This is a genomic window from Paenibacillus woosongensis (assembly GCF_030122845.1).
Classification (GTDB): Bacteria; Bacillota; Bacilli; order Paenibacillales; family Paenibacillaceae; genus Fontibacillus; species Fontibacillus woosongensis_A.
The window spans coordinates 2,360,763-2,418,433 of record NZ_CP126084.1 but is presented as its reverse complement, the minus strand read 5'-3'; the positions used below and the strand labels follow the sequence as shown (position 1 = coordinate 2,418,433).

Annotated in this window: 59 protein-coding genes (2 of these 59 cut by a window edge); 1 reads left to right on the top strand and 58 read right to left on the bottom strand. The window is 49.0% G+C overall.

The genetic code is table 11. The features are described 5' to 3' along the window. From QNH46_RS11040 to sucC, 58 genes are all read right to left on the bottom strand, one after another. Positions 1-212, bottom strand: the 5' portion of a protein-coding gene (locus QNH46_RS11040) for a L7Ae/L30e/S12e/Gadd45 family ribosomal protein (RefSeq protein WP_283928118.1). Its footprint begins 112 nt before the window's first position; only the first 212 of its 324 coding nucleotides appear in the window; the start codon lies at positions 210-212; its stop codon lies off the left edge, out of view. Next, a complete protein-coding gene (gene rnpM / locus QNH46_RS11035) occupies positions 205-519 on the bottom strand; it encodes an RNase P modulator RnpM (protein WP_283928117.1) in 315 nt (104 codons plus the stop codon). The genes QNH46_RS11040 and rnpM overlap by 8 nt, the downstream gene beginning before the upstream one ends. A 40-nt stretch (positions 520-559) precedes the next feature. Beyond that, the gene (gene nusA / locus QNH46_RS11030) at positions 560-1,657 is read right to left on the bottom strand and encodes a transcription termination factor NusA (RefSeq protein WP_155611006.1); all 1,098 of its coding nucleotides are present in this window, start codon (positions 1,655-1,657) and stop codon (positions 560-562) included. Between the two features lie 39 nt (positions 1,658-1,696). After that, on the bottom strand, positions 1,697-2,158 hold the full coding sequence (rimP, locus tag QNH46_RS11025) for a ribosome maturation factor RimP (RefSeq protein WP_283928116.1): 462 nt from the start codon (positions 2,156-2,158) through the stop codon (positions 1,697-1,699). Between the two features lie 180 nt (positions 2,159-2,338). After that, positions 2,339-6,655, bottom strand: coding sequence for a PolC-type DNA polymerase III (locus tag QNH46_RS11020; RefSeq protein ID WP_283928115.1), 4,317 nt, complete (start codon positions 6,653-6,655; stop codon positions 2,339-2,341). 151 nt (positions 6,656-6,806) lie between these two features. Next, a complete protein-coding gene (gene proS / locus QNH46_RS11015; RefSeq protein WP_283928408.1) occupies positions 6,807-8,258 on the bottom strand; it encodes a proline--tRNA ligase in 1,452 nt (483 codons plus the stop codon). Positions 8,259-8,291: 33 nt separating this feature from the next. Next, positions 8,292-9,533 (bottom strand): RIP metalloprotease RseP, encoded by a 1,242-nt coding sequence (gene rseP / locus QNH46_RS11010; RefSeq protein WP_430691930.1) that lies wholly within the window; start codon positions 9,531-9,533, stop codon positions 8,292-8,294. 155 nt (positions 9,534-9,688) lie between these two features. Beyond that, complete coding sequence (locus tag QNH46_RS11005) at positions 9,689-10,828, bottom strand: 1-deoxy-D-xylulose-5-phosphate reductoisomerase (protein ID WP_283928113.1); 1,140 nt, start codon at positions 10,826-10,828, stop codon at positions 9,689-9,691. A gap of 71 nt (positions 10,829-10,899) precedes the next feature. Then, positions 10,900-11,703: a phosphatidate cytidylyltransferase gene (locus QNH46_RS11000; RefSeq protein ID WP_213588595.1), complete on the bottom strand. Its 804-nt coding sequence runs from the start codon at positions 11,701-11,703 to the stop codon at positions 10,900-10,902. 21 nt (positions 11,704-11,724) lie between these two features. Then, positions 11,725-12,492, bottom strand: a complete 768-nt coding sequence (gene uppS, locus QNH46_RS10995; protein WP_283928112.1) for an undecaprenyl pyrophosphate synthase — start codon at positions 12,490-12,492, stop codon at positions 11,725-11,727. A gap of 70 nt (positions 12,493-12,562) precedes the next feature. Continuing rightward, positions 12,563-13,117 carry a ribosome recycling factor gene (gene frr, locus QNH46_RS10990; protein WP_283928111.1) on the bottom strand — a complete coding sequence of 185 codons (555 nt, stop codon included), beginning with the start codon at positions 13,115-13,117 and terminating at the stop codon, positions 12,563-12,565. After that, positions 13,117-13,845 carry a UMP kinase gene (pyrH, locus tag QNH46_RS10985; protein WP_213588598.1) on the bottom strand — a complete coding sequence of 243 codons (729 nt, stop codon included), beginning with the start codon at positions 13,843-13,845 and terminating at the stop codon, positions 13,117-13,119. The genes frr and pyrH overlap by 1 nt, the downstream gene beginning before the upstream one ends. A 164-nt stretch (positions 13,846-14,009) precedes the next feature. Continuing rightward, entirely contained in the window at positions 14,010-14,660 is a 651-nt protein-coding gene (tsf, locus tag QNH46_RS10980) for a translation elongation factor Ts (protein WP_283928110.1), read from the bottom strand. Positions 14,661-14,804: 144 nt separating this feature from the next. After that, positions 14,805-15,503 carry a 30S ribosomal protein S2 gene (rpsB, locus tag QNH46_RS10975; RefSeq protein ID WP_155610996.1) on the bottom strand — a complete coding sequence of 233 codons (699 nt, stop codon included), beginning with the start codon at positions 15,501-15,503 and terminating at the stop codon, positions 14,805-14,807. Between the two features lie 199 nt (positions 15,504-15,702). Continuing rightward, positions 15,703-16,341 carry an MltG/YceG/YrrL family protein gene (locus tag QNH46_RS10970; RefSeq protein ID WP_283928109.1) on the bottom strand — a complete coding sequence of 213 codons (639 nt, stop codon included), beginning with the start codon at positions 16,339-16,341 and terminating at the stop codon, positions 15,703-15,705. Further along, complete coding sequence (locus QNH46_RS10965) at positions 16,341-16,991, bottom strand: hypothetical protein (protein ID WP_283928108.1); 651 nt, start codon at positions 16,989-16,991, stop codon at positions 16,341-16,343. Before QNH46_RS10965 ends, QNH46_RS10970 begins: the two co-directional genes overlap by 1 nt. Positions 16,992-17,040: 49 nt before the next feature. Beyond that, entirely contained in the window at positions 17,041-17,361 is a 321-nt protein-coding gene (locus tag QNH46_RS10960) for a hypothetical protein (RefSeq protein WP_213588601.1), read from the bottom strand. 38 nt (positions 17,362-17,399) lie between these two features. Then, positions 17,400-18,812, bottom strand: coding sequence for a flagellar assembly protein A (locus QNH46_RS10955; RefSeq protein WP_283928107.1), 1,413 nt, complete (start codon positions 18,810-18,812; stop codon positions 17,400-17,402). A 47-nt stretch (positions 18,813-18,859) separates the two neighbouring features. After that, entirely contained in the window at positions 18,860-19,648 is a 789-nt protein-coding gene (locus QNH46_RS10950) for a FliA/WhiG family RNA polymerase sigma factor (protein ID WP_155610991.1), read from the bottom strand. Between the two features lie 15 nt (positions 19,649-19,663). Then, positions 19,664-20,086, bottom strand: coding sequence for a hypothetical protein (locus QNH46_RS10945; RefSeq protein WP_155610990.1), 423 nt, complete (start codon positions 20,084-20,086; stop codon positions 19,664-19,666). 2 nt (positions 20,087-20,088) lie between these two features. After that, positions 20,089-20,586, bottom strand: a complete 498-nt coding sequence (locus QNH46_RS10940; protein ID WP_283928407.1) for a chemotaxis protein CheD — start codon at positions 20,584-20,586, stop codon at positions 20,089-20,091. Next, complete coding sequence (locus tag QNH46_RS10935; protein ID WP_213589397.1) at positions 20,579-21,172, bottom strand: chemotaxis protein CheC; 594 nt, start codon at positions 21,170-21,172, stop codon at positions 20,579-20,581. The genes QNH46_RS10940 and QNH46_RS10935 overlap by 8 nt, the downstream gene beginning before the upstream one ends. Before the next feature lie 37 nt (positions 21,173-21,209). Then, positions 21,210-21,671: a chemotaxis protein CheW gene (locus QNH46_RS10930; RefSeq protein WP_213588604.1), complete on the bottom strand. Its 462-nt coding sequence runs from the start codon at positions 21,669-21,671 to the stop codon at positions 21,210-21,212. Between the two features lie 62 nt (positions 21,672-21,733). Further along, positions 21,734-23,818, bottom strand: a complete 2,085-nt coding sequence (locus QNH46_RS10925) for a chemotaxis protein CheA (RefSeq protein ID WP_283928106.1) — start codon at positions 23,816-23,818, stop codon at positions 21,734-21,736. Between the two features lie 27 nt (positions 23,819-23,845). Beyond that, positions 23,846-25,288, bottom strand: a complete 1,443-nt coding sequence (locus QNH46_RS10920; protein ID WP_283928105.1) for a protein-glutamate methylesterase/protein-glutamine glutaminase — start codon at positions 25,286-25,288, stop codon at positions 23,846-23,848. A 28-nt stretch (positions 25,289-25,316) separates the two neighbouring features. Then, complete coding sequence (locus QNH46_RS10915; RefSeq protein WP_283928104.1) at positions 25,317-26,207, bottom strand: MinD/ParA family protein; 891 nt, start codon at positions 26,205-26,207, stop codon at positions 25,317-25,319. Continuing rightward, on the bottom strand, positions 26,204-27,595 hold the full coding sequence (gene flhF / locus QNH46_RS10910) for a flagellar biosynthesis GTPase FlhF (protein WP_283928103.1): 1,392 nt from the start codon (positions 27,593-27,595) through the stop codon (positions 26,204-26,206). Before flhF ends, QNH46_RS10915 begins: the two co-directional genes overlap by 4 nt. Then, positions 27,592-29,628 carry a flagellar biosynthesis protein FlhA gene (gene flhA, locus QNH46_RS10905; protein WP_213588609.1) on the bottom strand — a complete coding sequence of 679 codons (2,037 nt, stop codon included), beginning with the start codon at positions 29,626-29,628 and terminating at the stop codon, positions 27,592-27,594. The genes flhF and flhA overlap by 4 nt, the downstream gene beginning before the upstream one ends. 23 nt (positions 29,629-29,651) lie before the next feature. Next, entirely contained in the window at positions 29,652-30,740 is a 1,089-nt protein-coding gene (flhB, locus tag QNH46_RS10900) for a flagellar biosynthesis protein FlhB (protein WP_283928102.1), read from the bottom strand. Positions 30,741-30,755: 15 nt separating this feature from the next. Further along, positions 30,756-31,544 carry a flagellar biosynthetic protein FliR gene (gene fliR / locus QNH46_RS10895; RefSeq protein WP_283928101.1) on the bottom strand — a complete coding sequence of 263 codons (789 nt, stop codon included), beginning with the start codon at positions 31,542-31,544 and terminating at the stop codon, positions 30,756-30,758. A 12-nt stretch (positions 31,545-31,556) separates the two neighbouring features. After that, complete coding sequence (gene fliQ / locus QNH46_RS10890) at positions 31,557-31,826, bottom strand: flagellar biosynthesis protein FliQ (protein WP_213588612.1); 270 nt, start codon at positions 31,824-31,826, stop codon at positions 31,557-31,559. A 77-nt stretch (positions 31,827-31,903) separates the two neighbouring features. Then, on the bottom strand, positions 31,904-32,665 hold the full coding sequence (gene fliP / locus QNH46_RS10885; protein WP_283928100.1) for a flagellar type III secretion system pore protein FliP: 762 nt from the start codon (positions 32,663-32,665) through the stop codon (positions 31,904-31,906). Then, positions 32,662-33,198 carry a flagellar biosynthetic protein FliO gene (locus QNH46_RS10880; protein ID WP_283928099.1) on the bottom strand — a complete coding sequence of 179 codons (537 nt, stop codon included), beginning with the start codon at positions 33,196-33,198 and terminating at the stop codon, positions 32,662-32,664. The genes fliP and QNH46_RS10880 overlap by 4 nt, the downstream gene beginning before the upstream one ends. Positions 33,199-33,209: 11 nt before the next feature. Continuing rightward, positions 33,210-33,575, bottom strand: coding sequence for a response regulator (locus tag QNH46_RS10875; RefSeq protein ID WP_155610978.1), 366 nt, complete (start codon positions 33,573-33,575; stop codon positions 33,210-33,212). Between the two features lie 27 nt (positions 33,576-33,602). Continuing rightward, complete coding sequence (gene fliY / locus QNH46_RS10870; RefSeq protein WP_283928098.1) at positions 33,603-34,865, bottom strand: flagellar motor switch phosphatase FliY; 1,263 nt, start codon at positions 34,863-34,865, stop codon at positions 33,603-33,605. After that, a complete protein-coding gene (fliM, locus tag QNH46_RS10865) occupies positions 34,855-35,853 on the bottom strand; it encodes a flagellar motor switch protein FliM (protein ID WP_283928097.1) in 999 nt (332 codons plus the stop codon). Before fliM ends, fliY begins: the two co-directional genes overlap by 11 nt. 41 nt (positions 35,854-35,894) lie before the next feature. After that, a complete protein-coding gene (locus tag QNH46_RS10860) occupies positions 35,895-36,368 on the bottom strand; it encodes a flagellar basal body-associated FliL family protein (RefSeq protein ID WP_283928096.1) in 474 nt (157 codons plus the stop codon). A 2-nt stretch (positions 36,369-36,370) separates the two neighbouring features. After that, positions 36,371-36,589, bottom strand: a complete 219-nt coding sequence (locus QNH46_RS10855; protein ID WP_155610974.1) for a flagellar FlbD family protein — start codon at positions 36,587-36,589, stop codon at positions 36,371-36,373. 75 nt (positions 36,590-36,664) lie between these two features. Then, positions 36,665-37,483 carry a flagellar basal body rod protein FlgG gene (gene flgG, locus QNH46_RS10850; RefSeq protein ID WP_283928095.1) on the bottom strand — a complete coding sequence of 273 codons (819 nt, stop codon included), beginning with the start codon at positions 37,481-37,483 and terminating at the stop codon, positions 36,665-36,667. Between the two features lie 83 nt (positions 37,484-37,566). Continuing rightward, entirely contained in the window at positions 37,567-37,950 is a 384-nt protein-coding gene (locus QNH46_RS10845; protein WP_155610972.1) for a TIGR02530 family flagellar biosynthesis protein, read from the bottom strand. Then, entirely contained in the window at positions 37,947-38,501 is a 555-nt protein-coding gene (locus QNH46_RS10840; protein ID WP_283928094.1) for a flagellar hook capping FlgD N-terminal domain-containing protein, read from the bottom strand. The genes QNH46_RS10845 and QNH46_RS10840 overlap by 4 nt, the downstream gene beginning before the upstream one ends. 18 nt (positions 38,502-38,519) lie before the next feature. Further along, positions 38,520-39,932: a flagellar hook-length control protein FliK gene (locus tag QNH46_RS10835; protein WP_283928093.1), complete on the bottom strand. Its 1,413-nt coding sequence runs from the start codon at positions 39,930-39,932 to the stop codon at positions 38,520-38,522. 50 nt (positions 39,933-39,982) lie between these two features. Further along, positions 39,983-40,915, bottom strand: coding sequence for a MotE family protein (locus QNH46_RS10830; RefSeq protein ID WP_283928092.1), 933 nt, complete (start codon positions 40,913-40,915; stop codon positions 39,983-39,985). A gap of 46 nt (positions 40,916-40,961) precedes the next feature. Then, positions 40,962-41,405 carry a flagellar export protein FliJ gene (fliJ, locus tag QNH46_RS10825; RefSeq protein ID WP_283928091.1) on the bottom strand — a complete coding sequence of 148 codons (444 nt, stop codon included), beginning with the start codon at positions 41,403-41,405 and terminating at the stop codon, positions 40,962-40,964. Positions 41,406-41,415: 10 nt separating this feature from the next. After that, positions 41,416-42,735 carry a flagellar protein export ATPase FliI gene (fliI, locus tag QNH46_RS10820; RefSeq protein WP_283928090.1) on the bottom strand — a complete coding sequence of 440 codons (1,320 nt, stop codon included), beginning with the start codon at positions 42,733-42,735 and terminating at the stop codon, positions 41,416-41,418. After that, entirely contained in the window at positions 42,732-43,577 is an 846-nt protein-coding gene (locus QNH46_RS10815) for a FliH/SctL family protein (protein ID WP_283928089.1), read from the bottom strand. Before QNH46_RS10815 ends, fliI begins: the two co-directional genes overlap by 4 nt. Beyond that, positions 43,570-44,574, bottom strand: a complete 1,005-nt coding sequence (fliG, locus tag QNH46_RS10810) for a flagellar motor switch protein FliG (RefSeq protein ID WP_283928406.1) — start codon at positions 44,572-44,574, stop codon at positions 43,570-43,572. The genes QNH46_RS10815 and fliG overlap by 8 nt, the downstream gene beginning before the upstream one ends. 23 nt (positions 44,575-44,597) lie before the next feature. Beyond that, positions 44,598-46,181, bottom strand: coding sequence for a flagellar basal-body MS-ring/collar protein FliF (gene fliF / locus QNH46_RS10805; protein WP_283928088.1), 1,584 nt, complete (start codon positions 46,179-46,181; stop codon positions 44,598-44,600). A gap of 32 nt (positions 46,182-46,213) precedes the next feature. Beyond that, on the bottom strand, positions 46,214-46,525 hold the full coding sequence (gene fliE, locus QNH46_RS10800; protein WP_155610966.1) for a flagellar hook-basal body complex protein FliE: 312 nt from the start codon (positions 46,523-46,525) through the stop codon (positions 46,214-46,216). 35 nt (positions 46,526-46,560) lie between these two features. Continuing rightward, complete coding sequence (flgC, locus tag QNH46_RS10795; RefSeq protein WP_283928087.1) at positions 46,561-47,010, bottom strand: flagellar basal body rod protein FlgC; 450 nt, start codon at positions 47,008-47,010, stop codon at positions 46,561-46,563. A 6-nt stretch (positions 47,011-47,016) separates the two neighbouring features. Continuing rightward, positions 47,017-47,424 carry a flagellar basal body rod protein FlgB gene (gene flgB, locus QNH46_RS10790; protein WP_213588627.1) on the bottom strand — a complete coding sequence of 136 codons (408 nt, stop codon included), beginning with the start codon at positions 47,422-47,424 and terminating at the stop codon, positions 47,017-47,019. Positions 47,425-47,824: 400 nt separating this feature from the next. Next, positions 47,825-49,231, bottom strand: coding sequence for an ATP-dependent protease ATPase subunit HslU (hslU, locus tag QNH46_RS10785; protein WP_283928086.1), 1,407 nt, complete (start codon positions 49,229-49,231; stop codon positions 47,825-47,827). A gap of 122 nt (positions 49,232-49,353) precedes the next feature. Beyond that, positions 49,354-49,896 (bottom strand): ATP-dependent protease subunit HslV, encoded by a 543-nt coding sequence (hslV, locus tag QNH46_RS10780; RefSeq protein ID WP_280530395.1) that lies wholly within the window; start codon positions 49,894-49,896, stop codon positions 49,354-49,356. A 77-nt stretch (positions 49,897-49,973) separates the two neighbouring features. Next, the gene (gene trmFO, locus QNH46_RS10775) at positions 49,974-51,299 is read right to left on the bottom strand and encodes a methylenetetrahydrofolate--tRNA-(uracil(54)-C(5))-methyltransferase (FADH(2)-oxidizing) TrmFO (protein ID WP_283928085.1); all 1,326 of its coding nucleotides are present in this window, start codon (positions 51,297-51,299) and stop codon (positions 49,974-49,976) included. 47 nt (positions 51,300-51,346) lie between these two features. Then, the gene (gene topA, locus QNH46_RS10770; RefSeq protein ID WP_283928084.1) at positions 51,347-53,446 is read right to left on the bottom strand and encodes a type I DNA topoisomerase; all 2,100 of its coding nucleotides are present in this window, start codon (positions 53,444-53,446) and stop codon (positions 51,347-51,349) included. 91 nt (positions 53,447-53,537) lie between these two features. After that, complete coding sequence (gene dprA / locus QNH46_RS10765) at positions 53,538-54,626, bottom strand: DNA-processing protein DprA (RefSeq protein WP_283928083.1); 1,089 nt, start codon at positions 54,624-54,626, stop codon at positions 53,538-53,540. 115 nt (positions 54,627-54,741) lie between these two features. After that, a complete protein-coding gene (gene sucD / locus QNH46_RS10760; RefSeq protein WP_283928082.1) occupies positions 54,742-55,671 on the bottom strand; it encodes a succinate--CoA ligase subunit alpha in 930 nt (309 codons plus the stop codon). A gap of 37 nt (positions 55,672-55,708) precedes the next feature. Beyond that, positions 55,709-56,869 (bottom strand): ADP-forming succinate--CoA ligase subunit beta, encoded by a 1,161-nt coding sequence (gene sucC / locus QNH46_RS10755; protein ID WP_155610959.1) that lies wholly within the window; start codon positions 56,867-56,869, stop codon positions 55,709-55,711. Between the two features lie 516 nt (positions 56,870-57,385). Here sucC and QNH46_RS10750 point away from each other — a divergent pair. Next, positions 57,386-57,671, top strand: partial view of a YifB family Mg chelatase-like AAA ATPase gene (locus QNH46_RS10750; RefSeq protein WP_283928081.1) — the 5' end (the start) only. Its footprint extends 1,319 nt past the window's final position; the window shows 286 of its 1,605 coding nt (coding positions 1-286); its start codon is at positions 57,386-57,388; its stop codon lies off the right edge, out of view.

Below are 57,671 nucleotides of genomic sequence, written 5' to 3'. Positions count from 1 at the left end.
CCAAGCTCTTCACGGCCGAATCCGATGATCAGTGGAATTTTATAGGTTGCGCACTTGTCGCGAAATTTCTTGAGGGCATTCTCCGACGCATCCTCTGCTACGATTACAAGCTTAGCCTCCCCGGAGCGAACCGCCTTAAGAACGCTCTCGTCCCCGGTAACTACTTTGCCTGCCCGCATCGCCAGTCCAAGCCCGGACAGCACCTTACTCATCCGCATCCTCTTCCCGGTCGCGTTCAGCAATGAACTCATCCTCGACCGCAAGGAAGTCCCGTGCCAATTGCTCATAAACCTCCGCGCCTACCGGAGATTTCAGCGCCCTGTCCAAAGCCCGGTTCTTATGAGCCAGTTTGAAGCAGGACGCTTGGCCGCATAAATAAGCGCCGCGGCCAGATTTTTTGCCGGTCAAATCTATCGATACGTCTCCCTCGGGAGAACGAACGACGCGAATCAGCGATTTCTTGGGCTTCATTTCATTGCAAGCCACGCATTTGCGCAGCGGTATCTTTCTAGGCTTCATTTCCATCGCCCCCCTTACATACTTGCATTAGAGGTTGAAGTTAATCGACAGAGACGGAATCCTGCGGCATTTCGCCAGAATCGGTCTTCTCTCTTCCAAATTCCTCTTCCGCTTGACTCTCGCTCTTAATGTCGATCTTCCATCCCGTCAGCTTCGCTGCAAGGCGCGCATTCTGTCCTTTAATACCGATAGCGAGCGAAAGCTGGTAATCGGGAACGATCACCCGGGCCATCTTCTCCTCTTCGAATACCTGAACTTCCAGCACCTTCGAAGGGCTAAGCGCGTTAGCTACATATTCCTCAACATTCTCGGAATAACGCACGATATCGATTTTCTCACCGCGAAGCTCGTTGACGATTGTTTGGACGCGAGTCCCCTTAGGGCCTACGCAAGAGCCAACCGGATCCACTTCGCTATTGCGGGAGTAAACCGCGATTTTGGAACGGAATCCGGCTTCACGCGCTACGGAGCGAATCTCAACGACGCCGTCAAATATCTCCGGCACTTCAAGCTCGAACAGACGCTTCAGCAGTCCCGGATGCGTGCGGGACAGCAGGATTTGCGGCCCCTTGGTCGTATTCTCTACTTTCGTGATGTACGCCTTGATCCGGTCGCCATGCTTGAACTTCTCGTTAGGCATGAGTTCATTCAGCGGAAGATGGGCCTCGATTTTGCCCAGATCCACATACACGTTGCGTTGATCCTGACGCTGCACGATCCCCGTAACGATATCCTCTTCCTTCTCGATAAATGCGTTGTAAATCAATCCCCGCTCTGCTTCGCGGATACGTTGGGTTACAACTTGCTTAGCCGTCTGTGCAGCGATGCGCCCGAAATCGCGAGGCGTTACCTCGATCTCGGAAATATCGTCCAATTGAAAGCTTGGATTAATCTCACGGGCGGCCGACAGTGAAATTTCCGTCCGGGGATCAAGCACTTCTTCTACAACCAGCTTGCGGGCAAATACTTTAATCGCCCCGGTGTGGCGATTCATATCGACGCGAACGTTCTGTGCCGTGTTAAAATTGCGTTTGTAGCTGGAAATCAGAGCTGCTTCGATCGCTTCGAACAAAATGTCCTTGCTGATTCCTTTCTCCCTTTCCAACTCATTTAAGGCTTCAATAAAATCCATACTCATCTGCCTCGAGTTCCCCCTTTCATCTTCCCGTTCAGGTCACTAAAAAATGATGGCCAACCTTGCGCTGGCAACTTTGTTATATGGAATGGCATAATTCTTCTTTCCTACGGCAATGACCAGTTCCTCATTGTCAAAAGAAAGAAGCCGGCCTTCAAATTCCTTCAGACCTTCTACCGGTTCATATGTAGTTACAAATACATCCTTGCCTACGGCTTTGGCTACATCCTCTGCCTTTTTGAGCGGACGCTCCGCCCCAGGTGAAGAAACTTCCAGAAAATAAGCGGACGGAATCGGATCGTCAGCATCCAGCTTCTCGCTCAGATATTCGCTGATCCGGCCGCAGTCATCGATATCGATGCCGCCATCCTTGTCAACGAAGACGCGCAGAAACCAATTGCTACCTTCCTTCACATATTCCACGTCTACCAGTTCAAAGCCGTTCTCCTGCAAAAAGGGCAGAACCATCTCTTCCACGGTCGCTTTGATCTTCGGTGTGCTCAAGCGTACATACCTCCATCATTTTCATTCCTATATACCAAAGAGTAAAGAGTGGGTTTCCCCACTCTTTAAACAACGGCTCTATCTCCATGATTACCAAAAAAATTATAACATAGTCCGGCATGAGTGACAAGTAAATCACCTTTACTTCAGTAACTTGAAGCTAGTCCGTGAGATTGGATTTTAAAACAGGGAAAGCTGGTTGCTTTCGGGAAGTCCCCGGAAGCATCCCATCGAACCGAGCAGCTCCACCACTGTTTTTGATGCTTTGGATTTCTGCTGGAAATCCTCGATCGACAGGAATTCCCCCTGCTCCTTCGCAGCGGCGATATTTTTGGCCGCATTATCGCCGATTCCCGCAAGCGCGGAAAACGGAGGGATCAGGGCATCGCCGTCAACGATAAAGCGCGTTGCGTCGGAGCGGTAAAGATCGATGCTCTTGAAGCGGAAGCCGCGGGCCGTCATCTCCAGCGCCATTTCCAGGATCGGCAGCATGTTCCGTTCCTTCGGCAGCGCCTGGAAGCCCTTTTGCTCGATTTCTTCAATTTTGCGATAGATCGCTTCATACCCTTGGCAGAATAGCTCAATGTCGAAGTCTTCACCGCGCACTGAGAAATACGTCGCATAGTATTCTATCGGATGATACAGCTTGAAGTATGCGGTTCGGACCGCCGAAATAACATATGCGGCAGCGTGCGCCTTCGGGAACATGTATTGGATTTTAAGACAGGAGTCTATATACCATTGCGGCACTTTGCATCTCTTCATCTCATCAATCCACTCTTGGGTCAGACCCTTCCCTTTACGTACACTCTCCGTAATTTTAAACGCCAAGCCAGCATCCATACCAGCTTTGTAGATCAGATACAGCATGATATCGTCCCGACAACCGATAACCGTCTTAATGTTGCATGTCCCATTCTTGATCAGTTCCTGGGCATTGCCCAGCCATACTCCCGTACCATGGGACAACCCCGAAATTTGTAGAAGGTCGGCAAACGAAGATGGCTGCGATTCGATCAGCATCTGACGCACGAACTTCGTCCCCATCTCCGGAACGCCATACGTCGCTACAGGGGTACGGATTTGCTCCGGAGTAACCCCGAGCGCCTCGGTAGAGTTGAACATGCTCATGACCTTCGGATCATTCATCGGAATCGTCGTCGGATCGACGCCGGTCAAATCCTGGAGCATCCGCATCATCGTCGGATCATCGTGTCCGAGAATATCGAGCTTCAGCAGGTTCGCGTCGAAGGCGTGATAATCAAAATGCGTTGTCTTCCATTCGGCATTGACATCATCCGCAGGATACTGTACCGGCGTAATGTCTTCAACCTCGATATAATCCGGTACGACGACAATTCCGCCTGGATGCTGCCCTGTGCTGCGCTTCACGCCTGTACATCCGGCTGCAAGCCGGTTCAGCTCGGCGCCGCGCCACTGCTTATGGTGTTCTTCTTCGTATTTTTTTGCGAAGCCAAACGCCGTTTTCTCGGCGACCGTGCCGATCGTTCCAGCCCGGAACACGCTTTTCTCCCCGAACAGCTCTTTCGTGTAGTTATGGGCGTGGGGCTGATATTCCCCCGAGAAGTTCAAGTCAATATCGGGAACCTTGTCACCCTTAAACCCGAGAAACGTCTCGAAAGGAATGTCCTGGCCTTCGCCCTTCAGCTTTTCGCCGCATTTTGGACACGGCTTGTCCGGAAGATCGAATCCGCTCGGCACGCTTCCGTCCAAGAACCATTCGCTATACTTACACTCTGGGTTCAGACAGATATAATGCGCTGGAAGCGGATTAACCTCCGATATCCCGAGGAAAGTTGCCACTACGGAGGAACCGACTGAACCCCGGGAGCCCACCAGGTAACCGTCTCTGTTCGATTTTTTAACGAGCCGCTCGGAAATCAGGTAGTTGGCCGAGAAGCCGTATTTAATGATCGGCTCTAGTTCCTTTTCTAGACGCTGAACGACAACCTCCGGCAAATCCTCGCCATAAATCGATCTAGCGGTCTCGTAGCAAGTATTGCGAATTTCCTCATCGGCCCCTTCAAGAATCGGAGTGAACAGCTTATCCGGGAACAGCTCCAGGTCTTCAAAAGAATTGGCCAACTCCGACGTATTTTTCACCACGACCTCATATGCCTTCTCTTCCCCAAGAAATTGGAATTCCTCCAGCATTTCTTCGGTCGTCCGGAAATGTGCATCCGGCTTGCGGATATCCTTAAGCGGGCTGAACCCCGTAATGCCGTGGATCGTAATATCCCTGTATATTTTGTCGCGAGGATCTAGGTAGTGCACGTTGCCGGTAGCCACAACCGGTTTGCCAAGCTTGAAGCCGATTTGGCAGATTTTGCGCAGCGCCGTCTCCAGCTCCTGAACACTCCCTACCAGCCCCTTCTCAACAAGATGCATGTACATCGTGAGCGGCTGAATTTCCAGCACATCATAAAATTCCGCCACTTGCTCGGCTTCCTCTACTGATTTATTCAGAACTGTCTCAAAGAACTCGCCCTTCTCACAGCCGGATAAAATCAACAGACCTTCCCTCATCTCGGCAAGCTTCGACTTCGGAATGCAGGCAACCCGTTTGAAATACTCCGTGTGGGACATGGAGACCAATTTGTACAAATTCTTCTTCCCGGTCATATTGAGCGCATAGATGCAGCAGTGGAACGGCCGCGCATTGGACAAATCCTTGCCTACCTTCGCGTTAAGCTGATCCAGCGTTTTATATCCCTCAATCTTGACCGCGTCGTCCAAGAGACCGTTTAGGATTTCGCCCAAAGCTAAGGTATCGTCAATCGCTCGGTGATGGTTCTCGAGCGATACCTTATATTTGGCGGCAAGCGTGTTGAGACGGTGATTCTTCATCGTCGGAAACAGCATCCGGGCCAGCTCGAGCGTATCGAGCACCGGATTGTTCAGCTGTGGCAGCCCAAGCTCCTTGAGCTTGGCATTCACGAAATCGATATCGAATCTGGCGTTATGGGCAACCAGAATGGCATCGCCCACAAATTCAACAAATTTCTTCAGCACAGGTTCTACGTCTGGAGCATCCCTGACCATGTCATCGTTAATATTCGTCAATTGTTGAATATTGTAAGGGATGCGCACATGGGGATTTACGAACGTAGCATAACGGTCAATTTCCTTGCCTTCCACCATTTTGACCGCGGCAATTTCGATGATTTTGTTCTGCGTTACCGACAAGCCCGTCGTCTCGATATCGAATACGATATATGTAGCGCTCTTCAAGTCATCCGGACGCGGATGAAGGACGACGGCAACATTATCATTGACCACGTTCGCCTCTAGCCCGTAAATCATTTTGATTCCATGCTTGCTTGCTGCTTTAACGGCCTCCGGATAACTTTGAATGCCGCCATGATCAGTAACGGCAATCGCCTTATGTCCCCATTTGGCCGCTGTTTTGATATATTCGCCAATTGGAGTTACCGCATCCATCGTGCTCATGGTCGAATGCAGGTGGAACTCGACGCGCTTCTCTGGCGCGTTGTCCTTCCGGCTTGGCGGAGCGGTCACTTCATTCACGTCAGAAGGGATCATGACAAGCTCCGGCACAGGCATGAAGCGATCCATTTCCACCCGGCCGCGGGCCCTGATCCACTTGCCGTTGGCCAGCTGGTTCATGATTTTCAGATCTTCCTTATTTTTGGCGAACAGCTTCATTTGCAATGAATCCGTATAATCCGTCAAATTGAAAATAAACAATGTGTTCCCGTTGCGCAGCTCCTTACGATCCAATCCAAAAATCACGCCCTGAATCGTAATCTTCTTCTCCTCGTCCTGTATTTCCTGAAGCGGAACCGGCTGCTCTTTGATATCGTATCCGATCTGCAGCTTGACGACTTCGCCTTCGTCCTCTTCCGGAGGAGCTTCCATCGCCATGCTCTCCATCATTTGCTGAATCACTTCGCGCTCTTCCTCAACGATACGCTGCTGGAACTCTTCAAATGCTTCGGCACTATTCTCCCCAGTCTGCAGCTTTACGCGAAGATTTAAAGTAAAATACGTTTCGTAGAAAGATACGATATAACGATCGATATTTTTCTTCTTGGCCAGTTCAAGGGCCATTGCATCGCTGAACGTAATCGTCACCAGATCGCCCTCAGTCTCGCAAATCGCCCGGGCCAGCCAGCCATTGACGGACGGCACTTCCCGCTGCACCCACTCGATAAACAGCTTCCAGTACTCCGACACGATATCGGCTGCGGATACATCCTTCCCATATCGAAACTCGAACGAAATTTGCGCGATATGCTCCAGCCGTTCCTTCACACGCAAACAAAAAGTACGATAAGCCTGGGCAGGCACGAGTGATTCTTTGCCGATGGCAATCTTCCACTCCCGGTTGCTTCGGCTTACTTCCACCTGCTCAATCCATCCGTCTAGGAAATATGGATCGGTCAAACCAGCAGGCATTTCCGCTTGCTGCATTAACAACTCCAGCCGTTGTCTCTTCTCCCCAACTGCGGTCATGATATCCTCCCCCTGATACATTCCTCAATATGAGGTTAAGGTACGTGCGGACAGTTTAAAAGAGAGCTTCCGTTCACGAGGTCCGAGCAGGCTGTTGCCTACCCGACAGCTCACTGCCGGAAGCCCTCCTATTTGAATTCTTACTTCATCATTAATAGGCTCTTGCAAAAACAACCGTATGTTTAGCTTCTTCGCCGCATACGAGACATTTCGATTTCTTCGTCGCCGGTTCAAAAGGAATATTGCGGCTTGTCGCACCAGTCTCATCTTTGACGTGACGCTCGCAAGCCTCGGAACCGCACCAGCCGGCCAGTGTAAAGCCGCGCTTCTCTTCGATGCTCGCTTTCATTTCATCCAGTGTTTCCACGCTGTAGAAATGCTCGTCGCGGAAAGCTTTAGCACGTTCGTACATTTCGTTGTGAACCTGCTCCAGCATCGCCTGAACCTCTTCTACAAGATTATCCTGCTGTACAACCTTCTTCTCTCCGGAAATCCGGGAGACGAGCACGCAGACGCCATTTTCCATATCACGCGGACCAATTTCAAGGCGTACAGGCACACCGCGCATTTCATATTCATTGAATTTCCAGCCTGGCCGCACATCTGCACGATCATCCATTCCGACACGGATGCCTGCCTTCTTCAACTGAGCGAACAATTCGTCCGCTCGTCCTACTACGGCGTCGCGCGTCTTAGGAGGACCGATTGGAATGATCATAACCTGCTTCGGCGCCACTTTCGGCGGCAAAGCAAGCCCGCGGTCATCGCCATGAACCATGATGAGAGAGCCGATCAGACGCGTGCTGACGCCCCAAGAGGTCGTATGCACGTATTCCTGAACGTTATCCCGATTCAAATATTGAATATTGAAAGCTACAGCAAAATTCGTGCCCAGGTAATGCGATGTTCCGGCCTGAACGGCCCGCCCATCCTTCATCATCGCTTCAATGGAATAGGTATCCACTGCCCCGGCGAATTTCTCCGAAGGTGTTTTCTGTCCAACGATGACCGGGATGGCGAGATAATTTTCAACGAAATCGCGATAGATTTCCAGCATTTGCATTGTTTCTTCACGAGCTTCCTGCTCATTCTCATGCGCCGTGTGGCCTTCCTGCCACAAAAACTCGCTCGTCCGCAAAAATGGCAATGTGCGCTTCTCCCAGCGAACGACGTTGGCCCACTGATTGATCAGTACCGGAAGATCGCGATAAGATTGTATCCACTTCTCGTACATATGGCCGATCATCGTCTCCGAGGTCGGACGAATAGCCAGGCGCTCCTCCAATTTCTCGCCCGCTGCTTCGGTTACCCATGGGAGCTCAGGATTAAATCCCTCGACGTGCTCCTTCTCCTTCTGAAAGAAGCTCTCCGGTATAAAGAGAGGAAAATAAGCGTTGCGGTGTCCTGTCTCTTTAAAGCGCCGATCCAATTCTTCCTGAATGTGCTCCCAGATTTCGTAACCGTCCGGTTTAAAGACGATGCAGCCGCGTACCGGCGAGTAATCCATCAAGTCCGCCTTCTTGATGACGTCGATGTACCAGCGCGAGAAATCCTCGCTTTGCGGGGTAATTTCAGTTACGAATTGTTTCTCCTCATTAGCCATATCCAACCTAGTCCTCCCATAATAAACACAATATTATCCGTTAATTAATCGCAAAATATCATTATAGGTTACAGCAATCATAAGCAGAAATAACATGGCGAAGCCGATAAAGTGAACCATTCCCTCGCGATTCGGATCAATCGGCTTCCCGCGAACCGCCTCAACGGCAAGGAAGATGAGCCTACTGCCGTCGAGAGCTGGAATCGGCAGTAAATTAAAAATGCCCAGATACAAACTCAGTATCGCCGCCCAGTAGGTCAATTTCACGATACCTTGCTTCGCAATTTGCCCTGTCACCTCAAAGGTCCGTACCGGTCCTCCCAGGTCATCCATCGAAAATTTCTGAATCAATTGCTGAAAGCCGATAAAGATCATTTTGGTCGTATTCACCATATCTTTGCCAGCGACAGTAAACGTCTCGCCGAAACTGGCTTTGCGCATCTCGAAATAAGTTACGATCGTGGTGCCTACTTTGCCACCCTGCTGATTCTCCATCGCTCGCGGCGTAATCGTAATCGGCAGCACCTGATCCCCGCGGCGTACCGTCCATTCCATCGGTACGTCCTTCGAAGCAGCAATCGTCTCAATCAATTTCTCAGCGTCCGTGCCTACAGGCACCCCGTTAATCGTCTCGATAATGTCGCCTCGCTGTAATCCAGCCTCTGAGGCGGGCATATTGTCCATGACGTCACCGATTTCCAAATGATCAGGTTTATCCAAAGGAATTCCTGCCATTTGCGTATGAAGGGCGAAGAGGACAAAAGCCAAAATGAAGTTCATCAGCGGTCCGGCGAAGATGGATAATGCCCGCTGACCCACCGTCTTGCTCGCGAATTGCCGGTTGCGAGGAGCGATTTGCGTCTCCTTGCCTTTGGCCACCATCATTGCCTGAGGATGCACTTTATAGTTGAGAATTTCTCCATCTACGTCCAGAACGATAGCGAGCCGGTCTTCCAAATCGATCTCAGTGACTTCGCCACGAATGACATTCTTTCGATTATCCAGACGGTCGAGATAAATTTTAGTGACATCTTGTCCGTCTAAGCGCAGGGCTATGGTTTGTCCGGGTTGGATCTCAACGAGTTCCGGATCCTCTCCTGCCATTCTCGCATATCCGCCAAATGGCAGCAAACGAAGGGTGAACTGGGTCTCTCCCCTGCGGTAAGAAAACAGTTTCGGCCCGAAGCCAATCGCGAATTCACGTACAAGTATCCCAGCCCGTTTGGCAAAGTAATAATGTCCCCACTCATGAACCGTAACGATGACGAAGAACATGAGCACTGTCAAAAATATAATTCTCAGCAATTCCAATCGAAAGCATCCTCCTTTTAGCCACAGATCGTCCAATTCATTTAAGATTATCATTATTCTCCGATCAGGCACAAGAGAATACCATTGTGGAAACTTTTTTTGCCCAGCGGTCGGGGTGATTACAACGATGCGGCCATCTCTCTAGCCCACCGATCCGCAGCTTGAATCGTTTCAAGGTCGGCTTGTTTTTGAGGTATATGCCTGGAGAGTACGGTTTCAATGATCGTTTCAATCCGCAGAAATGGAATTTCCCGCTTCATAAAACGGGCGACCGCAGCTTCATTGGCTGCATTAAACACCGTCGTCGCTGTCCCACCTATTTTACCACATTCGAAGGCAAGTCTTAAACAGGGGAATCGCTCATAATCCATTTCCTGAAAATGAAGCTTGCTGACCTCTGCCAGCGACAAACGTTTGGATGCGGATGAGAATCTAGCAGGATATGTCATCGCGTATTGAATGGGGATGCGCATATCCGGAGTACCGAGCTGGGCAATCACGCTTCCGTCACGATATTCAACGAAAGAGTGGATAATACTCTCGGGATGCAGAAGCACATTGATTTTATCGTATGGAAGACCGAAAAGCCAATGCGCCTCAATGACTTCCAATCCTTTGTTGACCATCGTGGCCGAATCGATCGTTAGTTTCGCTCCCATCGACCAGTTGGGATGCTTCAAGGCATCCTCCAGCGTCACATTTTCAAGCTGCTCCCGCGATAAATGGCGGAATGAGCCTCCCGAAGCCGTCAATGTAATCTGCTCGACATCATCTCTGCTCTCCCCGTTTAAGCATTGGAAAATCGCCGAGTGCTCGCTGTCTACAGGAAGCAGTGCAACCCCCTTCTGCTTAGCAAGCTCTGTAACGATATGCCCTGCCGTCACCAGCGTTTCCTTATTAGCCAGCCCAATCGTTTTCCCCTCGGCAATCGCAGCTAAGGTTGGAGGCAGTCCCCTACTCCCAACAATAGCGCTCAGCACAAAATCAGCCTCGGTGCCTGCAGCAACCTCGATCAGGCCCTCCTCGCCGTAATACAGCTCAACCCCAGGCGGAAGCAGCGGGGCCACTTGCTCCGCAAGCAGCTTATTTCCGATGGAAGCCTTCTTCGGACGAAAAGCGTTGACCTGCCGGACGAATAGATCGATATTCGAACCCGCAGCCAAGCCTTCAACGACAAATTGATCAGGATGCTGTCTGACAACATCCAGCGTTTGCGTTCCAATCGATCCGGTGGAACCAATGACAGCTATTTTTCTCATAACATACCTCACCTGATTTAATGACTATTTCCATGGCCCATAAGGAACCCTTATATTTTCAGGACAGATTCTTAGTAGTAAGGAAGCAGCATTAGAATATGTACGAACGGAAATACCACAACCCAACTATCGCAGCGGTCCAGAATACCGCCGTGACCCGGCAGAAGCTTGCCCGTATCCTTAATCCCGTAAACCCGCTTGTAGGCAGACTGGATTAAATCGCCAAGTTGTCCCACAACAGCGGCTGATACGCCAAGAAGAAGTGCTCGTCCAATCGTTAGGAGTCCGCCCGAGAACAGGGAGAATATCACCGCTGCTACCACAGCCAAAGCAATGCCTCCGACGGCCCCTTCCACAGTTTTGTTAGGGCTAATGGCCGGCCATAGCTTATGCTTGCCGAACCTTCTTCCCGTGAAATAAGCCCCTGCATCACTGCTCCAGATCGCTGCCAGCATCAGAAACGTCCAGAAGACGCCATGTCCATCCGGCGTGATTCGCGTCATCGCAATGGCCGAAAATCCGATACCGATATAGGCAGTTCCAAGAAACAAGATAGCAGCCTCGCTAATTGGAAAATCATTTTTGGTAAACACCGTAATGGCCAGGAAAAGGAACATCATTAACCACAGGGCGGGCAAAACCTCCAGCGGCATGCTCAGGCCCAGCAGACTCCAGGGAAACGTCATATAGAGTATGCATATATAACCGAAAATTGCAGCGCCTCTGAACGGGGGCAGTTTGATCATCCGGACAAACTCATAATAGCCTACCAAAGCCATAGCCACGATGAGCATCTGATATCCTATTCCGCCGATCAGGCACATGCCTAAAAAAAAGACGCCGGCAATCAGTCCTGTAATTAAACGTGTTTTCAACCTTCTACACCTTCTATCCTGCTATGATAATCCACCATAGCGACGCGTACGCCGCTGATATTCGGCGACCGCTTCCACCAGCTGCTCGCGGCCGAATTCAGGCCAATATAGATCCGTAAACCAAAGTTCGCTATAAGCCGCTTGCCAGAGCATGAAATTACTCAACCGGAGTTCACCGCCCGTGCGAATGAGCAAATCCGGGTCGCTCAATCCTTGCGATAATAAATGGGAATTGATCATTTCTTCCGTAATGTCCTCCGGGGACAACTGCCCCGTCTGAACCTCGCGTGCGATCACCTTCATGCTCTCCGTCATCTCGCGGCGACTGCCGTAATTCAGGGCAAAATTCAAAATGAGGCCGGTGTTGTTTTCCGTTCGGGAGACCGCTTCCTCCATCGCTTCAAGCGTATGCCGGGGAAGATTGTCCGTATGGCCCATCATGCGCACCTGAACGTTCTTCTCGATCAGTTCCTCAAGCTCAAGGGCCAAAAACTCCTGCGGCAGCGACATCAGAAAATCCACTTCATCCTTCGGACGTTTCCAATTTTCCGTAGAGAACGCATATAAAGTTAAAATCCGGATGCCCAGTTCATCCGCTGCAATCGTCGCCCGCTTCACGGCCTTCATTCCGTTGCGATGTCCAACAATCCGCGGCAGCCCTTTATTGCGGGCCCAACGTCCATTTCCGTCCATGATGATGGCGACGTGCTCCGGAATGTTGTCCGCTGGCAGCGCTGCGACAGTACGTTTCCCCCTATTTTTCCACCAGGATTGAAATAACTTGATCATTCCTCTTCCTCCAGCCGGTGATGAAAAAGAGACAAACCCCACCGTAAAAGGAGGGGCCGCTTTTCGTCTCTTAAACTTCCATAATCTCTTTTTCTTTCGCAGCGAGCACTTTATCGACTTCCGCGATAAATTTATCCGTTGACTTCTGGATATCCTCTTGATAACGGCGGGATTCGTCCTCCGAAATCTCCGTTTTTTCAAGCTTCTTGATATCATCGTTTGCGTCTCGACGGATGTTGCGGATCGCAACCTTCGCTTCTTCACCGAATTTTTTCGTCATTTTGACCAAATCCACACGGCGTTCTTCCGTGAGCGGTGGAATCGACAAACGGATCATCGAGCCGTCATTAGCGGGTGTAAGTCCCAGGTCGGACTTCTGAATCGCGCGCTCAATTTCGGCCAGCGATGATTTATCCCAAGGTTGAATCATCAACGTACGGGAATCCGGCGTGCTGATGTTCGCCAGCTGATTAACCGGCGTTGGGGTTCCGTAATAATCCACCTGAATGCGATCTAGCAGTGAAGAATTGGCTCTTCCGGCACGTAATGTCGCCAAATCTCTTTTCAAAGCCTGAATCGCTTTATCCATACGTTCTTCAGCGTTTTTCTTAATCGATTGCGGCATTAATCTACACTTCCTCTCACAGTCGTTCCAATTTTCTCACCGAGGACTACACGTTTAATATTGCCTTGTTCCGTAATCGCAAACACGATAAGCGGAATGTCGTTGTCCATACATAACGATGATGCCGTGGAGTCCATAACACCCAGGTTTTTGCTGAGCACTTCCATGTAGGTAAGTATTTCATATTTCTCGGCTGTCGGATCCACGAACGGATCCGCAGAATATACGCCGTCCACTTTATTTTTAGCCATCAGAATTACTTCGGCTTCAATTTCAGCGGCACGCAGTGCTGCTGTCGTATCCGTAGAGAAGAATGGGTTGCCTGTTCCAGCTGCAAATATGACGACGCGGCCTTTCTCTAAATGCCGGATCGCACGGCGCCGTATGTAAGGCTCCGCGATTTGCTGCATGGCGATCGAAGTCTGAACCCGCGTAGGCACGTCGATTTGCTCCAACGCATCCTGCAAAGCGAGCGAATTCATGACGGTAGCCAGCATCCCCATATAGTCCGCCGTAGCACGGTCAATGCCCTTCGCACTGCCCGCAATACCGCGCCATATGTTGCCCCCACCGCATACGATGGCGACCTGCACGCCCAGTTCAACCACTTCTTTCACTTGCTGAGCAATCGATGAAATCGTCTCCGCATCAATCCCATACCCGTTTTGACCGGCTAGCGACTCCCCACTGACCTTCAATACAATACGTTTAAAAACTGGCTGCTCCAATTGTATACCCTCCACTTTAGATGAACCCTCTTAGAGGTTGCCGGAGAAGAACGGCCCAACGAAGGGACCGCGCTTCCCAGGCTCACACAATTAAGGGCGTTTGGTTAAAAAAGAAGGAACACGCCGTGTTCCATCTCTCTATAACATTTAATTGAATGGTGCTCTTATTGATTCACTTGGGACATAACTTCTTCTACAAAGTTATCCACTTTTTTCTCCAGGCCTTCGCCCAGCTCGTAACGAACGAAACGACGGATCGAGATATTCTCGCCGATTGTAGCGATTTTCTCGTTAAGCAGCGTGGAGATTGTTTTGTCCGGATCTTTAACGAAGGATTGCTCCAGCAAGCAGTACTCTTCGAAGTATTTGGAAATACGTCCTTCCACCATTTTCTCAACGATTTTCTCAGGTTTTCCTTCGTTGAGCGCTTGAGCTTTAAGGATTTCTTTCTCCTTCTCGATTTCATCTTGCGGAACGTCTTCGCGGCGTACGTAACGAGGGTTGGACGCAGCGATATGAATTGCAATGTCGCGAACGAACTCTTTAAATTGATCCGTAAGCGCAACGAAATCCGTCTCGCAGTTTACTTCAACGAGAACGCCGATTTTACCGTTCGCATGGATGTAAGATTCTACGATACCTTCAGTAGCGATACGTCCGGATTTTTTCGCAGATGCAGCCAAACCTTTCTCACGAAGAAATTCGACTGCTTTCTCGATATCACCATTAACTTCTTCAAGCGCTTTTTTGCAATCAAGCATACCTGCACCTGTTTTTTCGCGTAGTTCTTTTACCGCTTTTGCATCAACTGCCATTTTAAATTCCCTCCATAATCAATTATAGGACCTAATCTGTGAAAATGACCAGAGATTTATCCTTTAAAAAAAGGGCAGTGAGAGGTTTGACACCTACCAACCACCCTTTTCATTTAATTCATTACTTATAATGGAAGCTCAGCATTAAGCCGTTGTTTGCTCCCCTTGGTTTGCTTCGATCACAGCATCTGCCATTTTACCAGTCAACAATTTAACCGCGCGGATCGCGTCGTCGTTACCTGGGATGACATAGTCGATTTCGTCCGGATCGCAGTTTGTATCAACGATACCTACGATTGGGATGCCCAATTTACGTGCTTCCGCAACAGCGATGCGCTCTTTGCGAGGATCGATGACGAACAGCGCGCTTGGCAGACCCTTCATGTTCTTGATACCGCCAAGGAATTTCTCCAGGCGATCTTTCTCTTTGCGCAGAATGATAACTTCTTTCTTCGGAAGCACTTCGAAAGTGCCGTCCTCTTCCCAAGTCTCCAATTGTTTCAAACGATCAATCCGTTTTTGAATGGTTTGGAAGTTGGTTAGAGTTCCGCCAAGCCAGCGTTGGTTAATATAAAATTGGCCAGCGCGCTCAGCTTCTTCTTTCACGGAATCTTGAGCTTGCTTCTTAGTACCTACGAACAGAATGGTACCATTCTCTTCAGCGATGCTCTTTACAAAATTATAAGCTTCTTCGACTTTCTTGACTGTTTTTTGCAGGTCGATGATGTAAATACCGTTTCTTTCAGTAAAGATATAACGGTCCATTTTCGGGTTCCAGCGACGTGTCTGGTGTCCGAAGTGTACGCCTGCTTCAAGCAGTTGTTTCATGGAAATGACTGCCATCTCCACGCACCTCCTAAGATTTGGTTTTTGTTTGATGCTTCCTCCGCAAGTTTCATCTTTAACCAAGACTCCCATATTCATGGCAAGCACCCTTGGTAAAATCAACCTGCGTGCGTTATAACACCGTCAATTAATATACCATAATCGGCACGTGGATGCAACTGAAGTTCTTTGATACCTTAAAACAAGGAAAACCATCCTATTTGGCAGATGGCTTAGTCGTAATTTTTGTAATGATCGAACTGTATTTCTCGCCGATTTGAAACGAGTACGTCCCGGTTCTGATTTTTGTATTTATGCCGCGCTTCGATGCTTCCTTGATAAATGCTTCGCTGCTGGAGATCACCCCAGCCTTCTGCAAACCGTCGGCGACCGCGGTCAGGCTGTCGCCATAAGCAATTTTGTATTTTACGGTTACAGGTTCAGGTTGGTTGACCGAAGCGGATTCGGCGGTTGCCGGGGCTTTAGCATCTGGCAGCTCAGGTGCCGCCGGGACGGCCGCCTCAGATTTGCTGGTTGCCGAGCTGCTCGAGGCGCCTTCGCCGTCCGAATGCGGTTCCTGCGGCACCGCAGGCTTGTCTGGAGTGTCAGGCTGCTTCGGCTGAACCGGCTCTTCCGCAGCCTTTTTCTCCATTTCGGCCTTCCACTCTTCTTCCGTCAGCAGACGCTCATCCTCGCTCACAACCTTCAATCGAAGCTTCTCGGCAGCTTGCTGAATTTGCTCGACCGTAACGGGTTTATTCTGCTGTCCTTGTCCAATATTCATCAATTGCAATAAAAAAGCGCCGACGATAAGTCCAATCCCAAGTCCTAACATGAAGTTGCGATTTCTAAACATTAAGCGTCCTCCCTGTTAGCCAATTGCAAAATAAGCTGGACCTCACCGCGCTGGATACCGATAGATTTGGCGATCATATCGATGGATTTGCCTTTTTCGTACAAGTCAAACAGCTCCGGATATCTGCTTCGCAGAGAATTCTCCGCTCCCGGCGTCTCTGCTTCTGGCTCGCCTGCAGCTTCAGGGAGCGGCGCTCCCAAGCTGTCAGCCGCTTCAGGTTCGGCTGTAGAAAGGCTTGCATTGTCTAAATGAGCCACTGTCACTTGAGTAGATGAGTCGCTGATCGAGGGAGTTGCTAAAGGCCCAGATGCCGGTAATCCGGTTAATGACGCTGATTTTTCCAAAGCTCCCATTCGGGATTCCAGCTGCCGATTCAATTGCTCCGCCTCAAGAAGACGCTGGCGCAGCTCTGCAATCGATTCCTGCTGCGACATTTGCTTGGAGGTTAGCTCTTGCTTCATCCCTGCGACCAAATCGATCAGTTCCTCATTTTCTTTCTCAATATCCGCCATATACTGTTCAAGGGTGGCTTCCACATCACTGGCAGCTTCGCTCGCTCCGGCCGGTTTCCGCCCGGGTAGAATGAATGCATATAATATAGAAGCAGCCCCAAGTATCACAATATAAAACCATGGTTCTCCAAATGACAATGTTATCCTCACCTTTTTGCTGTGTGTAATGATCTAGGCGTCTTACAGTTTAGAGCGACAGATCGATGTGCCGGCCTTTAAAAGGATGCTTTGCGGCCTTTTCCTTGTCCCGCTCCTCCTGCTGCTCTTCGGCATCCCGTTGTTCCTTGTCCTGGCCTGAAGCGGCATCTTCTTCCCGCTTTACCGTCTTGTTGCGCGCGCTTTGCTCCATAGCCTGGCTCTTCCCGCGCTCAAGCTCGCTCGTCTTCATGTTCTGCCCGGCAAGTATAGTCTGGTCGATAAGCGGTCTTTGCTGCTGATCCTGCTGGATGCGCCCTGCTTCATTAGTACGGGGAAGAGCGATTTGCATTTCCACGGATTTCATATTCATGACAATCACCTCGCGCCGTTTTAGGACAATTGCATGGATTAGACGTAAGCCGACATAGCGATGTCTCCCTCGGTATAATAGAAGGACATTCTGGATATCGGTTCTTTAATATATTTGGTGTATCTGCCTATGACAATTTTGGAGCCGCCATAGATCATCTTCAGAACATCCACACGTGCGTTGCCTGTTTCTTCCAATGCCTTCTCGATATGCAGCATGCGCTCCCTGATCTCCTCCAGTTCCTGCATGCTCGATTTCTTGGTCAAGTTAAGCTTGGATCGCATCGCCACCTTATCCGGCGTGAGTTTGCCCATAGAAGCTAATTGATCGAGGAGGGTAAGCGCTTTCTCGGTCTTGTCGACATTCGCCATTTGATCCTTCAGCTGTTGGCGCAATTCCAGCAGCTCATTGCGCAGCTCCGGAAGAACGCCCACCTCGATCGACGTGGCCGTAGACATCGGATTGCCGATAACTCTCGCCATAACCCGTTCTCCGGCTTGTATGTTGCCTCCAACGATTAGACCTTTGGTGCCGCTGCAGATCACATCTCTGCCGGCACGAACATTAGAGTGCATAATACTCTGGGTTACAACGATGTCCTCGCCAGCCGTCACATTGCCGTCCTGGATAAAGGCGCTTTTTACTTGCTGCCCTGCTTTAACGAGCCCTTTGTTATAACCAATAATGCCGCCCGTAATTTCAATAGATCCTTCTGCGATCAATTCTGCGCCCTCTACTCCGCCGACGACGCGAATATCTCCGGAGGCGCATACCCGAAATCCGGTCAGAACGTTGCCGCGTATGACAACGGTGCCTACGAAATCGATATTCCCGATGCTGTAATCCACATCGCCATTGACCTCGTAAACCGGAAATACATTCAGCTTGCCTTTTTCGGTCTGGGTGACCAAGCCGTCGATGGCCGCATACATCGCCGTTTGTTCCGGATTAAGAACAACGTTCTTGCCCACCTTAAAACGTGCTGCCTTCCCTTCTTTGCAGGGAATCGACTCTCCGGTGACCGCCGTTCCGGGATGACCGGGTACAGGCGGAACCAGCTCAGCAATGAGTTGTCCCTTCCGAACGTTGTTCAGTCGAGTTACATCCTTGAAATCCACGGTACCGTCATCGCTTTCCGCCGGTCGATGGTGCTGATCCTCACCATCCATCGGCACGGCATAACGGATCGATCCGTCCTGCCCTTGTACTGGTTCGATCCCAATGGCAATCGGCGTCTTGCTAAAAAAGTATTCCTTCGCATTCATGGCAAATCGGGCAACAATATCATCTTGTATGCCGAATTTGATGCCTTCGCCGCGCAAAAAATGCTGCAAAACCTCCGGAGTGCAGGTAAACTCTTCATCTTTCTTCAAAAACTGCAGGTATGCAACCGTTTTGTCGTCATTTGTTGTCACGCTCAATATTTGGCCAAGATCATTCATGTAATCCATAAGTCGTTCCTCCTTCCATTCATTAATTCTAATAAGCCAATTGTTCTTCAATCTTCCAGCATCAACAAGTCTTTCTGCTTCTCCAAGCTTCCGCGAAGCCTAAGGATCGCCTTGGAATGGAGTTGAGAAATACGTGACGGGGAAAGCGACATCACCTCCGCAATTTCACTCAAGGATAAATCTTCATAATATAGTAGGGAAACAACGGTACGTTCCTTCTCCGTCAGCTTTTCGATTCCTTTAGCTAAAGAATCCTTCAGGAAAAATTCCCTTACTTTATAATCAGGGTTCTTGGCTTTCTCGTCAATCAACAAGGTGAGCCGCGTCTCTGATTCTTCCTCTCGAATCGGGTCTTCCAATGAACATAGTGTCATTACGGCAACTTCCTGCAGCATATTTTGAAATTCCCTTTCACTGACATTCAAATATTCACTCATCTCTAAATCTGTCACGGAACGAAGATACTGCTGCTCCAGGTGCTGGTATCCCTCTTCAATTTTCTTGGCTTTCTCCCGAACGGATCGAGGCACCCAATCCCCTTGCCTTAGACCGTCCAAAATTGCCCCTCTAACCCTCCATGAAGCATAGGTCTCAAATTGCAAACCTCTTTTATAATCGAATTTTTCCACAGCGTCTATCAAACCCATTACGCCGTTACTGGATAAGTCGTCTTTAGAGACATTTTTGGGAAGGCCAACAGCCAGACGTCCCGAAACATAATCGACAATGTGCAAATGCTTCTCGATAAGCTCCTTTTTGGCCTCAATATCTCCTTGTTCTTTCCATCGCTCCCACACATCGGCGTAGTTCAAAGTGGATGTCTTCCGCTCGTCCAATTGCCTTCACCCTCCTTAGTTTTCTGTCAGGTGACGAACAACTTTAGCCAGCTCTTCAGGATCTTTGTCATCAGGTGTCTTAACCAGTCTTGGCGGGTTTAACGGTGTAAAATCGTTATTTCCTGTCTGACTTCCCGGTGGCTGCTTTAGCAATTCGTTCAATTCATCCGTTTCATCCGGTGTCGTCAAGTCAAGCTGTCCGCCCTTACCCTCGTCATCATGAGGCGTAATAAGATCCTCGTTCGTTGAGACAGGAGACATCTCTTTCATGAAACCGATCATCCAATTGGCCGCATACGATAGCCCAAACCAAACTACGAATGCGATGAGTCCCCGAATGAGGCTTGTCGAAAACAAATTGCTGCTAGATGCGACTGCAAATGTAATCAGAAATCCAAAGAGTCCAAACAACATGTAATATTTTAGTTTTCCTGCCATGGCTACAATTCCTTTATACCCTTTTGTACACTGCGTATAAATAATATACCCGTTTCGCAATCGAGTTCGATCGTTCTTCCGTAATTGCCCCCCGTGTCCTCAGCTAACAACGGGATGCCCAGCTCCGACAGCTTCTCTTTGCATGATTCTACATTTCTCGGGCCAATCCGCAACGAATCTCCCGTTCCCGCAAAGGTGAACATTTGAGATCCGCCCGCCATTTTGGCCACAATGCGTTTTTTGTCTGCTCCGCTCGAAAGCAATTGTTCTAATAATGCCGGTACGGCAGTATCCGCATACTTGGCAATATTGAGCTCGCCCTCGCGGGCGATGGTGGATGTCGGAAGCATGACATGGGCAAGGCCAGCCATTTTGGCTAGCGGATCATACAAAGTAAGTCCTACACAAGAGCCAAGCCCAGTTGTCCGAATAAGCCCTGCTTGCTGGATAATATTGAGATCTGCCATGCCGACCTTCACGATTCGCTGTTCCTCAATCATCATTCATCGGTACTCCTAAGGCGGTAAATATTTTATCGAAGGATTCAGGATCCGGGATAAGGAAAAATTGTCCCTCCACTTCTTGCTGGTCCTCGATGAATGTCGTATCTATTAGCAACGCGGAATCACCCATTTCGCCGAACTGCAGCAGCCCGTAACTCAATATTGCTCCAGCCATATCCATCGCCAGCGCGGGAACGGTCGGCGTCATGGCCAGCGAGGTGAAATCGGCGAGCGAAGACAGATAGGAGCCGGCCAAAATATTACCAATTTCCGAAAGAGCCGACCATTCCATCTCGGAAAACTCCTCCTCGCTCTCCACATGGATTCCCGCAAGACGATGAAGCAGCTTCTTCGCCCCTTCCGGACTGAGGATAAAAAACAGATTTCCGGGAGCATCGCCTTCCACTCGCAAAAAGATGGCTAGAACAATGCACTCCGCTCCTCCAACCTTTTCAGCCACCGCCTCAAAAGGCAGCATTTGAACTTTGGGCACGGCCATGTCAATTGGTTTGTTAAGCAGTCTGGATAAGGCGGTGGCGGCATTCCCAGCGCCGATATTGCCGACTTCCTTTAACACATCCATTTTAAAATCTGCAAAACCTTTGAACAGATCCACTAGTTTAATCCTCTAAACTTTCCAATTGAATGATTTCAGAGCGGTTCAGCACCTCAGACAAGTTCAGCATGACCAGGAGGCGCTCCTCGGAAATGCGGGCGACGCCATGCAAATACTTCGCTTTAATTCCTCCGACCACATCCGGCGGGGAATCGATCACATCGCTGTTCAGATCCATGACATCGTTCGCCGAATCAACGATAAAGCCAACTTCCATCTCATTTACCGCGACAATAATAATTCGGGTCTGATCCGTGTACTCCGTTTCCGGAAGGCCGAAGCGCCCGCGCAAATCAATGACAGGAATGACGACGCCGCGTAAGTTGATGACTCCCTTTACGAACGAGTACGTTTTCGGGACACGGGTTATTGGCATCATGCGCTCGATCGTCTGAACTTTGTCTACCTCAATACCGTATTCTTCCTCACCCAGTTTAAATACGATGACTTTCAATTCCTCTCCCATGGAAAATCCTCCTTTATGGTTATGGCAAGACTCATCCGCCCTGCCTCCCTTGCGTATAGCCTTTACTTAATGAATGCGTTAGGGTCTACAATCAGAGCTACTTGTCCATCACCTAGAATCGTCGCCCCGGCAACACCCTGCACCTGAGGCAAATATTTGCCCAAATTCTTAATGACGATTTCGCTTTGGCCAATGAAATCTTCAATGGTCAATGCCGCCAAGCGTTCGCCCTTACGGATGACGACGATTTCTGTTTCCTCTTCCGCATTTTCATCGAAATCGGCAACCTCGAACAGATTGGCCAAAGACATTAGAGGAATATGAGCGTCCCGGTATGGCACCATCGTATAGCCATGAACGCTGCGAATCTGGTTGCGTTGAATGATGCCCGTTTCCACAATCGATGAAAGGGGTATCGCGTACTTCTCAGACCCAACCTTGATCAGCATCGCAGAAATAATAGATAGCGTAAGCGGTAGCTGAACCGAGAACTTCGTTCCTTTGCCCAGGGTCGAGGTCACGGACACGACGCCGCTTAACGATTCAATCTTGGACCGTACGACATCAAGACCAACGCCGCGTCCGGAAATGTCCGAGATGACTTCAGCCGTACTGAAACCTGCTGCGAACAGCAGCATGTACACCTGTTCGTCCGACATCGTTGCCGCCTCACTCTGTGTAACGATTCCATTCTTCAGCGCTTTGTTCAAAATTTTATCACGGTCAATGCCGCCGCCGTCATCCTCGATTTCGATAAACACATGGTTACCGCTATGGAATGCGCGAAGCTGAACGGTTCCCGTCTCCGGTTTGCCTGCCGCGATCCGCTGTGCAGTCGGCTCGATACCATGATCCACTGCGTTTCTAAGCAAGTGTACGAGAGGATCCCCGATTTCGTCGATGACTGTGCGATCCAGCTCGGTTTCGGCCCCAAGAATCACCAGGTCGATTTTCTTATCCAGCGATTTGGCCACATCTCGAACCATTCGCGGAAAACGGCTGAATACCGTGTCGATCGGAACCATGCGCAGCTTAAGGACAATATTCTGGAGGTCGCTGCCCACGCGGCTCATATGCTCCACCGTTTCGGTCAAATCGGAACGTTTGATTTCATGAGCCAGCTGCTCCAGCCTGGAGCGGTCAATCAGCAATTCGCTGAGCAAGTTCATGAGCACATCCAAACGCTCGATATCAACGCGGATTGTACGAGAAGGAGCTGCTCCGCCGTTTGCTCGGGCACCTGTTTTTGCTTCCGCCTTGGCAGCCGTTTGCGGGGCCTCCGGCTTCACATCGGACGGTGCCGCTGCGGCTGCGGTGGCCGGTGCTTCTGCAGTTCCAGCCGCGGCTGCTTCCTGAACCCCTGAGGAGAGCTGGTTCAGTGTTTCATGATCTAGCGGCATTACTTGCGCCGATTCAATTTCTGAAAGATTGACGATCATGCTCTGCAGCTCAGCTGCATCTTTCTGCGTTATGTAATACAGCGAAAAGCTGCGTTCAAACTTCTCCTGCTCAATCTCTTGTACCGAAGGATGGGATTTAACGACTTCGCCATAGCGCTCGAGCAGGTCGAAAACTAAATAAGCACGGGCGGCTTTTAATTGGCAGTCTTCGCGGATCGCAACCTCAATGTACAGCACCTTGTGGCCTTCAGTGATCGATTGCTCCAGGACGGAGTACTGGAACTCGTCCAGTTGAATGCCAGTGCTAGCCGTCTTAGCAGCAGGAGCTGCCTGCGAGGAAGCCGCACTGTCCGCTCCCCCAGGAATCTCACCTCGTACGATCGCTTGAAGTGAAGTAACAATAGATTGAACATCAGCTTTGCCATCGCCGCCATTCATAATATCCTGAACCATCATTTGCAGGGCATCGAGACTCTTAAATAGAGTGTCAAAAATATAATCCTGCATTTTCAATTTTTCATTACGTACCAGATCAAGCACGTTCTCCATTTGATGCGTAAGCGAGGATAAGTCCTCAAACCCCATCGTAGCAGCCATTCCCTTTAGGGTATGCGCGGAGCGGAAGATAATTTGTACGATGCCGATATCATCCGGCGCTTTTTCCAGTTCTAGCATATTTTCGTTTAATGATTGCAAATGATCGTTGGACTCATCGATAAACATGGATAAATACTGATTCATGTCCATGGTGAGGCACCTCCTCTAAGAGATTCCTTATTTCACTACTTGTACGAGCTTAGGACCTATTTCTTGTAACGGTAAAACATGGCTTACACAATGAAGTTCAATCGCAGAGCGCGGCATGCCGTAAACGACGCATGTCTCCTCGCTTTCGGCGATCGTCGAGGTTACCCCAGCCTCGTACAGTCTCTTCATCGCTCTAGCCCCGTCACTGCCCATTCCTGTCAGCAGCACGATGTGCCTTTTCAAGGAGCTGAGCGGAAGCAATGATTCGTACAACACCTCAACGGATGGCCGGTGGCCATTTCGCTGCTGTTGGCTGTTCAGGGTAATCTTATATCCGTCTGATCCATAAACGACATTCATATGAAACCCGCCAGGCGCAATATATGCGGTACCGGGCAGCAGCTTCATTCCCTCCTCGGCCTCAACGACGCGAAGCTGGCTTAAACTGTCCAAACGCTGTGCAAGCGATTTGGTAAAGTTCGGCGGCATATGCTGCACGATCACAATTGGTGCCGGAAAGTTCCGGGGTATTTTTTCCAACACAGCCTTTAAAGCCTTCGGTCCGCCGGTTGAAGTGCCGATAGCTACGATATCCGTAAAACCGGTCTTGGTATGCTTTTGGGCTGAGGGCTTAGCGCCAGCTTCTTCTTGAGGCCCCGTTACCTGCACTGGGGCTTTGTCCTTCTGAGCCACAAGCTTTTTCGTGCCTTGATCCTGAGCTGCAGGACTGCTTCTTGATACAATTTCTGGATCAGTCCTGTTTGCCTTGCCTCGCTTGTTTGCCGTCTCGGCGCTTGTCTTCCGGGATCGGTCTTGATCGCTCCTCGCTCCGTTCAAGACATCCCGCTCCAGCTTAACGGCACCCGATTTGGGAATTTGCTCTTTGGCAGTAGCCGAAGCGAGAGGCTCCATCCCACGGATGACTGTCATGCGTTCAGGTTTAGGTTTGCTTAACGCTCGTCCAGCCTCGGTATCTGCGCTATGTGTTGTCTTAGCGGCTGATGCTGGCCGGAGAGAATTCAGCTCAGCTTGCGTATGCAATCCCGACTCCCGTGCTGCTTTACGTTCCTTCATCAGCATGGCTGTACGGATCTGTTCATGGAGTTCAAGCTTCACCTGCCTGATATCATGGGAACTCGTTGAAGCAGAGGGTTTTCGAATGAAATCGAAGGCGCCAAGCTCAAGGGCCATGATCGTCTCGCGCATCCCCTGCTCGTTAATGCCCGAAAGCATGATCACGGGAAGCGGCTGGCGCTCCATAATAATCTTTAAAGCATCCAGCCCATTGAGCTCCGGCATTTCCACATCCATTGTGACCAAATCCGGCGAGAGCAGGCCGATTTGCTCAATGGCCTCTCGGCCATTCCGAGCAGTGCCGATCACTTGAAAATCAGGATCCTGCTCAATTAAGTCCGACACGATCTTTCTCATGAATGCCGAATCATCAACCACCATTATCCGGTAAGGCATAGTCCCACCCCTGTTCCTTAATGCAGAATCATTTTGTGCGTTTAAGCCATCTGTGCATAAATCCTTTGATTCCTGTCAAGGTATCCTTTTGCCCCATCTGCGGAACTTCCAAAAATCTCATCGCTAAACGCTGAATATCGCGCGCAGCTACACAGCTAGGAAAAGCGGTTGAAAATGGGAGTTGTTTCTTGACCGCTTGCATCACATGCGGATCGTCATGAATATGTCCAAGCATGGCGATTTCCATATCGAGAAAGCGTTTGGCTACCAGCGACAGCTTATCGGTAACCTGCTTTGCCTCCTGCTGGTTTGCAACCCGGTTAACGACAAGCCGGAACGGCACTTCCTGTTCCATGCCGTGAACGACTTTGATTAATGCATAAGCATCTGTTATCGATGTTGGCTCCGGAGTGGTTACTACAATGCACTCGTCAGCTGCCGTAATGAATTTTACGGTTTCCTTGGACAAGCCTGCACCAGTATCGAAAATGATGTAATCCATCTTCTCCGAAAACTCTTCAATCTGAGCTGTAAAATAGTTCAAGTCGGATTCCGATAAAGTAAACAGGTCCGCCATTCCCGAGCCGCCTGCAATAAAAGGCAGACCGTTTGTTCCAAGCTCGATGATCTCCCCCAAATTCTTCTCGCCTTTTAAGAGATGATACAGATTGTACCTTGCCCTGACGCCCATCAGCACATCGATATTCGCCATCCCGATATCCGCATCAAAGATCAGCACCTTGCGGCCGAGTGTTTTGAGGGCTAAAGCGAAGTTCAAGGTGAAATTGGACTTGCCGACACCGCCCTTGCCGCTGCTAACGGTTAAAATCCGGGCAGAATTTGATCTTGGCGCCAGCCTGTCGTAAGAGCCTTCCAGCTTTGATACAAGCCGTCTAAGAGCCTGGGCCTGGTCATTCATGTTCTTTGCGCTCCAAGGAGCATATTCGTGAACAGGTCATTATTTGCAGACAGTAAATCATCAGGGACATTCTGACCGTTTGTTACATATGACACCTGCATGGGATACTCATGCAGCAAATTATAGATGGGTCCCACGCTTTGCGTTTCGTCTAGCTTCGTAAATATCACCTTCTGGATGCCATATTTGCTAAAGTGCTCGGTAATTTTCATCATATCTCGACTTTTAGAGGTCAAGCTCAACACCAAATAAGTTTCGCTATGCTCAGATGGGCTTAGCAGGCTATGCAGCTCTGCCACATACAGCTCGTTAAGGTAGTTCCTCCCTGCCGTATCCATCAGGATCAAATCGCAATGCTCCAATCGCTGCATGGCCCTTTGTACATCGCCTGGCGATTGAACCACTTCGAGCGGAACGTTTAAAATCGAGGCGTACGTGCGCAGCTGCTCGATCGCAGATATACGATACGTATCCGCCGTAATAAACCCGACCTTCTTGCGAAGGCGAAAAATCTGATCCGCCGCGAGCTTGGCAATGGTCGTTGTTTTGCCGACACCCGTTGGACCTACGATATAAACAACTTTAGTTCCGTCTTGAATCCCTTCGCCAATGCGGTCCTTTAGGAATGTTTGCGCACTGGCTCTGATTATCGCCACAAGCTCTTCATCACTCATCGTTTTCCCGTCGTTTTCCCAGGCTGTAAAGGCTTCATCTACCCATACATCGGCAAGCTCCGGGCTGACTTCTTGCTCGGCGAGCCGCTCTTTTACTTGACTAAGCGGCTCCGGGAGCTCCGGCAGACCTTCTTGGAAACGCGCCAGCTTCGTCATCAGCATTTTCATCTGTTCGATTTCAATGAATAGACGATCTTCCTTCGAACTGCTTAAGGGCGTGGAAGCAGAGCTCATTGAACCAGCTGCACTCGCAGGATTAACGGTGTCTGCGCTTGTCTTGTGGGTTGCTAAACGCAGGAGTTCTTCCTGAGAAAGAGGATCCTCCTCCTTTGCGGCTGCGATGACGGCCGCCGACAAACGGTTGTCCTTAGACGGAAGCTTCTCCTCGTCTGCTGTAGCCACAGGCTGACTATGACCTGTAGCTTGCGACGTCATTGCCGTTGATTTGCGATAAGCCTCCGGTACGGCCCGGGGCACAATCGGCGGGAATGAAGGAGAAGAAGCGACGGGCCGAGAGGGCTTCCCTTTCGGCGCAGTAGCTTCCTTGCTCTCTGATGCGGCAATGACTTCGATTTTTCGCTTCTGGAACATTCCTAGAAATCCGCCGATTTTCAGCTCCTTTGTGCTTAGTATGACGGCATCTTTTCCTAGTTCATCGCGAATTTTCTGCATCGCATCAGGCATAGTGTCGACGATATACCGTTTTACTCTCATAAGTTCACCACTCCGACACTCTGAATTTCGACATTCGGCTCAAGCTCACTATAAGACAGCACCGGTACATCCTGCATCGTCCGTTCCATCACCTGCCGCAAGTACATGCGGATCGTCGGTGACGTGAGAACAATCGGCTGCTGTCCGGATTGAATGAGCCGGTTGATTTGCTCCGTCAGTTTCTGGTAGACCGTTTGAGTAGAAGCTGGATCTAGGGCCAAATAACTGCCCTGATCGGTCTGCTGTACGCTCTCGGCAATTTTCTTCTCGAGCGATGGACCTACGGTAATAACCCTCATCGTCTCGCCTTGCTGCGTATACTGCTGCGTAATCTGTCTGGATAACGCCTGCCGCACATATTCGGTCAATACGTCAGGGTCCTTCGTATAGGTTCCGTAGTCGGCTAACGTTTCAAATATCGTTACCATATCGCGGATCGATATTTTCTCACGCAGCAATTTGGCTAGTACTTTCTGCACATCTCCGATGGTAAGAACCGAAGGAATCAGTTCGTCGACAAGCACAGCATAATTCTCTCTAAGATTATCGACAAGCGCCTTCGTCTCTTGTCTGCCAAGAAGCTCATGAGCATGCTTCTTGATCATTTCCGTCAAATGAGTAGCTACGACGGATGGTGGATCTACCACCGTGTAACCTGATAACTCAGCCCGGTCTTTGGTCGATTCATCAATCCAAAGCGCCGGCAATCCAAAGGCTGGTTCCTGGGTCTCTATACCTGTAATCGTTTCGTCGTCCATCCCAGGACTCATGGCCAAATAGTGATTAAGTAATAATTCACCACGACCCACGATATTTCCTTTTATTTTGATGACATATTCATTCGGTTTTAGTTGAATATTGTCACGAATGCGAATGACGGGTACGACCAGCCCCATTTCCAGGGCACATTGCCGCCTGATCATGATGATTCGGTCTAGCAGATCTCCGCCTTGTCCGGTATCAGCAAGCGGAATCAAACCGTATCCGAATTCAAATTCAATCGGATCAACCTGCAGTAAATTGATAACACTCTCCGGACTGCGTACCTCTTCGATCTCCTGCTCCTCCTCTTCCTGCTCCTGCTCGATTTGACGGCGATCCAGATTTTTCTGCATCCGGTAAGCCGCAAAGCATAACATTCCAGCAAAAGGCAAAGTCGTTATCGGTCCTATCGGAGTAAAAAGTCCTAGCATTGCTATCGTCCCGGCAACAATATAAACCAGCTTCGGATAAGAGAACAGTTGGCCTGTTATATCCTCTGCAAGATTGCCTTCCGACGATGCTCGGGTAACAATCAAACCGGCTGCCGTGGAAATGAGCAGCGCCGGAATCTGGCTGACCAAACCGTCCCCGATCGTAAGCAGTGAATAAGTGGAAAGCGCCTCGCCAAACGGCATTCCATGAATCGACATTCCGATGATAAATCCGCCGATAAGATTAATGAGGAGAATGATGATACTGGCAATGGCGTCACCTTTAACGAATTTGCTCGCCCCGTCCATTGCTCCGTAGAAATCCGACTCTCTTTCGATCTTGCGTCGGCGATCCCTAGCCTGCTGCTCGTTAATCAAGCCGGCATTTAAATCTGCGTCAATACTCATCTGCTTGCCGGGCATCGCATCCAAGGTGAAACGTGCCGCTACTTCCGCCACGCGCTCCGAACCCTTGGTAATGACGATGAACTGCACGACAACTAGAATCAGAAACACGATAAAACCGACGACAGGCTGGCCCTGCGACACCCACGATCCAAATGTCGCAACCACGTCCCCAGCCTTCGCTTGTCCTAAAATCAGCTTCGTTGTCGAAACGTTCAACGCCAGCCGGAACAACGTGGTAATGAGCAGCATCGCCGGAAAGATGGAGAATTGTAATGCCTCCTTTGTGTTCATGGCGACGAGCAGAATCATAAGCGCGACCGATATGTTGATAATGAGAAGAATATCCAGCAGCCAAGTCGGGATCGGAAGAATCATTAGTAGAACGATGCCGATAATTCCTAAAAGTATAAATAAATCCTTAGCCTTCTTCATGGCTCCGCCTCCGATCCCGTCCATTATTTACTCTTACCTTTCATTCTATATACATAAGCCAGCACTTCGGCCACGGCTTGAAACAAATCCGCAGGAATCGTATCCCCGATTTCCGCTCTTTGGAACAATGCACGAGCCAGCGGCTTGTTTTCCATAATAATAACGCCGTGTTCCTTAGCGATCTCTCGAATACGAAGGGCAACGTAGTCCTGACCCTTGGCAACGACTTGTGGAGCATCCATTTCCGAGCCTTCGTATTTCAAGGCAACCGCAAAATGGGTCGGGTTCGTAATAATCACATCCGCTTTAGGAACTTCTTGCATCATACGCTGGAGCGCCATACGGCGCTGTCTTTCACGTATTTTGCCTTTGATCAGCGGATCGCCTTCCATTTTCTTGTACTCATCTTTAATGTCCTGCTTCGACATTCTCAAATTTTTCTCGTGATCATATTTCTGGTACATATAATCAAGTACCGCTAGTACAAATAAAGCGGCGCCAATCTTTAATCCTAGGTTCATCGTCAGCTTCGAAGTAAAGTAAAATGCATCCTCGATCGTGACGTGGCCTAAAGAAGCAATATTGCCCCGTTCTCCCCATATCGTCGTATAGACCAAAAAACCAATGATAGTTAGTTTAAGAACGGACTTTAAAAATTCGACTAACGAACGCATCGAGAAAATTCTTTTGAATCCCTGAATAGGGTCCAGTTTTTTCAACTGCATTTTTAAAGGTTCCCCAGTAAGGAGGAAGCCGACCTGGGCGTAGTTTGCTACGGCAGCCATAACGACCACGATCAACAGCAGAGGCGCCAGAAGCAATAAAATCTGAACGGCGTAGTCCCCAAACATCGTCATGACATTTTCATTCGTTACGTCCATATTCAACCGGTGAAAATATACATCAGAAAAAAGAAGCATCAGCCGTTCCTTCATATATCCCCCAAACATGAGCAGACATAAAAATCCGGATAACAGCACGACTGAACCTGATAAATCCTGACTTTTCGCAATCTGGCCTTTCTTCCGGGCGTCCTGCCGTTTTTTGGGCGTGGCCTTCTCTGTTTTCTCACCGGCAAACAACTGCAGGTCCAGCGTATACCGGAACGACATAACGATCCCCCTATCCTACGTCGGTCTTTGCCCGATCGTACCGAACAAATTATGCAGCGATTTAAACAATACCTGAAACAGATTCTCGAACGCGTAAATCAAGCTGGGGATTAGCAGCAGAAGCATCGCTAGTCCGACCATAATTTTGAGCGGGATCCCAATGACAAAGACGTTAAACTGGGGAGCCGTTCGTGCCAAGAATCCAAGCGCCACATCGGTTATGAAGAGTGCAACAACCAGTGGGGCCGCCAATTGAAACGATAATAAGAATGCTTGGCTAAAGGTTCTGACTAAAAATTCAGAAAGAGTTCCATGATATATTCTCTGAAACAGCTCATTGGACAAAGGCATCCAGTTATAGCTGCGAATGACGGCATCCAGCAAGTAATGATGACCATTCATCGACAGAAATAACAAAGTGGCAATAATGTATTTAAAGTTGCCCAGTACAGGCGCCGAAGCTCCGGTCATCGGATCAATCACGTTCACGATCCCGAATCCCATTTGAATATCGATAAAAGATCCCGCCATCTGAATAACCGTAAAGAGCAATTGGGCCACATATCCCATCAGCAACCCGATCAGCAGCTCGCGAACCACCAATAATAGATAGTTGAGATCGCTTGGAATCGCCTGATTGAAGCCCTGTATAATGACAATCAACAATGCGATCATTGCCGACAAGCCAACTTTGAATATATTAGGAACACCACGTGATGAAAATATCGGAGCTACGACAAAAAATGCTGTCATTCGACAAAAAACAAGTAAAAAAACTGAAATTCCTTGCAGTAAGATCTCCATAATCCTTTTCGCCTAACCGATATAATTAGAAAGATTGTTTAAAATACCGTAAGTGAAATCAACCATAGTCGTCAAAATCCAAGGGCCAAACAATAGCAGGGCAAGCAAAACGGCAATAATTTTAGGAACGAATGCTAGCGTCTGTTCCTGGATTTGTGTCGTCGCCTGGAATATACTCACAATCAGCCCGACCGCCAACCCAATGACAAGCATTGGCGCACTCACCTTCAGCACGGTATAAACCGCTTGTCCGGCCAGCCCGATTATAAAATCCGTATTCATTCCGTCTTCCCCCTATGTTTGATGTAATCTACCCGGATCTGTCCGCCGGAATCCGAAACAAAACCACCGCATTCCGGCTAAGGACTAAAGCTTGCCAGCAACGACTTCACAACGAGATACCAGCCATCAACTAGAACGAATAGCAAAATTTTGAACGGCAGCGATATCATCACTGGAGGCAGCATCATCATCCCCATCGCCATTAGCACGCTCGCCACGACGATATCAATGATCAGAAACGGGATGAATATCATAAAGCCCATTTGGAATGCCGTCTTGAGCTCGCTAATCGCATATGCTGGCACCAATACAGAAATCGGCAAATCCTCGTAACTGGCCGGCTTGGCCGTTTTGGTGTAACTCAGAAATAATTGGAGATCCTTGGGGCGCGTATGCGAGTACATAAATTTCTTCATCGGTACAGCCGCTTTATCCAATGCTTCTGTTTGTGTCAGTTCACCCTTGATATAAGGCTGTAAAGCTACCTCATTAATCGTAGACAATGTCGGGCTCATGACGAATAGAGTCAGAAATAACGCCAATCCGATCAGAACCTGGTTGGGAGGCATTTGCTGCGTTCCCAAAGAGTTACGCACAAATCCAAGTACAATTACGATTCTCGTAAAGCTCGTCATGAGGACAAGTATCGCTGGTGCGATACTTAATACCGTGATGAGCAAAATAATCGAGAGTGAGCTCGTGCCTGGCTGCCCATCCGAATTTCCTATTTGTATTCCGATATCCGGGATCGGATTCACTGGCGCGGCAGAAACGGCCGACACCGTCAGCATACTGCATAACGCTAGCATTAATCCTACAATTAAGACCTTTTTCTTCATGAATTCCTCAACCGATCTGTAGATTGTTCTTCTTTGTCCTGAAGGAGCTCCTCCATTTGCTGCTTCCGAGTAGGCATCTTTCTTAGCTGTGACTGAAATACTTCATGGAACCTTGTCTCGTCTAGTTCCTCTTCCTCTGGAGTAGGTTTGCGAAAACGAGAGACCAGACTTCCTATAACAGAAGCCAGTCCGGGAAATTCAGCCCCCTCTTCTGCAAATGCCTGGTGCAGTAAGACTACCTCTTCCGGATCGCTTATTTTATCGACTAAGGAAATGTCTTCGCCTACGCCGACGAGATAGACATTTCCTCCGATTTCGATAACCTGCAAGGATTTGTTTGGTCCTAGACCGACGGCCCCTAAAATGCGGATCGATCGGCTTTGGGACAAATACCGGTTTCTTTTACCAAGAAATCGAATCAATAATACGATTAAAACAATAATAATAGCCAGCACAAAGATAACCGTTAGCAAGTTACCCCATATATTAATGTCGCTGCCAATCGGCTGGTAATCCGGCTGATTCGAGTTCATCTCTATTTATCCTACAAACCTAAAGTCTTATTGATTGCTTCAATAACCCGGTCGGATTGGAATGGCTTAACGATGAAGTCCTTGGCACCGGCTTGAATCGCGTCGATGACCATCGCCTGTTGACCCATAGCCGAGCACATAATAACTTTTGCATTCGGATCTAGTTGTTTGATTTCTTTGAGCGCGGCAATGCCGTCCATTTCTGGCATCGTAATGTCCATAGTAACAAGGTCCGGCTGAAGCTCCTTAAACTTCTCGACAGCCTGCGCGCCGTCTTGTGCTTCCCCTACAACCTCGAAACCGTTTTTCGTCAAAATGTCGCGGATCATCATTCTCATAAAAGCAGCATCGTCTACGATTAAAATTCGGTTTGCCATTGATTTAAAATCCTCCCTAAACTTCTACTATTGTAATTTTTGAATTCGGTCCCATTGGCTCACAATATCTGTCACACGTACGCCAAAGTTCTCGTCAATGACGACAACTTCGCCTTTGGCAATCAGCTTGTTGTTCACAAGAATATCTACCGGTTCGCCGGCAAGCTTGTCCAGCTCGATAATCGAGCCTTGGGACAATTCTAAAATATCCTTAATTTGCTTCTGGGTCCTTCCTAATTCTACGGTGACTTTAAGGGGTATGTCCATCAGTAAATTTAAATTATTCTCATCCACCTGTCCGTAGGCAGGAGCCCCGAAATTAGCGAATTGCACCGGCTGAACATTTAAGTTACGCCCTTGCATTCCGCCATAATGCTGCGGCTCGTGATATGGCTGTCCTTGCGGCGGCGGATAATAGCCCTGATCCTGCATCGGAGGCATCATTGGAGGCTGCTGAGCAGCGGATGCCGTTGGATGCTGTGCCGGCGGCTGTGTATAAGCAGGCGTCTCTTCAAAGGATGAAGGCATGCTTGCTGGCGCTGGTGCAGAAACTGGTGCCTGCGCTGGTGCTGGAGCTGCTGCAGCCACACTCTCTCTAGAGGTTGATTCTGTAACCGCACCGTTAATCAGGCTGTCTACCATTTCTTTCGAAAACTTGACCGTAAGAAGCTGCATGATTGTCGAATCAATCAAATCTCCGATTGTAAGCCTGAATGAAATTTTAATGAGTGTCTCATCGGGAGGCAGACTTCCCACCCCGGTTCCATTCGACATGTTCAATATATCAACGCCTGGCGGCGAAATATTAACGAACCGATTAAAGATCGTCGACATCGACGTCGCCGAGGAACCCATCATTTGATTCATCGCTTCTTGAACGGCACTGATGTGAATTTCGTTCAATTCTTCTTCAGCCGGATTACCGTCTCCGCCGAGCATAAGATTTGCAATGACTTGTGCGTCCTTTGTCTTAATGATCAGGGAATTGATCCCTTCGAATCCGTCCACATATTGGACATGAATCGCTACATGTGGCTTTGGAAACTCCGTTTCGAATTGTGAACGCGTTATAATAGAAACTTTTGGAGTTGTAATATCTACTTTTTTGTTAAGCAAAGTTGATAAGGCCGTAGCAGCACTGCCAAAAGTAATGTTGCCGATTTCGCCCAAAGCATCTTGCTCGAGCGGTGTCAAGTAATCATCTACCGTCGGTTCGGACGGCGAATCGCTATTTGCCTGCTTAAGCAGAGCGTCAATTTCCTCTTGGGACAAATAATCTTTACTCGTCAAGTTCCTCAACTCCTTCGCTGACAATTTCGTCAATTTGAACGGCGACTCGATCTTTAAGCGTACCCGGACTGCCGATATATTTCAGTTTGTCGCCGACTCTTATGGCGAGCCCGTCATGAACAGGCTTGTTTAGGGAAATCACATCTCCGACAGACAACCCTAAAAATTCTTGAATCGTAAGTTGTGACTCTCCAAGTTCAGCAACGATCGGCAGTTTAGCTTTGTTTACGCGATTGCGAAGAGCATCCACCTCTTCGGGAACACGCGACTTCTTCTGGGATACGAACCAATGATGAACCGAGAGCTTCGGCATGATCGGCTCGATGACAACATGCGGAATACATAAGTTGATCATTCCCGTCGTGTCACCGATTTTAGTACTCAGCGAAATGAGGGCAATCGTCTCGTTAGGCGAAACGATTTGCATAAACTGAGGATTCGTCTCCAATCCTTCCATTCGCGGACTAATGTCAATGACGGTTTTCCAAGCCTCCTGCAGGCTTTCAAAAGCCCGGCTAAAAATTCGTTCCATAATAATTGTCTCAATTTCAGTCAAAGCCCCGATTTTGGACGGGGCCATTCCAATCCCGCCGAGCAGTCTATCCAACATAGCAAATGCGACGTTTGGATGAACTTCGAGCACCATTCTTCCTTCCAATGGCTCTGCTTCGAATATATTAAGAATCGTCATTTTGGGTATAGAACGTATAAATTCATCATAAGGCAGCTGTTCGACTTGAACGACGTTGATTTGGACAAATGTACGGAGCTGCGCTGAAAAATAGGTGGTAAGAAATCTCGCAAAATTCTCGTGAATCCGGGTTAAGCTGCGGATATGATCCTTGGAAAACCTTACCGCCCGTTTAAAATCATAGGCCCGGATTTTCTTCTGCGTTTCTTCCTTTTTCAGTTCCTCTGCATCCATTTCACCAGAAGACAACGCGGCGAGCAGTGCATCGATTTCGTTCTGCGATAATACATCTACCAAACATCTCACCCCCTTCAAGGATTTAATCGATCGATATTGATCTAAATAGCCTGCATAATGAATTCTGTAATATCGATTTGAATCAATTTCCCTTCAGGCAGTGATGTATTGATCAAATTCAACAATTTCGTGCTCAAGTTATCTTTACCCTTAGCGCCGATCAGATCTTCCGGCTTCGTGTCGGCAAGCGTTTTGATAATAATCGGTTTGATTTTGAAATCTTTAATTTTGTCAAAGGATTCCTTGGACGATTCCCGATCCAATTGGAATGCGAAGTTCATAACGACTACATAATTCGGATCCGACAAATTCGTTTTGATTCCGTCCATGGACGATGTAACTTTCACCAGCTCATCCGCTGACAGCTGTGCTGGCTGGCCTACATTTTGTACTGCTGTGTTGACTTCATTGCCTGAGTTAGGCTTAGTCATTTGATTCACAAGCAGGAAAGCTGCCATTACGATTAAAGTGATTGCGAGTAGCATCGTAATTAGCCAAGGCGCCATTTTCTTCATGACTATTCCTCCGTTTGTTGCACTTTAATGGTTGCTGCATGGATACCGATCTCAGTGTAGTATTCATTCACCTTCGCAATAATGTCGGCGGCCTTCTCCAGCACGATCATACGTTTACCCGTAACGAGGGTTACGTATGTATCAGGTGTTTCTTCTACTGTTTCGATCATAATGGCGTTCAACCATGCTTGTGTTCCATTCAAACGTGTTACAGATATCATGTAAACCCTCCATTCGGGAACCGTATTTTAATGATGATACGGAGGAAGGGTTACCCTCCCCCGCTATTTAGCGAATTAACGCTTCAGGTTTACTACTTCTTGCAGCACTTCATCCGAAGTCGTGATGATTCGGGAGTTCGCTTGGAATCCGCGCTGCGCAACGATCATTTCTGTAAATTCACCAGTTAAATCAACGTTGGACATTTCAAGCTGTCCAGAAATGATCGCACCGGTTCCTAATTCAGCGTTGTTTCCTGTCGTTGGCTCCAGTTCATCGATGTTGGCGTTGGGGCTCAAACGGTACAAGTTTCCGCCGATTTTCTCCAAGCCCTCAGGGTTAACCACACGAGCCACCCCAATCGCCTCACCCGCTTCAATTTCGCCATTAGCCATCTTCATCATGATCGTACCATCCTGCGCGATCGTGAAGGCTACTACCTCCTCGTCCAGCGGCTCAAGCGGAGCGCCGTCTGCGCTCCAAACGCGCAATCCATCGGAAGTGACCAGTTGACGAGCAGCATCCAAATGGAAATCCCCTGCTCTGGTCAAAAATGGCACTTCCTGATCTTCACCTAAGGAAACCATGAAGAAGCCGTCCCCATCGATCCGCAAGTCCAGCGGATTGTTCGTTGTCATCGCACTACCGGCCATGTGAAGCGTATCAATGGAGCCGATCGACACGCCAAGTCCGATTTGCTTCGCATTAATGCCGCCCACTCCGTCATCGGTTGGAGCGGTAACACCGGAAACCGTCTGGCTCATAATGTCCTTGAACATGACCCGGCCTGCCTTAAACCCTACCGTATTCACGTTAGCGATATTGTTGCCGATGACGTCAAGTTTAGTTTGAAACCCGCGCATTCCAGATACGCCCGAATACATCGATCTTAACATTTAGTCAATTCCTCCTTGGAACTTTGATTAAGCCACTTCAGTCGGTCGGTGACTTATTGGCTCTCCGTTTCCGGGCCAGCCAGTTAAGAAATAATTATGGCGCTGTCGATTTGCGTGAATACATTGTCTTTCATGCTATTCCCGTCCATGGCAGTAACAACAGTCCGATTATGGACGTTCACGATCAAAGCCATATCTTTTAATAAAATCAGCGAATCTTTGGCGCCTTTTGCCGCCGCATTATCGATAGCCGATTCAATCTGATGTAGCTGTTCCGGATGCAGTTGAATTCCCCGTTGTTCGAGGCGTTTTACAGCATGATTGCTGAAATGAAGCAACCGGTTTTGCAGCATTTCCTCAAACGTTGCATCCTGCGGCTTAGCCGTTCCCGTAGGTTTGGCTTGAGCCAGCGAATTCGGTTGAATTCTTCCAGGATACAAGCTGCCTATGCGGATTGGTTCATTCATGGTGAGTCAGCTCCATCTAAAGAGCTGTTCTGATTATCTGACTGTGCAGATCCCTCTGTATCCGATTCTTCTCCGACAAGATTATCGCCAGGAACTGGCGCTTCATCAATTTCCAGAATATCTGACAGCTTAATTTCCTTGTCGCCAACTTTGGCATACTGGACATTATCCCGAATAACAATTCCCTCGACGATTCCGCTGCCACTCGAGGTGACAGTAGTTTTACCCGTCTGGATATCGTATTCGCCAGTATATTCCGTTTCGATCCAGGATACCCGCTTGCCAATCAATCCCGATACCGTTCCTAAAGATTGGTTCATGACATCAAGCTGTTTAGAAATATTCATTAATTGCTCAACCGACGTGAACGTTGCCATCTGAGCGATGAATTCCTTGTCCTGCAGCGGCTGCATCGGATCCTGATTCTGCAGCTGAGTAATAAGTATCTTCAGGAACTGGTCTTTGCCCAGCGTCTGATTGTCTTCTTGGCTCTTGCTTGTAACGTTCTGTGCTGAATAGCCCGGCCAAGAGACATTTGGGAAATTAGACACGGCTTTTCCTCCTTTCCATTAAACTCTGGCGACAAAGGAACTTCCATAATTCTCTTCCCGAGTTCTCACTTCAGAAATCCAATCATGCCATTCGTCGTTCAAATCTCCCAAAGCTAACAGATCTTCCTCGCGAACTTCGCGACGTTTGTTGTTCTGCTGCTGATGCGCATCGCTGCTATGCTGGCGTCCATCCTGATACATATGGGAGGACAATGAAGAGTTTTGCGTCACTTCCAGCTTGTTTACTTGCAGCCCCTGCGCTTGCAGCGCCGATCTTAACTGCGCCATCTGGCTTTCAAGAGATTCTCTCGCAAAGGCGTGTTCCGTAACAAACTGGGCAATTAACTGTCCGTTTTGCAGGGTGATTCTCACGTCGACCTGGCCAAGATGCTCCGGATATAGAGAAATTCTGGCCTGCGACATACCTTGAAGCTTAATGACTTCGAACTTGTTAACTAGAAACGCTCCCATTTCTTTGCCGAACTGTTCAACAGGCACAGGCACCGCAGGTGCAGCCGGTTTAACAGGAGCTGCAAGGCCGTCTCGCATGGCGAGTTGTCCCGCTGTCACGACATTGCCTGTATGAAGCACATTTCCTAATTCTTCTGCATCAGCTACGCCTGTAGTTTCAGCCGCGCCTGCCACGTGAACTAAGCTTCCTTTGCCCATGTTCTGAGTTGCATGACTCGCCAAAATCGTATGAGCTGTTTGGGAATCAGCGGACTGCTGGTTCGATCTATTCCCGGCCGTCTGGCTGGAAGCATTGCTAACGATCGTTTGAATGCTGTTTTCCAGAATGGATGCCCAATTGGCATTCGCTGTATTTCCTCCGCTCGGCTGATCAAGTGTTAGGTTTGCTGCTTGACGCGCACCAAGGACTTGCTGCAGCACTTCCAGCAACTGCTGGGACGGCAGAGTCGAAGAGTTAGCCCCACTTAGCTGGCCGGAAGTATTCATCAACTGTACCAATGCATCTTGAATCGCAAAGCGCATTGTCTCTGGATGCTGGGCTAGAACTGAAATCTGAGCGCCGTCAGTTCCATTGACAACTGCAGCATCGCCGTGTGCTGGCTCAGTAATCAACTGTACTCCTTGCAGCCATGCCTGAAGCACAAACAATAAAGAAGGGTCCTTCTCCATGGCCTGATCCAGCTCGTCCAACTGCCCTAACAATCCGTTGATCACCGCTTGCAGATTCAGAAGCTCGGCATCAGCCGCCTGCTGCTCGTCCGAATTCGTTAATCCTACTAACCCTAAAGATTGCAGAGGAGCTCCTGCTTCAGCGGATGCAGCATTTCCAAGCAGCATGGCTACTAGAGTCTGGTCAAATGCTTGGCCAGCAGCCTGGCTTCCGCCCGCTTTGCCGTTTGCAGATACCATTATTCCAGCGGCAGCATTTCCTGCGGATAAGTTGGATATAAATTGACTCATTTTATATTCACCTCCTTTCCCCAAGAAAACGTGTTACTTCACCTAATAAATTATTTGCTTACAAGCTTATTCAAAATTTTAGCGGTAAGCTCTTCATCTTCTTTCGTCATGGCCGCCAGAATTTTGGACCTTGTTCCATCGTCTACGGCATTCAAAATTTTCAACGCTTTATCCGGACTGATTTTGTGTGTCTGGATAATCAGCTTGGAAGCTGCGTCTGCCGACATCCCTGCAAAGGTTTGACCTAGCTGCTTATCATCCAGCCCTGCTGTAGAAGCCGCGGCTTGAGCTGAGGACTCGGCATCCTTTTTCAGCCTGGACTGCAAAGCGGCAATCGCCATGTCATCAGCAGGCTTCGCATCCTTAAGCAGGATTGAAATATCCGCCGCCTTGGCAGGATCCATTTTTTCGAGAATGGCTACTTTGCTCTCATTATTCATTAAGCTGAGCATTTGCAGCGTTTCTTCTATGGTTAATTTCTCTAAAATGGCTGCCGCCTTGCTGGGACTCATCTGCGCGTAAAGCTGGGACAGCTTCTTGACTTCTTTCTGGTAGGCCTCATCTTTAGCGGTCTCTTCCTTCTCGATCGCTTCCGCTAAAGCAGCATCCAGTTGAGCCTGAAGCTGCTTTACTTTATCCTCCTGCGCTGTTGCCTGGCGGTTCGCTTCTTCCAGTTCCGCATCCTTTTGAGCAACTTGATCCTTCAATTCCTTAACAGTCGCTTCTGTGCTCTCAGCCTGCTTCTTGGCTTCATCTTCCTCTTTATCCCCCGCTGTCTCGACACCCTCGGGGTCCGGCACAAAATTCCTTACAATCGGTATTTTGTTGCCAAAATCGATCATCGCTGCCCGGACGTTCATATTAAACAACGTCAGAAGAACTGCCAGCAGGACAACTGTAAATAATATTGGCGTCACGAAGAACAAAAATCTAGCAAATCCACTGCCCGAATCCAAATCTTCTTCTAAATCCGCCTGCGCCATTCCATTCCCTCCTTCGCAAACCCATCGCTGATGCCCGTGTTACTCCTTACCGGGCTTTCATGGCAAACCGGACCGTAGCTATTTCGTCCAGTTCGTTTTGTTCCCGAAGAAGCATTTCGTGCTGATATTTGTGTTTAGCCTTTTCTTTTGCCTTGAGCCAGACTTTCTCATCCAGCATTTTACCGTTCAACACGGCCTTCTTCTTCTCAACATTTGCTTCTGCACGCCGGATGTCGCCTAGCTTGCTTTCAATGCAATTCTCCAAATAATCCATATAAAGCTGCAATTCCTGAAGTTTGATCATCGATGCTTTATTCCCCATTGCAGACTGAATGGCCGTGAAGGTTCGCACCTTATCCTCCTCCAGCAATTCGAGGGAGCGCTGCTCCGCCTGCAACTGGCCGACGGCAGCGGATAACATCCATTCAGCCTGCGTCTTCTGATTGGACTTCAAATCGACAACTTTCTGGTAGACGTAACGGAACTTCATCCTCTACTCGTCATCTCCTCGCAAATTCAGCAATTAAACGTTCCTGTACTTCAGACAATGTGGATTTCTCGTTCACCTTCTGCTTGGTAAAGCTCCAAATGCTATCGATATATTTCAGAGCCTCGTCAATTTCATCGTTTGAACCCTGCTGATATGCTCCGATGTTAATCAGATCCTCAGAATCTCTGTACACGGACAGCAATCGTTTTAGATTCTCCGCTGCCTCGCTCTGCTCTTCCGGCACGATATCCTTCATGACGCGGCTGATGCTTGCCAAAATATCAATCGCAGGGAAATGGCCCTTATTTGCGATATTCCGATTAAGCACGATATGTCCGTCCAAAATCCCCCTCACCGCATCCGCGATAGGCTCGTTCATATCATCCCCGTCGACAAGCACGGTGTAGAATGCCGTAATTGAACCGGACGGCCCCGTTCCCGCACGCTCCATAAGCTTCGGCAAAGCTGCGAATACCGACGGGGTATACCCTCTCATCGCAGGCGGCTCGCCTACGGCGAGTCCAACCTCGCGCAGCGCCATAGCGTACCGGGTTACGGAATCCATCATCAGCATGACATTCAGACCACGGTCACGGAAATATTCAGCAATGGTCGTAGCGATCAGAGCGCCCTTCATCCGAATCAACGCCGGCTGGTCGGAGGTTGCAACGATAACGACGGATCGCTCCAAGCCTTCCGGGCCGAGATCGCGTTCAATAAAATCCAGAACCTCGCGACCACGTTCGCCGATAAGCGCAATCACGTTGACATCGGCCGAGGTGTTGCGGGCGATCATGCCCATCAGCGTACTTTTACCGACCCCCGAGCCGGCAAAAATACCAACGCGCTGTCCTTTGCCAATCGTAAGCAACCCGTCGATGGCTCTAACACCAATGCTGATCGGCTGGGCGACGCGAGGCCGGGTCAGCGGATTCATCGGCTTGTTATATGTGGAATAGTGACCCATTCGGGCTGGGATCAACGAGCCGTCCAGCGGTTCGCCAAGTCCATCAAGCACTTTCCCGAGCAGCTCTGAGCCGACCTGCACAGTTAAAGGCTTCCCTGTACCAACCACGTCACAGCCCGGACCGATCGACTGCAGCTCCCCGAGAGGCATAAGCAGTACTTTATTGTCCCGGAAACCAACAACCTCGGCTCTAAGCGGCTCCGAGGATTTACTCGGATAAATATAGCAAAGGTCGCCGATGCTCGCATCCGGTCCCTCGGATTCAACCATCAATCCAATAACTTGCGTCACTTTGCCATTAATTCGTATCGGGTCCATATGCCTTAGATGGTCTATATATTTCGCTGCATCAAGTTTCATCATGAGCTTGTCCCCGGGTAGTCTTCATTATCGAGTGAAATCCGCAGAAGTTCCTTTTTGATTTCGGCAAGCTGTGTATCGATTCTAGCGTCGACACTTCCGAAAGAGGAACGAATCACGCAGCCTCGGTCCTGAACTGTCGCATCGGGTAAAATCTGAAGTTCAGCTTGCGAATCGATGACTAGGCTGAGTTCTTCACGCGCCGCCTGAACAAAAGCAAATTGAGCCGGCGAGACGCAGAGCGTGATTACGCCCTGCTCTCTTTTTCTGGACAAGCTTCTCTTGACGAGATCCAGCACATAGTCCGGTTCCAGGCCTAATTGCTTATCGATCACTTTCTCCGCAATCGAGCAGCTCAGTTCAACAACGAACGGTTCGGCTTCCTGAATAATCCGTTCTTTTTCCAAATAAGCCTGCTCCAGCACAGCGCTCGCCTCGCTCATCATCTGCTCTATTGTTGCCTTAAGCGACTGCTCCGCCTGCTGCTTGCCTTCTTCATATCCTTGATTAAACCCCTCCGATTTGAGGGCCTCGATCAAATGTTCATCCTGCTCTCGTTGCTCCTGCCACCATGCTTCGATCTGGAGCTTGGCTTCGGCAAGCATATTCTCCGCTTGCTCCGAGGCTTCCCGGATTTGCCGTTCGGCGAATTCTTTAGCATCGCTGAGCATTTGCCGCCTTGCCTCTTCAGCCGCTATATCTTCAGCGGAAATCGTCTGAATCGGAGCCTCAGAATTGTCATCATCTAATTGTTGATCCTGGGGGGATTCATATGCCTTTCCCAGATTCAATTGTTTGAGAATGTCGACCGGTACATATTGGGACACCTTAATCAAATTAGACAATGATGTCATCTCCTCCGCCGCGGGCTATAATGATCTCTCCGGCTTCTTCCAATCTGCGGATCGTTGCTACAATGCGAGTTTGAGCTTCTTCCACATCACGAAGCCGCACAGGCCCCATATATTCCATTTCTTCCTTGAAAGTATCCGACATGCGTTTGGACATGTTGCGGAATACCGCTTCACGAACTTCCTCACTGGCCACTTTAAGCGCAAGCTGCAAATCGGAATTCTCGATATCGCGAATAATCCGCTGAATCGAACGGTTATCGATATTGACGATATCTTCAAATACGAACATCCGCTTTTTGATCTCTTCTGCGAGCTCAGGATCCTGAATTTCAAGGGAATCCAAAATCGTTCTCTCCGTACCGCGGTCGACCCCATTCAAAATTTGAACGATCGATTCGATACCGCCAGCACTTGTATAGTCCTGCGTTACGGTCGCCGATAGCTTCTGCTCCAGCACCCGTTCTACTTGGGAAATAACCTCTGGAGAAGTGCTGTCCATCACAGCGATTCTCCGGGCCACATCCGCCTGTTTCTCCTGCGGCAGCGAAGAAAGAATCGCTGCTGCTTGCTCAAACTGCAGGTATGACAATACGAGCGCAATCGTCTGAGCGTTCTCATTCTGGATAAAGTTCAATATTTGATTAGGATCCGCCTTGCGGGCAAAATCAAAGGGTCTGACTTGCAGCGTTGCCGTCAAGCGATTAATGATTTCGAAGGCTTTGGTGGAACCCAATGCTTTCTCCAGAATTTCTTTGGCATAATTAATGCCCCCTTGCGTGATATATTCTTGAGCAAGGCAAATCTGATGAAATTCTGCCATAATCATTTCTTTTTCGCTGCTGTCCACTTTACGGACGTTAGCGATTTCGAGCGTCAGCTGCTCTATCTCATCATCACGTAAATGCTTGAATATTTGCGCTGACACCTCGGGACCGAGCGTTATCAGCAAAATAGCCGCCTTTTGTTTTCCGGTAAGACCAGAAGTCATCGTTTTTGACACTACGTTCACCTCTACTCGTCTGCCAGCCAGGTACGCAGCAGGTTAACAAATTCATCCGGCTTCTTCTTCGCCAGCGTTTCGAGCTGTTTACGCACTTGACTTTCGTTCGTAATAGTATCCAAGTTGATCGACGGGAATTCCGGAGGTAAAGGCAGCGGCAGCTCTTCTTCCTCTTCTTCCTCTTTTTTGCGGCGACGGAACACAAGTGCTCCAATCCCAGCTCCAACTAACAGAACAGCGATCGCCCCTCCCCATACCCATGGGTTAGATAAGGCAAGGCCGGCAGCTTTTTCTTCCGATCCATGAAAAGTTTGTGAGAAAACAGCAACTTTTTGCTGGAGTTCAGCGTCTGTATAAGTAGTACCTGAATCGGCAAGATAAGATCTGACGATATTCGCTAATATGTTCTCAATTGCATCCTGGGTGGCTTGATCCAAAGAATCTTGTCCAACAGGTGGTTCAACTGCTACATTAATGGTTAAATCTTTAACAACATAAGGACTCGCTACGATGTCCTTCGTTATACGGTTGACCTCATAGTTTATCGTGGAAGAGGATTCTTCGGAACTCACTCCGGTACCGCTGCCGTCAGCAGGATAACCCGGTACGTCTTCAGTTCCGGTGCCAGGAATTCCGCTATCCGGATTGCCTTGGCCGGTATAGCTTTTCTGAATTCTTTGAGCACTGATCTCAATTCCCCGCATATTTTCGGTATCAACGGGGGTAACAAGATTATTTTTCTCAATAATTTGATCGAAATTAAGCGTTGACGCTACTAGAACCTCGATTTTATCAGGCCCTGTCAACTTGGAAAGAAACTGTTTAACGCTTCGGCTTACATCACTTTCAAACTTCTTCTGTAGAGCCATATTCTCCTGGACAGCGGTCGTAAGAGAACCGAGATTGCCTCCTTGCCCCGTAGGCAAAAGTACGGTGTCATCACTCGAGGTGATGGTAATATTCTCGATCGGCAGGTTAGGTATGGATGTCTTCACAAGGTTGAAGTATCCATCCACTGCTTCCTGATTTGGACGATATCCCGGTTTGAAGCCGATGACGATCGAAGCGGATGCCTTCTGCTGTTCTTCCGGACTGGCGAATACATTTTCCTCCGGCAAGTTAATCAGGACCTTGGCATCTTGTACACCCTTCATACGCTTCAACAGCTGCTCCACTTCACCATTGAGTGCGCTTCTGTATTTCACGCTGAATTCATTGTCCGTCATACCGATAAGGGAAGAACTCTCGTTAAAAGCTTCCCAGCCGATAGAGCCGTTTTTCACGATACCCTGCGAGCCTACGTCCACTTTCACGCGAGACGCTTCCTTGCTAGGCACGGAAATGCTAGTTCCATCCGCGCTTAATTGATAAGGAATACCGCTTGATTCAAGGTGATTCATGATGCCCGCAGCATCTGTAGAATCCAAATTCGTAAAGGCTACTTCATATTCCGTTTTAGAAAACTGAATCGTCAACAATATTACTGCCAATAAAATGATCGCTATCGTCGATATTAATAGCGTTTTTTGCTTACTGCTGAAATTATTCCAATATCCGGTCAATCGATCCCGGTATTGGGCGATTCTCTCATTCACAATGTCACCTCATCTACAGCTTGCTAGTTTCATTAAATTTGCGTACGCATAATCTCTTGATAAGCTTCGATCACTTTGTTCCGTACTTGCGTAGTGAGCTGCAAACTTAACAGCGCTTGCTCTGAGGCGATCATAACCTGATCAACATTCGCTTGACCAAGGAGAAACTGCTCATTGACTCGTTGTACATTGTTTTCTTGTGCGGCTACTCCGTTCAGCGCATCAGTCAAATATGAACTGAAATTTTTAATCGCTTCTGAAGGAGATGTTACTGTTGGTTTGACCGGTTCTGTTGCGGCCTCTAACCTTTGAATCGTATTCAGACTAATATTGTTTTGGATCAATTCTTCCCAACTCCTGACTGCTTCAATTTGACTGGTTATTTACCGATTTGCAAGGCCTTTGAAATCATGGCTTTACTGGCGTTCAGTGCGGTGACGTTGGCCTCGTAGGACCGCGTGGCCGAAATCATGTCTACCATTTCCTTCATCAAATCTACGTTTGGCATGTAGACATAGCCTTCGCCGTCAGCGTCGGGATGCGTCGGATCGTATACCGGCTTGAATGGCGTTTGATCTTCCGTGATTTGAGTAATCTTTACCCCCTGGCTAATGGGTTTCTTGCCCATTAACGAATCCAGTGTCGTACCAAAATCGGTTTTGTTGGGTGCCATGACAACCGTCTTCCGCCGATATGGGATCGGCTGGCCATTTTCCATGCTGGCGCGCGTTGTTCGGGCATTGGCGATATTGGAGGAGATAACGTCCATACGAAGGCGCTGCGCTGTTAGTGCTGAAGAACTAATACTGAAACTGTCGCTGATTTTCAAAGCTTATTATCTCCCTTCTGTAGCCACGCGCTTCATTTTGATTTGATAATTCAACTGTTCTATGTACGTGTCGTACCTAAGTTTATTTTCCGCAAGCAAACTCATCTCGCTATCGATGTCCACGTTATTCAGGTTGTTGTTCATTGCTGTTCTGTCATCGACCACGATTCTGGGCTCCGGTACATTCCCTGACGAACCTATGACAAAGTGCCTATAATCGGTCCGATTTCCCCGGAGAGCAGGCATTCCGCCGTTCAACTCATTCTGCAACAAGGTCTCGAAAGATACGTTCGAACGCTTGAAATAAGGGGTATCCACGTTCGCTATATTATCTGCTATCACTTGCTGCCTAGTACTGGCAGCCTGAATCGCGTTTTCGAGCCTTTGAAAGCCTACGCCATTTAGTAGCTGCATCTTCCTATCCCCCTTAATTGATTAAATTTCTTCATTTTCATTCTCGACTTACAACTAATTCCACACAAATTCGCAAATTCCTCTTTTTTTCGACAATAAACCGTTTCGATAGTCTTTCTATTGTCCTATTTGGTCAAAAAACAGCTTAATGTCATATATCCTAAGTTTCAAGCAGATTCGACATTATTACAATAAGAAAAAAGCCCTATCTTTACAGATTTTAACGATTAATTATGCATTTTTTGAATAATTTTCAATATTTTTATGAAAAATCGGCATTTTTAGGTATGACCTTATGCCGATTATACTTGTCGGAAAAAGAAGAAAAGCCGCCGCCCCAATTTCGTGGGACTAACGGCCTCAAATGGCTTTCTTATGCGGTTTAGGAAGATGTCCGGAGTTATAAAATAAATTGACTGAGATCGCGATCCTGGGCGATATCGCCTAGTTTCTCGCGTACATACTCCGGAGTGATCGTCATTTTTTCAAGCGTAAGCTCTGGCGCCTCGAATGATAAATCCTCCAGCAGCTTTTCTAGAATGGTATGCAGGCGTCTTGCTCCGATATTCTCGGTATTGGCATTGACAGATGCGGCAATTTGAGCGATTTCTGCAATCGCCTCAGTGGAAAAATCTATTTCAATGTCTTCCGTGCGCAGCAGCTCGGTGTATTGCTTCGTCAATGCATTTTTAGGCTCAGTAAGTATCGAAACGAAGTCCTCTTGGGACAAACTGTTCAGCTCAACCCGAATCGGGAATCTCCCCTGAAGCTCAGGGATCAGATCCGAAGGTTTAGCCACGTGGAATGCGCCGGCAGCAATAAACAAAATATAGTCGGTTTTTACAGGTCCATATTTAGTCATCACCGTCGATCCTTCAACGATCGGCAAAATATCCCTCTGCACACCTTCGCGGGACACATCCGGCCCTGAGCCGCCGCCTCCGCGGCTGGCTACTTTATCAATCTCGTCGATAAAAATTATCCCGGACTGTTCGGCACGGGCAACCGCCTCTTGGACGAGGTCGTCATGGTCAATGAGTTTGCCCGCCTCTTCCTGTGTAAGCACTTTACGCGCCTCCTTGACCGTTAGCTTACGCTTCTTCGTACGCTTCGGAAGGAAGTTTCCGAACATCTCCTGCATATTCATTCCCATCTGGTCATTGCCTTGACCAGCAAACATATCCAGCATGTTCGGCGCCGTATCTTCCACTTCAATTTCAACCGTATTCTCTTCCATTTGTCCCGCAGCCAGCTTGGCTCGAACCTGGCGCCGCTGCTCGGCTAGCGAGCTATCTTCCTGCGCCTCTTCCGCCGACGGTGTCTCGCTCGCATGCTGGTTTCCAAACAGCATTTCAAACGGATTTCGGTTGTTCTTGGCTTTATGGCTGGAAGGCACAAGAATTTGTACCAGCCTTTCATTGGCTAGTTCCTCAGCCCTATCTTTTACTTTTTCGGTACGCTCTAGCTTCACCGTGCGAATCGCAGTCTCAATCAAATCGCGAACCATAGATTCTACGTCTCTGCCGACATACCCGACCTCGGTAAACTTCGTAGCCTCCACTTTAATGAAAGGAGCCCCGACCAGCTTCGCAAGCCGCCGTGCAATCTCTGTCTTTCCGACACCTGTGGGTCCGATCATCAAAATGTTCTTGGGCACGATTTCATCCTGCACCTCTTCGCTGAGAAGACTGCGGCGGTAACGGTTGCGCAAAGCGACTGCAACAGATTTCTTCGCTTGCTTCTGTCCCACGATATACTTATCCAGCTCAGAAACGATTTGTCTTGGTGTTAATTGAGAATTCGTCATGAGTATCCTCCTTTTGAAGGGTATTTTTGACTTTGCCACGAAAAAAAGTCCGGTTGGCCGGACAGTAGAGCCGATGGCAGCCTGTTCCCGGCATAGCTTCTTGGCACGGAAACAGGCGCACATCAAAGTTCTTCGACAATGATATTATTGTTCGTATACACGCAGATTTCAGAAGCGACCAGCAGCGATTCACGCGCAATGTCCTTTGCCTCCAATTGAGCCGCATGACGCTTTAGCGCACGGGCAGCAGACAAAGCAAAATTGCCTCCTGAGCCGATCGCCAGGACATCGTCATCCGGTTCAATGATTTCGCCCCCGCCGGAGATCAGGAGCATGCCTGTTTTGTCCATAACGATCATCAGGGCTTCCAATTTGCGGAGCACCCGATCCTGGCGCCAATCCTTCGCCAGCTCTACAGCGGCGCGCTGGAGATTGCCGTGATGCTCCTCCAGCTTGGCCTCAAACTTCTCAAATAGAGTAATGGCATCGGCCACAGAGCCGGCAAAACCGGCCAAAACCTGACCCCTGTACAGGCGGCGGACCTTCTTGGCCGTCTGCTTCATCACGACGCTTTCGCCAAACGTGACCTGACCGTCGCCCGCAATAGCTCCTTGGCCATTGTGGCGAACAGCACATATGGTCGTTGCATGAAAAGTAGGAATCATTACAATCCATCTCCTCTGTTTAGGGGTACCCGTATATCATTGTATGATGCGCTATACAGGACGATACTTCCTAAGAATCAGCCTTGTAAGCGGGAATCAGTAATGAACGTCTTTAAACTGTCCAATGCCCGGTGGGCAAGCGCTTCGTTCTTCTCCGCCTTTTTACGGTAACGGGTGTCCAGCTTCGGGAATAAACCGAAATTGGCATTCATCGGCTGAAAATGCTTGAAGTCAGCCGTCGTGATGTATCTGGCCATGCTTCCTAACGTTGTATCCTCAGGGAACACGATGCCGTCCTGCTCATTTACCGCCAGCGCAGCATTGATCCCAGCAACCAGCCCCGAGGCCGCAGACTCGACATACCCCTCTACACCGGTCATCTGCCCCGCAAAGAACAGCCTTGGCCGCTCTTTCAGCTGATACGTCGGCTCAAGCAGCTTTGGCGAGTTAATAAATGTATTGCGGTGCATGACGCCGTAACGGACAAATTCAGCATTCTCCAAGCCTGGAATCATCGAGAATACCCGTTTTTGCTCTCCCCATTTCAAATGAGTTTGAAATCCCACCAAATTGTACAGCGTTCCCGCCGCATTATCCTGACGCAGTTGAACGACCGCGTGCGGGAGCTTGCCGTCATGAGGATTCACGAGTCCTACCGGCTTCATCGGCCCAAATAAAGCCGTCTGCTTTCCCTTTCGCATCATAATTTCGATCGGCATGCAGCCATCGAAATAGATTTCCTTCTCGAACTCTTTCAATTCGGCGACTTCCGCGTGAATAAGAGCTTCGTAGAACGCATCGAATTCCGCTTCCGTCATCGGGCAATTCAAGTAAGCCGCTTCTCCCTTATCGTATCGCGAAGCCAGGTAAACTTTATTCATATCGATGGAGTCCTTCTCCACGATCGGCGCAGCAGCATCGTAGAAGTAGAAATAATCCTCGCCGGTCAAACGCTTGATCTGCTCCGATAACGCCGGAGAAGTCAGCGGCCCCGTGGCGATGATTACGATTCCGTCCTCCGGGATTTCCTGTATTTCTTCATTAATAACCTCGACCAGCGGATGTTCGCGCAGCGTTCGGGTAATCTCGCCTGAGAAGCCGTCTCTGTCAACCGCCAAGGCGCCTCCCGCGGGAACGGCATTGCGGTCTGCCGCTCCAATGACCAGTGAATCCAGCATGCGCATCTCTTCTTTGAGGACGCCTACGGCATTAGTCAGGCTGTTGGCCCGCAAAGAATTGCTGCAAACTAGTTCGGCAAATTTATCCGTATGGTGAGCCGGCGTCTTCCGGACAGGACGCATTTCATATAATCTTACAGGGATGCCGCGCTTAGCGAGCTGCCAAGCGGCCTCGCTTCCGGCAAGCCCTGCTCCAACAACAGTTACTCTCTTTGATTGCTCCACTCTAATTACCCCCTAATGTGTTTCAGTAGGCCTGTTCTAGTTGTCGTCTATTCATCGGAGGTATCTTCATTCTCCTCGATCGGCTCCGCGTGATCGCAAGCCGTGCACTGCAGCTTGCCTCCTTGCTTGTTGCGCTTCTCAACGAGCAGCCCTCCGCATTTCGGGCAAGGCTTCGGGGATGGCCTATCCCAGGACACAAAATCGCATTCCGGATACCGGTTACACCCGAAAAATATCCTTCCTTTCTTGCTTCGCCGTTCCACGACATGGCCTTCTTTGCATTTCGGACACGTCACACCGATGTCCTTGATAATCGGCTTAGTATTCCGGCAGTCCGGGAAACCGGAGCAAGCGAGGAATTTGCCGAAACGCCCCAATTTATATACGAGCGGCTTGCCGCATTTCTCGCAAATTTCATCGGAAACTTCATCTTCGATTTCGATTTCCTTCATTTCTTCTTCAGCGACTTCGAGCCGCTTCTCAAACGATTCATAGAAATCGCTCAGTACGCGGACCCAATCCTCGGAACCTTCCTCCACATGATCGAGATCTTCTTCCATGTGCGCGGTAAACTCCACATCCAGAATTTCCGGAAAAAACTGCTCCATCTGCTCAATGATTAGTTCCCCGAGTTCGGTAGGCATGAACTTCTTGTCTTCAATCGCTACATAACCGCGCTTCTGGATCGTCTCCAGGGTAGGCGCGTACGTACTAGGTCGTCCGATCCCCAGCTCCTCGAGCGTTTTTACCAAGCGTGCTTCCGTGTATCTTGGCGGCGGCTGGGTAAAATGCTGCTTTGGTTCAATTCCCTCGGTTTGCAGCTGGTCGCCAACCGCAAGCGGAGGCAAATATTTATCATCATCGGTTGTTCCATCGTCATTGCCTTCCACGTACACCTTCATAAAGCCGTGAAAGCGGATTTTCGAGCCAACAGCACGGAACGTCACGTCTCCTGCAGCGATGTCCACGGAAAGAGTATCCAGTACAGCAGAGGACATCTGACTCGCCATAAAGCGTTCCCAAATCAATTTATACAAACGATACTGGTCGCGGCTCATAAAGGACTTTACGGATTCCGGGTCGCGAAGCACGGAGGTAGGACGTATCGCCTCGTGCGCGTCCTGGGAGCCGGCCGCTTTCTTCGAATACTGCCTTGGCGTTTCGGGCGCATATTTCTCGCCGTATTTATCCAGAATATATTCCTTCGCTTCCGTTTGCGCAGACTCGGCGATCCGCGTAGAGTCGGTACGCATGTAAGTAATGAGACCTACGGTCCCCTCTTTGCCCAAATCTACTCCTTCGTACAGCTGCTGAGCAACCGACATCGTCTTAGCCGCACGGAAATTCAGCTTGCGGGCCGCTTCCTGCTGCAGAGAACTCGTCGTAAACGGAGCTGCTGGATGGCGGAGACGCTCTCTCTCTTTCACCTCTGAAACCGCAAATGCGGCACCCTCGATCGATTTCAAAATGCCATTTACCTGTTCTTCATTGTTCAGCTCTAGCTTCTCTCCGCGAAGCTGGTGGAACTTCGCTTCGAACGAAGATTCTCCCGTCTTGAGCTTGGCCGTTATGCTCCAATATTCCTCCGGAACGAATGCGGAAATCTCGTTCTCCCGGTCCATGATAATTTTGACGGCGACCGATTGAACTCTTCCCGCCGACAGGCCTTTCTTAACCTTCTTCCATAGCAAGGGACTGATCTTGTAGCCAACGAGCCGGTCGAGAATCCGCCGTGCTTGCTGGGCATTTACGAGATCCATATTGATTTTGCGCGGAGTCTTGAACGCATCCTTGACCGCCTGCTTCGTAATTTCATTGAATACGACACGGCAGGTTTCCGTTTCATCCATATCTAGCGCATGAGCCAAGTGCCAAGCTATCGCTTCCCCTTCGCGATCAGGGTCAGCCGCGAGGTAAATTTTCTTTACCTTTTTACTGGCATCCTTCAATTCCTTCAATACAGAACCCTTACCACGGATTGTTATATACTTTGGACTGAAGTCATTCTCTACTTCAACCCCAATTTGGCTCTTGGGCAAATCGCGAACATGTCCCATTGAAGCTTTCACGATGTATTTGCTGCCTAAGTATTTGCCAATCGTTTTCGCCTTGGCAGGCGATTCCACGATGACGAGTGAATCCGCCACAGGGTCATCCTCCTCTCAAACATTACAAACTAATAAGCTTTATACAAGTCATATAGTCATATTTTATGAACCACTCTCAACAAGGAATGGACTATATTACCTTATAAACAGAACCAGGCAGTTGGACTACTGCTTTTTTCATGATTAAAGATAACAGAACTGAATGTAAATGTCCAAATTCCCATTCCGTCTTCATCAGCAGTTCATCAAATGTAGAAATATCCTGCTCCAACATATGGTATATGCGGCGCTGCTCATCTGTCAACTCGTCGTTTGATCCGATTTCTTCCTCCTTTTCCTCTAAATTAGACAGCAAGACATCATATTCCTCTAAAATATCTTGTGCATCGGTAACCATTTTAGCCCCTTGCCGGATTAGGCCGAGCGTTCCACGGCTTTTGGGCGAGGTGATCTGCCCTGGAACGGCAAATACGTCGCGACCGGCCTCCAGCGCAGCATCAGCCGTAATTAACGAGCCGCTGCGGACATCCGCCTCCACGACAACTGTTCCATATGTTAATCCGGCAATAATTCGGTTGCGCTGCGGAAATAATCCGGGATGTCCTGGCGTACCGATCGGATATTCTGACAAAATCAGCCCCTGTTCACCGATCATTTGGTATAAAGAAGCATTTTCCGGGGGATAAATGACATCTATCGCCGTCCCGAGCACGGCCACCGTCCTGCCCCCGGAGCGCAGTGCTGCCTCATGACAACACGCGTCAATCCCTTTGGCCAGCCCGCTAACGACAACCATGCCCCGGCGGCAAAGCGCCGTGGTTAACTCCGTGCAAACTTTCCGGCCATAAGCCGTAGGAAGACGAGTGCCAACCACCGCAATGGAAGGTAGGGCAAGCAGCTTCATATCCCCTATGCCATATAAAACCCAGGGGGGCCGAACGCTTTCCTTCATTAATAAGGGATACAGAGGGTCGAAGATCGTCAGCGTACTTATCCTCTTGCGATCCAACTGCTCAAGCCTTTCCTCGATCCAGCTTTTTGTTAGTATCTTCGATAGCCTCAAGGCGATTTCCGCCCCAAGGCCCCGCTCCATCCAATCCGTGGCGGTAAAATCCAAAGCATGGACCCAATTTTCGTCCCGGCTCAATATATGCTCAATCCGCTTCCAGCCGAGCCCCTCGCTTTCGTGCAACCCAATAAGTATCGACCGCTTGTCCAATTCCTGCTCCTCCCGTCAAATAAGTGTTTAACCGAAAAAAAGCAAAAAAAGCAACCCTCTAGCCGTTCTGGCCAAGAAGGTTGCTTACCTTATCAATTATTATAACAGAGATCTATTAATGTGTCGTGCAGAGATTAAGAATGCCGCGCTCTTCGAGCACGCTTACCAGCGTAGAGCCCATTTCTGAAGGCGTAGGCGCGACCTTGATGCCGCATTCCTCCAGCTTGGCAATCTTCTCCTTCGCCGTTCCCTTCCCTCCGGAAATGATCGCGCCGGCATGGCCCATCCGTTTCCCTGGAGGCGCCGTTACGCCGCCGATGAATCCGACAACCGGCTTCGTCATATTGTCGCGAATCCATTCCGCTGCTTCTTCCTCGGCCGTTCCGCCGATTTCTCCAATCATAATGACAGCATGCGTGTTGTCATCTTCATTAAAACGGCGCAAAATATCGATGAACTCCGAACCTTTAACAGGGTCGCCCCCGATCCCTACCGCCGAAGACTGGCCAATACCCCGGGTAGTCAGCTGATGAACCGCTTCGTAGGTAAGCGTTCCACTTCGCGATACTACGCCGACATGGCCCGGCATATGGATGTACCCCGGCATAATTCCGATTTTGCACTCTCCAGGCGTAATAACGCCAGGACAGTTCGGCCCGATCAAGACGGTCTTCTTCCCTTCCATATAACGAGAAACCTTGACCATATCGAGCACAGGAATGCCTTCTGTAATACAAATTACTAGCTCCATCTCCGCCTCGACAGCTTCAAGGATCGAGTCTGCAGCAAACGCCGGCGGTACATAAATAACGCTTGCCGTTGCCCCAGTAGCTTCCTTTGCTTCCTTTACGGTATTGAACACCGGAAGGCTTACCGTTTCGCCGCTCTCCAGCGTGATATCCACCTTCGTTCCGCCCTTGCCTGGCGAAGTGCCGCCAACCATTTGCGTACCGTAATCCAAGGCGCCTTTTGCATGGAACAGGGCGGTTTTTCCGGTAATCCCCTGTGTAATCACTTTTGTATTTTTATCGACCAAAATACTCATCGTTCGAGCCTCCTCTAATATGGATTGGAAGATTAGATTATGATACTAGTTCGACGATCTTCTGAGCACCGTCGGCCATGGAATCGGCAGAGACGATCGCAAGACCCGAATTCGCCAAAATATTCTTCCCGAGCTCGACGTTCGTTCCTTCCAGCCGGACAACAAGCGGACGATTAAGACCCACTTGCTTCGCAGCCTCAACGATTCCCGAAGCGATGACATCGCATTTCATGATGCCGCCAAAAATATTGACGAAAATACCTTTGACTTTCGCATCGGACAAAATGATTTTGAAAGCTTCCGTGACTTTCTCTGCGGTTGCGCCGCCCCCTACGTCGAGGAAGTTGGCAGGATCGCCGCCGTAATATTTAATAATATCCATCGTCGCCATCGCCAGGCCTGCGCCGTTGACCATGCAGCCGATATTGCCATCCAGGGCGATATAGCTCAAGTCGTATTTTGAGGCTTCGATTTCCTTCTCATCTTCTTCTTCAAGATCGCGAAGCGCCAAAATATCCTTCTGGCGGAACAACGCGTTGGAATCAAAGTTCAGCTTGGCATCAAGCGCCATCACTTGGCCGTCGCCCGTAACAACAAGCGGGTTGATTTCTGCGATGGAGCAGTCTTTATCCACAAATGCTTCATACAACGCCAGCATGAATTGAGCCGCTTTGTTCACCAGCTCATTCGGAATATTAATAGCATACGCCAGTCTGCGAGCCTGGAACGGCTGCAAGCCGATAGCTGGATCAACGATTTCCTTGAAAATTTTCTCCGGTGTAGCCGCAGCTACCTCCTCAATTTCCGTACCGCCTTCTTCCGAAGCCATCAGTACGACGCGTCCCGTTGCCCGGTCGACAACAACGCCGACATAATATTCCTTCTTAATGTCGCAACCTTGCTCAATCAACAGGCGTTTTACTTCCTTGCCCTCAGGCCCCGTCTGATGTGTTACGAGTACCTTGCCGAGAATTTCTTCGGCATATGCCCGCACTTCATCCAAATTCTTCGCAACCTTGACGCCACCGGCCTTCCCCCGGCCTCCAGCGTGGATTTGGGCTTTGACCACGACGACTCCGCTGCCCAGTTCTTCAGCTGCTTTTACGGCTTCATCCACCGTAAAGGCAACTTGTCCCTTCGGCACGGCTACCCCGTATTGCTTCAGGACTTCTTTTCCTTGATATTCATGGATATTCATTCGTAGAATCCTCCTATCAACAGGCGGTAATTAAGGTGAACATATGAAACCCAGTACATTGTACCATGTTTTTAAAACGCTTTCCTTAAAAATTCATTCTTTATACACAACTTTTTTATATCGTTTCCATCTAATTTTGATATGGATCATGTTCTGGGTCGCTCCATTTTCAGGAATTCCGCTGGATTTCCCCCTTCCTTCACATAGCTGATAAAATACGAACTTTCGGCAAATTGAGTCAAATTCCCCGCCTCGCTTTATCCAGGTAAAATATATCATATCGAGATAGATCGGCCTCTATCCCGATAATATTAAGCCAATTTTTATTGTGTAACTTTTTTAATAGCGAGCCACAACAAAGCAATTGCTGCAACGCCCGTTTATTGACTTTTCGTGGATTTCCTTCTAAAATACGGTCATGCGACGATGGAAAGTTGAGGAAGCACCCTTTTCCCACACTGCATTTAGGCATGTCATGCCTAATGCCGCAATGAGAGAAAGGGGTGTTTGTTTATTATGTACGGTAAATTGTATAGCGCATGTCTATACGGGATAGACGGAAGATTAATCGAGGTCGAAGTCGATTTGTCAAACGGCATTCCGCATACGATGATTGTCGGCTTGCCGGACTCCGCTGTGCGAGAGGCTGTTGAACGGGTGAGAGCCGCGATCAAAAATTGCGGCTATGCCTTCCCCCTTCAGCGGGTAACGATCAATCTGGCGCCAGCCGATCTGCGCAAAGAAGGCTCCGCCTTTGATCTAGCGATCGCGCTTGGCATACTATCTGCGAGCAAGCAGATTG

Excerpts from the sequence above, each read along its gene's own strand:
- rnpM (WP_283928117.1), bottom strand. The coding sequence starts at position 519 with ATGAAGCCTAGAAAGATACCGCTGCGCAAATGCGTGGCTTGCAATGAA.
- nusA (WP_155611006.1), bottom strand. The coding sequence starts at position 1,657 with ATGAGTATGGATTTTATTGAAGCCTTAAATGAGTTGGAAAGGGAGAAA.
- QNH46_RS11020 (WP_283928115.1), bottom strand. The coding sequence starts at position 6,655 with ATGACCGCAGTTGGGGAGAAGAGACAACGGCTGGAGTTGTTAATGCAG.
- proS (WP_283928408.1), bottom strand. The coding sequence starts at position 8,258 with ATGGCTAATGAGGAGAAACAATTCGTAACTGAAATTACCCCGCAAAGC.
- rseP (WP_430691930.1), bottom strand. The coding sequence starts at position 9,533 with ATGTTCTTCGTCATCGTTACGGTTCATGAGTGGGGACATTATTACTTT.
- QNH46_RS11005 (WP_283928113.1), bottom strand. The coding sequence starts at position 10,828 with ATGAGAAAAATAGCTGTCATTGGTTCCACCGGATCGATTGGAACGCAA.
- uppS (WP_283928112.1), bottom strand. The coding sequence starts at position 12,492 with ATGATCAAGTTATTTCAATCCTGGTGGAAAAATAGGGGGAAACGTACT.
- frr (WP_283928111.1), bottom strand. The coding sequence starts at position 13,117 with ATGCCGCAATCGATTAAGAAAAACGCTGAAGAACGTATGGATAAAGCG.
- tsf (WP_283928110.1), bottom strand. The coding sequence starts at position 14,660 with ATGGCAGTTGATGCAAAAGCGGTAAAAGAACTACGCGAAAAAACAGGT.
- rpsB (WP_155610996.1), bottom strand. The coding sequence starts at position 15,503 with ATGGCAGTCATTTCCATGAAACAACTGCTTGAAGCAGGCGTACACTTC.
- QNH46_RS10970 (WP_283928109.1), bottom strand. The coding sequence starts at position 16,341 with ATGTTTAGAAATCGCAACTTCATGTTAGGACTTGGGATTGGACTTATC.
- QNH46_RS10960 (WP_213588601.1), bottom strand. The coding sequence starts at position 17,361 with ATGAATATGAAATCCGTGGAAATGCAAATCGCTCTTCCCCGTACTAAT.
- QNH46_RS10955 (WP_283928107.1), bottom strand. The coding sequence starts at position 18,812 with ATGGATTACATGAATGATCTTGGCCAAATATTGAGCGTGACAACAAAT.
- QNH46_RS10945 (WP_155610990.1), bottom strand. The coding sequence starts at position 20,086 with ATGGCAGGAAAACTAAAATATTACATGTTGTTTGGACTCTTTGGATTT.
- QNH46_RS10940 (WP_283928407.1), bottom strand. The coding sequence starts at position 20,586 with ATGATTGAGGAACAGCGAATCGTGAAGGTCGGCATGGCAGATCTCAAT.
- QNH46_RS10935 (WP_213589397.1), bottom strand. The coding sequence starts at position 21,172 with ATGGATGTGTTAAAGGAAGTCGGCAATATCGGCGCTGGGAATGCCGCC.
- QNH46_RS10930 (WP_213588604.1), bottom strand. The coding sequence starts at position 21,671 with ATGGGAGAGGAATTGAAAGTCATCGTATTTAAACTGGGTGAGGAAGAA.
- QNH46_RS10925 (WP_283928106.1), bottom strand. The coding sequence starts at position 23,818 with ATGGACATGAATCAGTATTTATCCATGTTTATCGATGAGTCCAACGAT.
- QNH46_RS10920 (WP_283928105.1), bottom strand. The coding sequence starts at position 25,288 with ATGCCTTACCGGATAATGGTGGTTGATGATTCGGCATTCATGAGAAAG.
- QNH46_RS10915 (WP_283928104.1), bottom strand. The coding sequence starts at position 26,207 with ATGAATGACCAGGCCCAGGCTCTTAGACGGCTTGTATCAAAGCTGGAA.
- flhF (WP_283928103.1), bottom strand. The coding sequence starts at position 27,595 with ATGAGAGTAAAACGGTATATCGTCGACACTATGCCTGATGCGATGCAG.
- flhA (WP_213588609.1), bottom strand. The coding sequence starts at position 29,628 with ATGAAGAAGGCTAAGGATTTATTTATACTTTTAGGAATTATCGGCATC.
- flhB (WP_283928102.1), bottom strand. The coding sequence starts at position 30,740 with ATGTCGTTCCGGTATACGCTGGACCTGCAGTTGTTTGCCGGTGAGAAA.
- fliR (WP_283928101.1), bottom strand. The coding sequence starts at position 31,544 with ATGGAGATCTTACTGCAAGGAATTTCAGTTTTTTTACTTGTTTTTTGT.
- fliQ (WP_213588612.1), bottom strand. The coding sequence starts at position 31,826 with ATGAATACGGATTTTATAATCGGGCTGGCCGGACAAGCGGTTTATACC.
- fliP (WP_283928100.1), bottom strand. The coding sequence starts at position 32,665 with ATGAAGAAAAAGGTCTTAATTGTAGGATTAATGCTAGCGTTATGCAGT.
- QNH46_RS10880 (WP_283928099.1), bottom strand. The coding sequence starts at position 33,198 with ATGAACTCGAATCAGCCGGATTACCAGCCGATTGGCAGCGACATTAAT.
- QNH46_RS10875 (WP_155610978.1), bottom strand. The coding sequence starts at position 33,575 with ATGGCAAACCGAATTTTAATCGTAGACGATGCTGCTTTTATGAGAATG.
- QNH46_RS10860 (WP_283928096.1), bottom strand. The coding sequence starts at position 36,368 with ATGAAGAAAATGGCGCCTTGGCTAATTACGATGCTACTCGCAATCACT.
- QNH46_RS10855 (WP_155610974.1), bottom strand. The coding sequence starts at position 36,589 with ATGATATCTGTAACACGTTTGAATGGAACACAAGCATGGTTGAACGCC.
- flgG (WP_283928095.1), bottom strand. The coding sequence starts at position 37,483 with ATGTTAAGATCGATGTATTCGGGCGTATCTGGAATGCGCGGGTTTCAA.
- QNH46_RS10845 (WP_155610972.1), bottom strand. The coding sequence starts at position 37,950 with ATGAATGAACCAATCCGCATAGGCAGCTTGTATCCTGGAAGAATTCAA.
- QNH46_RS10835 (WP_283928093.1), bottom strand. The coding sequence starts at position 39,932 with ATGAGTCAATTTATATCCAACTTATCCGCAGGAAATGCTGCCGCTGGA.
- QNH46_RS10830 (WP_283928092.1), bottom strand. The coding sequence starts at position 40,915 with ATGGCGCAGGCGGATTTAGAAGAAGATTTGGATTCGGGCAGTGGATTT.
- fliJ (WP_283928091.1), bottom strand. The coding sequence starts at position 41,405 with ATGAAGTTCCGTTACGTCTACCAGAAAGTTGTCGATTTGAAGTCCAAT.
- fliI (WP_283928090.1), bottom strand. The coding sequence starts at position 42,735 with ATGATGAAACTTGATGCAGCGAAATATATAGACCATCTAAGGCATATG.
- fliG (WP_283928406.1), bottom strand. The coding sequence starts at position 44,574 with ATGACTTCTGGTCTTACCGGAAAACAAAAGGCGGCTATTTTGCTGATA.
- flgB (WP_213588627.1), bottom strand. The coding sequence starts at position 47,424 with ATGCAGCTACTAAATGGCGTAGGCTTTCAAAGGCTCGAAAACGCGATT.
- hslU (WP_283928086.1), bottom strand. The coding sequence starts at position 49,231 with ATGACGAATTCTCAATTAACACCAAGACAAATCGTTTCTGAGCTGGAT.
- hslV (WP_280530395.1), bottom strand. The coding sequence starts at position 49,896 with ATGATTCCTACTTTTCATGCAACGACCATATGTGCTGTTCGCCACAAT.
- sucD (WP_283928082.1), bottom strand. The coding sequence starts at position 55,671 with ATGAGTATTTTGGTCGATAAAAATACAAAAGTGATTACACAGGGGATT.
- sucC (WP_155610959.1), bottom strand. The coding sequence starts at position 56,869 with ATGAATATCCATGAATATCAAGGAAAAGAAGTCCTGAAGCAATACGGG.